This is a genomic window from Rhodopseudomonas sp. NSM, assembly GCF_052445935.1.
Taxonomy (GTDB): Bacteria; Pseudomonadota; Alphaproteobacteria; order Rhizobiales; family Xanthobacteraceae; genus Rhodopseudomonas.
This window is the reverse complement of the sequence record NZ_JBQTCH010000002.1, coordinates 56,329-111,484: the sequence shown is the minus strand read 5'-3', so window position 1 is coordinate 111,484 and position 55,156 is coordinate 56,329. Positions and strand designations below refer to the sequence as shown.

Here is a 55,156-nt window from a genome sequence, read left to right as displayed (position 1 = left end):
GCTGGTGGCTGCGTTCGGCCTGTCGATCGCGATCTTCCGTTCGCCGTTCGGCATGACGCTGCGTGCGATCAAGTCGAACCAGAACCGGATGGGCTACACCGGCTATCATACGCGGCCGTATCTGCTGTCGGCCTTCGTGATTTCCGGCATGTTCGCCGGCCTGGCCGGCTCTTTGCTGGCAGCGACCGATCCGCTGGTGGGCGCCGAGCGCATGCAGTGGACCGCGTCGGGCGAGGTGGTGCTGATGACCATCCTCGGCGGCTCCGGCACGTTGCTCGGCCCTGTGCTCGGCACCGGCCTGATCAAGTACTTCGAGAACATCTTCTCGGCCTACAACGAGCAGCAGCTCCAGCTCATCTTTGCCTTCCTTCCCGACGCCGTCCGCGACGGTGTGGTGAAGACCGCCAGCCTGTTCGTCGGCGAAGGCTGGCAACTCACCCTCGGCCTGCTGTTCATGGCGGTGGTGTGCTTCCTGCCCGGCGGCATCATGGAAGGCATCAACCGGTTGCTCGGCCTCAAGCACACGCCGAAGGTCAAGTCGCTCGGCGACTCACCGCAGCGCGACGGTCTCGGCGAAATGGTGATCGAGGAGATGCCGGCGAGTCACGGCGCGTCGGAGGCTGAAAAGAAGGCCGCTGAGAACAAGGCCGCCGAGAAGAAGAGGGCCGTTGCGCCATGACTGCGACCAACAACATCGTCCTGCACATCGACCACGTCCACAAGACCTTCGCGGGTCTGCACGCGCTGGCCGACGTGAATCTGGACATCCGCGAGGGCGAGACCCACGCGATCATCGGGCCGAACGGCGCCGGCAAGTCGACACTGCTCAACGTCTGCGTCGGCGTTCTGCCGCCGACCCAGGGCAAGGTGATGTTCCACGGCACCGAGCTGACCGGTCTAAAGCCCTACGAGATCAACCAGCTCGGCGTGGCGCGGGTTTTCCAGACGCCGGAGATTTTCGCCGATCTTACAGTGCTCGAGAACGTCATGATGGCGATGCTGTCGCATCGCGATGGCGCGTTCCGGCTCAAGCTGGTGTCCCGGTTCGACGAGCAAGGCGAAATCGGCCAACGCGCCATCCAGGCGCTGCGCGAGCGCGGGCTTGGTGAGCATCTGTATCATCTCGGCGGCGCTCTGTCGCGCGGCGACAAGCGGCGGCTCGAGATGGTGATCGGGCTGGTGCAGAAGCCGAAATTGTTGTTGCTCGACGAGCCGACCGCCGGCATGGCCCGCGCCGATACCAATGCGACCATCGAGATCCTGCGGCAGATCAAGGATTCGGGGATGACCATCGTCATCATCGAGCACGATATGCATGTGGTGTTCTCGCTTGCCGACCGCATCACCGTGCTGGCCGGCGGACGCGTGATCGCGCAGGGCGTGCCCGAGGAGATCAAGGGCAATCCGAAGGTGATCGAGGCTTATCTCGGCGAGGAACAGGTATGAGCACGAAGACAGTCGAGCGTTCCATTGCAGGTCATACCGGAGCCGCTCCGTTCTTTTCCTGCCGTGGCCTCAATGCCTATTACGGCGACAGCTACATCGTGCAGAACGTTTCGTTCACGCTCAACAAGGGCGAGATCCTGGCGCTGCTCGGCCGTAACGGCGCGGGCAAGACGTCGACGCTGCGGGCGATCGCCCGCGCCTCGACACCGGAACTGCACAGCGGCGAAGTCGTGCTCGATGGCGTCAAGCTGCACGGCAAGCCCAACTACTTCGCGGCGGAAGCCGGCGTGCAATTGGTGCAGGAAGATCGCCGGATCATCCCCGGCATGACCGTGGAGCAGAACCTGCAGCTCGCGATCATTTCCGGCAGCAAGGGCTGGCCGTTCGAGCGCATCTACGAGCTGTTTCCGCGACTGGCGGAGCGGCGCAAGCAGGAGGGCGTGACGCTGTCGGGCGGCGAGCAGCAGATGCTGGCGATCGCACGTGCCCTCGCCCGCGACCTCAAGCTGCTGCTGCTGGACGAACCCTACGAAGGCCTCGCCCCGGTGGTCCGGCACGACATCGCCAAGGCGCTGCGCGAAGTCCGCGCCGCCGGCATCACCAGCATCATCGTCGAGCAGAATGCGGTCGCGGCGCTGGAATTGTCCGATCGCGCAGTGATCCTCGATACCGGCGAGGTGGTGTTCGACGGCTCGGCGAAGGAAGTGCTCGACAGCGAGGATCTGCGCCACCGCTATCTGGCGATCTGAGCGGCAGCGGTCGGGATCACGAAAAAGCATTCGCTGCCGATCGGGAGCGATCGCGCCCTCTTCCGTCAGTTCACTACAGGCTCATCGGCGAGGTTTGCGGCGGCCCCAATGGTGCGCCGCGGCGGCGTCAGCAAGTGTCCGGGGGGTGGCAGCGGATGCGCGGGAAGATCTGACACCTCCAGCGCTGCACGCGCGAGTCGATCGACGGGGGCTGTCTGGCCCCTATTCTCAATCCCGCCGGCCCTGCACCCAATGCTCGAGCATCTGCAGCGCCATCGCGCGGTCGTCGTCGGACGCCTTGGCGAATGCCCTGTTGTAGCTGTCCTTGATCCAGGTCTCGTCCGGCGCGGCGCTGTCGCGTGCCAGCGTCAGCCACATCAGCCCGCGGGCGGCCTGCCGCGGCAGTTTCTCGCCGTTGAACAGCAACTGGCCGAGCATCGCCTGGGCCTGGTGCTGGCCCTTCTGCGCCGCAAGGCCGAGCCAGCGCGCGCCGTAGCGGAAATCGCGCGGCATGCCGATGCCATCGATATACAGCCGCGCCAGGTCGTACTGCGCGTCGGCATTGCCGAAATACGACGCCGCGTAGGAGAACATCTCCCGCGCCCGCTCCGTGTCGCGCTTGATCTTCGAATTCGGAATGCCGTCCAGATAATAGCGGCCGAGCGCCACGAAGGCGTTGGCGACGATCGCGGCCTGCGGCGCGGACGGGCTATCCTCGGCGTGGGCATTGGCGATCTTGCTGAAATAGTCGAACGCGCGCAGGTCGTCCTGGACCACGCCGTTGCCGTCGGCATACATCCGGCCGAGCCGCCATTGTGCGATCGGGTGACCGCCCTCGGCGGCATATTGCAGCGCCGTCAGCGAGGTGGTCGCAGCCTCCGTCGGGATCGCCTTCTTCAGCACCGGCGCGGTGCCGGGCTGCGACGAAGCCACTGGGATCGCGGTGTTCTCGGGACTGACGGGGGTGCCCTCGAAGGCGAACGCCGGCGCGACAGCCGCCGTGGCGCCCATCACCAAAGCAACAAAGGTTGTACGCTCAAACATCCGCATCGCACTGCATCTCGTGAGCCAGACCCGGCTTCAGCCAGGCCTTCATCCAATTCGCCCCCAACCGAATGTTGGTCTTCCGGGCCCCCGCTTTGGACTTGCGCGAAACCGGCAGGGCGGAGGTCAACTTTCTGTCAAAGGCATTCCCGGCCCCGGACGAGGCCGATCCGACTTCGATGCGGGTGCTGTGATTGAGCAAGATCGTCTTCAGCAGTTGCAAGCCGACACATTGCTTCATGTCTTTGGCGACATGACGGCCGACACGGTTCGAACCCGCGGCATATGGTGACTTTTTAAAGGTTTCAGCGCGGTTGAAACCGAGCGATGTGGCAAACCGGTCGTGCCCACGCGCCGAGGTCGCTGTCATCCCGTGACCGCGAAGCGTCGATCTGGCCTGCATCATGGCGTCCATTGCGCACCCGTTTCCCGGCGATCTGGTCCGGAGCCCCACCGCGGAGATATTCCCAGCGACCGACTTGCTATTGGTCGGTCTGTCTGGGGATCATGATCTCAGTGAGCGGTGTGGCTAAAAAGCGGCGTGCGCAAGAACGACCGTCAAAGACGGTTAAATGATCCGGAACTGTGGCGTCGTAGCAACAAGCGTTGCTGCGCGGCCACCCTACGTACGGTGAAGTGCCGACGCGTCAGGCGTTGAGGACGCGACCGTAGGCGTCCAGCACCGCTTCCTTCATCATTTCCGACAGTGTCGGATGCGGGAAGATGGTGTGCATCAGCTCTTCCTCGGTGGTCTCGAGGTTCATCGCCACCACATAGCCCTGAATCAGCTCGGTAACCTCGGCGCCGATCATGTGCGCGCCGAGGAGCTGGCCGGTGGTCTTGTCGAAGATCACCTTGACCAGGCCCTGGTCCTCGCCCAGCGCGATCGCCTTGCCGTTGGCGGTAAATGGGAAGCGCCCGACGCGGATCTCCCGCCCCTGTTCCTTCGCCTTCGCCTCTGTCAGGCCGACAGAGGCGATCTGCGGATGGCAGTAGGTGCAGCCGGGGATCAGGCTCTTGTCGAGCGGATGCGGATGAAGCCCCTTGATCGCCTCGACGCAGACCACGCCCTCATGCTCGGCCTTGTGCGCCAGCATCGGCGGACCTGCGACGTCGCCGATCGCATAGATGCCCGGCACGCTGGTCTTGCCCAGGCCGTCGGTGACGATGGTGCCGCGCTCCATCTTCACGCCGAGCTTCTCCAGGCCGAGATTCTCGATGTTGCCGACGACGCCGACCGCCGAGATCACCCGGTCGAATTCCTGCGTCTCGGCCTTGCCGGTGCCGGGATCGATGGTGGCGACGACGCTGTCGGCCTTCTTGTCGAGCTTGGTGACCTTGGCGCCGGTGAGAATCTTGATGCCCTGCTTCTCGAACCGCTTGCGGGCGAGCGCGGCGATCTCGGAATCCTCGACCGGCAGGATCTGCGGCAGCACCTCGACCACGGTGACCTTGGCGCCCATGGTGTGGAAGAACGACGCGAATTCGATGCCGATCGCGCCGGAGCCCACCACCAGCAGGGACTTCGGCATGGTCTCCGGCACCATCGCCTCGAAATAGGTCCAGACCAGCTTCCTGTCCGGCTCCAGCCCCGGCAGCACCCGCGGCCGCGCGCCGGTAGCGATGATGATATGCTTGGCCTGATAGCTGCCCGGCCCCAGCGCGCCCTTCGGCGCCTCGGTCTTCGAGGCCGCGACCGTGATCTTGCCCGGCGCGTCGATCGTGGCGGCGCCCCAGATGATCGAGATCTTGTTCTTCTTCATCAGGAAGCCGACGCCGTCGTTGAGCCGCTTCGACACCCCGCGCGAACGCGCCACCACCGCCTTCGGATCGTAGCTGATGTTGTCAGCCGACAGCCCGTAATCCTTGGCGTGTTGCATCAGGTGGTAGACCTCGGCCGAACGCAGCAGCGCCTTGGTCGGGATGCAGCCCCAGTTCAGGCAGATGCCACCGAGATAGGATTTCTCGACGATTGCGGTCTTGAAGCCGAGCTGCGCCGCCCGGATCGCTGCGACATAGCCGCCGGGGCCGGAGCCGATGATGATGACGTCGAAGGAGGTGTCGGTCATGGGATCCCCGGATCAGTTCAAAGGGTCGAACGTGGCGCGCGAGGGCTCAGACGTATTGCGCAATGCCGTTGCCGAACGACCAGTTCTCTTTGGCGACTTCGATCAGATTGATGAACACGTCTTCGCCGCGCACGCCCGGCTCACGCGCCAGCAACTCGGCGATCCTTGCATACAGCGCCTGCTTCTGCGCGACATTGCGGGTGTTGCTGACCGTGATCTGGATGATCACCAGATCGTCGGACCGGGCGATGTCCATGTAGGTCTTGCTGAACTGGAAATCCGCCGCGCCATGTTCCGAGACGACGACGAAGCGGTCTTCGTCAGGAACGTTGAAGGTTTCGCGCAGCGCCTGATACACGCCCTCGCCGACCGCCTGCCGGTAGGCCTCGCTCTTGCCGGCGCGCAGCGAAATCCGGACCAGCGGCATGTCACACCATCATCATCACGGGATTTTCGATCAGCGTCTTGAACGCGCCGATCAGTTCGGCGCCGAGCGCGCCGTCGACTGCGCGGTGGTCGCAGCTCAGCGTCACGCTCATCATGGTGGCGATCTCGATCTTGCCGTCACGCACGATCGGGCGCTGCTCGCCGGTGCCGACCGCCAGAATGGTGGCGTGCGGCGGGTTGATCACCGCGGTGAAGTCCTTGATGCCGTACATGCCGAGGTTGGAAACTGCGGTGGTACCGCCCTGGTACTCTTCGGGCTTCAGCTTGCGCGCCCGGGCGCGCGCGGCGAAATCCTTCATCTGCGCGGAGATCGACGACAGCGATGCGGTCTCGGCGCTGCGGATGATCGGCGTGATCAGTCCGCCCGGCATGGCCACCGCGACGCCGATGTCGGAATGCTTGTGCTTGAGCATGCCGCCTTCGGTCCACGACACGTTGGCATCGGGGATGCGCTGCAGTGCCACCGCCATCGCCTTGATGACGAAGTCGTTGACCGACAGCTTGTAGGCCGGCTTGCCGTCCTTGTCCTTCGGCGCCGCCGCGTTGATGTCCTCGCGCGCGGCCATCAGCCGATCGAGGTTGCAGTCGATCGTCAGATAAAAATGCGGGATGGTCTGGGTCGACTGCGTCAGCCGCTGCGCAATCGTCCGGCGCATGCCGTCATGCGGCACGACCTCGTAGCTGCCTTCCGGATACAGCGCGCGGATCTGCTGGTCGGACATCGACGGCGCGGCGCTGGGCGCAGCGGCCGCCGCCGCGGGCGCCTTCAGGCCGCCGCCGGCTTTCGCCTTTTCAATGTCGCGGGCGATGACGCGGCCATGCGGGCCGGTGCCTTCCACGCGGCCGAGTTCGATGCCGGCATCCTTTGCAAGCCGCCGCGCCAGAGGCGACGAGAATACGCGAGCTCCGTTGCTCGCGGCCGCGCCCTTCGAGACGGGCGCTGGCGCGCCCTCATCAGGCCGAGGGACTGCATTTGCCGCAGATTTCGTCTCCGACCGAGCTTTGCCGCCCGCACTTCCCTCATCCTGAGGAGGCAGCGCAGCGGGCGTCTCGACAGATGATGCCGCGGGCTTCTTGCCGTCGTCCGGCTTCGCTTCGGCCTTTGGCGTATTCGCCTTGCCGGCCTCTGCTCCGGCCGCCGCCACATCCTCGCCGTCGCCGGCGAGCACCGCGATCACGTCGTTGACCGCGACGTCCTGTGTACCTTCCGGCACCAGGATCTTCGCCAGCGTGCCTTCGTCGGAGGCCTCGACTTCCATCGTCGCCTTGTCGGTCTCGATCTCGGCGATGACGTCGCCGCTCTTGACCTTGTCGCCCTCCTTCTTCAGCCACTTCGCAAGGTTGCCCTTCTCCATGGTCGGGGACAGCGCGGGCATCAGAATGTTGATCGGCATGGCGTGAATACCTTACTGCGGCCGTTCGGTGGTGCTGCCCAGATCCGACGGGCGCGCGATCTCGGCCTCGAACATCTCGACGATGCGGCCCAGCGCCTCGTCCTCGGTGTAGTTGCTCTCGCGCGCATAGGCGCGCGCGGCGTGGCGGGCGATGTCGACCAGCAGCAGCCCCCACATGTCGGGCTCCTCGAAGGCGCGCATGAACGCGATCGACAACCCGCCGTCGAGCACGAAAGCGCGCAGTACCTCGGTGGCGTCCTCCCGGCCGACCACGTCCGGCGGCAGCGGCTGTTGCTTGGGGCCAGCCATCGTCTTACCGATAGCAGACGGCTTTGGCCGCCTCGACCACTTCGGCGACGCTCGGCAGCGCCAGCTTCTCGAGATTGGCGGCATAGGGCATCGGCACGTCCTTGCCCGACACGCGCTTGACCGGCGCATCGAGATAGTCGAACGCGTGCTCCATGATCCGCGCCGCAAGCTCGGCGCCGACGCCGTTCTGCTGCCAGCCCTCCTCGACCGCGACCGCGCGACCGGTCTTCTTCACCGAGGCGATGATCGTCTCGGTGTCGAGCGGACGCAGCGTGCGCAGGTCGATCACTTCGGCCTCGATGCCGTCTTTCGCCAACTCCTCGGCGGCCTTCAGCGCGTAGGTCATGCCGTGCGACCACGAGATCAGCGTGACGTCCTTGCCTTCGCGCGCGATGCGGGCCTTGCCGATCGGGATGACGAAATCGTCGAGCTTCGGCACTTCGCCGGATTGCCCGTACATCATCTCGTGTTCGAGGAAAATCACCGGATTGGGATCGCGGATCGCGGCCTTGAGCAGACCCTTGTAGTCGGCGGCGGTCGACGGCGCCACCACCTTCAGCCCGGGGATCTGGGCGTACCAGGCCGAGTAGTCCTGGCTGTGCTGGGCGGCGACGCGCGAGGCCGCGCCATTGGGGCCGCGGAATACGATCGAGCAGCCGAGCTGGCCGCCCGACATGTACAGCGTCTTGGCGGCGGAATTGATGATCTGGTCGATCGCCTGCATGGCGAAGTTGAAGGTCATGAACTCGACGATCGGCTTCAGCCCGGTCATCGCCGCGCCGACGCCGACGCCGGCGAAGCCATGCTCGGTGATCGGCGTGTCGATCACGCGGCGTGCGCCGAATTCCTGTAACAGCCCCTGCGTGACCTTGTAGGCGCCCTGATACTCGGCGACCTCCTCACCCATCACGAACACGTCGGGGTCGCGCCGCATCTCCTCGGCCATCGCGTCGCGCAGCGCTTCGCGGATGGTCTGGGTCACCATCTCGGTGCCGGCCGGAATGTCGGGATCGGCGGGAGCAGAGACGACAGGTGCTTCAGGGGCATCCTGCGCGGGCGCCGGCGTGGACTTCGCTTCGGCGGCTTCTGGCGCGGCGGCCGGCGGGGCCGATTGCGCGCTCTTGGTCTGCACGGCCGGATCGGACGCCTTGTCGGCGTCAGCGGCGCTTTCGCCGTCGCCGAGGATGGTGGCGATCGGGGTGTTGACCGCGACGTCGTTGGTGCCTTCGGGGATCAGGATCTTGCCGAGCGTGCCTTCATCGGCGGCTTCGACTTCCATCGTCGCCTTGTCGGTCTCGATCTCCGCGATCACGTCGCCGCTCTTGACCTTGTCGCCTTCCTTCTTCAGCCATTTCGAAAGGTTGCCCTTCTCCATGGTCGGCGACAGCGCGGGCATCAGAACTTGAGTTGGCATTTGGGCTCCGCAGTCATTCAATCATGCGCGTGATCGCCGCGTAGCGGCACCAGCGCATTCGGCGCGATCGGCGTCAGCGACAGACATCATCAGCGATACACATCGGTGTAGAGTTCGGCGGGATCTGGCTCGGGATCGTTCTGCGCGAAATCGGCCGCTTCGTTGACGATCTTGCGGATCTCGGCGTCGATTTTCTTGAGGTCGTCCTCGGTCATGTCCTGCCCGAGCAGGCGCTGACGCACCTGTTCGATCGGGTCCTGATCGTTGCGGATCTTGTCGACCTCCTCGCGGGTCCGGTACTTCGCCGGGTCCGACATCGAGTGGCCGCGATAGCGATAGGTCTGCATCTCCAGGATGTAGGGGCCGTTGCCGGCGCGGCAATGCGCCACCGCCTTGTCGCCCGCGGCCTTGACCGCGCGGACGTCCATGCCGTCGACCTGCTCGCCGGGAATGTTGAACGAGATGCCGCGCTTGGAGAAGTCGGTCTGCGCCGACGAGCGCGTCACCGACGTGCCCATCGCGTAGCGGTTGTTTTCGATGACATAGACCACGGGGAGCTTCCACAGCTCCGCCATGTTGAAGCTCTCGTAGACCTGGCCCTGATTGGAAGCGCCGTCGCCGAAATAAGCAAGGCACACGCTGCCATTGTCGCGATAGCGGTTGGCGAAGGCGATGCCGGTGCCGAGCGAGACCTGCGCGCCGACGATGCCGTGGCCGCCGTAGAAGTGCTTCTCCATGCTGAACATGTGCATGGAGCCGCCCTTGCCCTTGGAGTAGCCCCCGCGGCGTCCCGTCAGCTCGGCCATCACGCCCTTGGGGTCCATCTCGCAGGCGAGCATATGGCCGTGGTCGCGATAGCCGGTGATCACCTGATCGCCCTCGCGCAGCGCCATCTGCATGCCGACGACGACGGCTTCCTGGCCGATATAGAGATGGCAGAACCCGCCGATCGCACCCATGCCGTAGAGCTGGCCGGCTTTCTCTTCGAAGCGGCGGATCAGCAGCATGTCGCGGAACGCGTGCAGCTCCTGTTCCTTGGAGAAATCCGGGACCCGCGGTTTGTTCGGCGCAGACTCTTTGTCCTGCCCCGTCTCTTTCGCGGCGCTCTTCTTGGGTGCGGCCATGGCGATTCCGATGAGAGAGAAGATCAGCCTCTCTACCGTAACTTATTCAGTCGTGAAAGGAGCCGCGTGCCGCAACACGCAATTCAGTTTGCCGCACTGCAACGAAGAGAAACTTTCGACATCGTTTGTGCGGGTTTTTGGAATATGCGGATCACCGTTGCGGATTCATCCGCACCAGATCGGCCGGATTGGCGAAGTCCAGCTGATAGCGCACGCGCTCGTCGAGCATGTCCGGGTCGAGGCGATCCGACCGCAGCAGCGCCACGCGCTTTTCGCCTTCGGCGCGCTCATGCTTCAGCCGCACCAGTTCGGAGGTCAGCGCGATGATCTCCTGGTCGAGCTCCTGCTGCGCGGTCAGCCCGTAGCGCCCCGTATAGGCGTTGATGCCGAAATACGCGATCACCGCCGCGGCGATCGCGTAGAGCGCGACCCCGGCGAGGATCGATTTGAGGCGGCTGCGGGTGACCATGGAGCGACCATGCGACAGCGCGGTTAATGCAGCGCTAACGATGGCGCCTGCCGTTTATTTGTGCTGCTGCGCCACCCATGCGGCGAACGCATCGATGTAGGTCTGCAGGAAGTCTCGCAGCGGTTCTTTGACGAGCTCGCCGGCCTCGTCGAAGGCGTCGCCGATGCCTCCGATATAGGCCTCCGGCTGCTGCAGCACCGGCATATTGAGGAAGGTCAGGCACTGCCGCAGATGGTGGTTGGCGCCGAACGCCCCGATGGCGCCCGGCGAATTGGAGACGACGCCGGCGGGCTTCCCATCGAACGCGCTCTTGCCGTAAGGCCGCGAGCCGACGTCGACCGCGTTCTTCAGGACGCCCGGAATCGAGCGATTGTACTCCGGCGTGACGAACAGCACGGCGTCCGACGCCTTGATCTTGTCGCGGAATGCGATCCAGTCGGCCGGTGCGCTGGCCTCCAGATCCTGATTGTAGAACGACAGATCGTGCAGCGTGACGATCTCAGGCTTCAGCGTCGCGGGCGCGAGCTTGGCCAGCGCCTCCCCGAGGCGAAGTGAAAAGCCATTGCTGCGCAGGCTGCCGATAATGACAGCGACGCGATACGGAGCGGCCATAGGCGAAAATCCTGGAGGTTCGGGGAAAGGAGCGGTCAGGTTGGCATGACCCTAACGCGCCGGCGGTGTCGTGGACATTACACGACACCGCGCGCGCGCTGTGCTGACGAAGTTTTGATCTACTCCGCAGCGTCCGCGCGACCGGCCAAAACCTCGTCGTTGTGCGCGCCGAGCTTCGGCGTGTTCTGCACGGGGTGTGGACGCTCGCCGTCGAACATGATCGGCAGGCCAGCCACCTTGAGTCCGCTTCCGGGCATTGTCCGCAGCATGTCGGCGGACGCGAGCTGTTTGGTGGCGGCGAGCTCCGGAATATCGTTGACGGGACTCACCGGCACGCCAGCGCGTTTGAGTGCGCTCAGCCATTCGGCCGCGCTGCGCGTCGTCAGCACCGGCTGCATCAGCGCGATCAGTTCAACCCGATGCGCACTGCGGTCCTGAACCCGGGCGAAGCGTTCGTCGGTGATCCATTCCGGATGGCCGAGCACTTCCGCACATCTCGCGAACAGCCGGTCATTGCCGGCGGCAATGACGATCGGCCGGTCGGCGGTCTCGAACACCTGATACGGCGCCAGCGTCGCGCTCGCTGTGCCGTGACGCGTGGGCGCCTCGCCGTCGAGCAGGAAATTGTTGAGCTGGATGTCGACCCAAGCAACCGCGGTATCGAACAGGGAAGTGTCGACCACTCCGCCTTTACCGGTGACATGGCGCTGCTGCAGCGCTGCGAGCGCGCCGATCACGCACCATTGTGCGGTGGCGCGGTCGTTGATCGCGGGTGCGCAGAACGTCGGCGGATCCCCCTCCGATCCGGTCAGCGACATCACCCCGCCATAGGCCTGCAGCAGCGGATCGAAGCCCGGCTCGCGGCTCAATGGCCCGGTCTTGCCGAACGCCCAGACCGAGCAATAGATCAGCCGCGGATTGATCGCACACATCACGTCCGGCCCGATGCCGCAATCCGCGACCACGCCCGAGCGCAGATTCTGGATCAGGATGTCGGCATCCTTCACCAGTTCCTTCAGCCTCGCGACATCGTCCGGATTCTTGATGTCGAGCGTCACCGACCGCTTGTTGCGGTTGAAGGTGTGAAACAGCAGCGAATCGCCGTCGATGAAGGGCGGGCCCCAGTGCCGGGCGTCGTCGCCGCCATCATGCTTCTCGATCTTGATCACGTCGGCGCCCATGTCGCCGAGGATCATGCCGGCCATCGGCCCTGCGATCGCCTGAGCGATCTCGATCACCTTCAGGCCGGCGAGCGGTCCACCCATCTGTTGCTCCGTTGCGATAGACATGCCGGGTTTGGCGCGGCACTGTTTCCGTGCCGAGACGCAAATTGCAAGTCCATCTCAACAGTGGGACCCTGCCATGACGATCAGTGCCGAATTCCTCATCACCTCGTTGATCGTGGTGGCCTCGCCCGGCACGGGCGCGCTGTACACGATCGCGGCCGGGCTTTCGCGCGGATCGCGGGCCAGCCTGATCGCCGCCTTCGGCTCGACGCTCGGGATCGTCCCGCACATGGCGGCGGCGATCGTGGGGCTCGCCGCCCTGCTCCACACCAGCGCGGTCGCGTTCCAGACCTTCAAATATCTCGGGGTGGCCTATCTGCTCTACATGGCGTGGAAGACGCTCGGCGAGCGCGGCCCGCTGAGTGTCGAGGCGGAGGTCGGGGCGCGCTCGGCGCTGCAGATGACCGTGACCGGCGTGCTGATCAACATCCTCAACCCGAAGCTGTCGATCTTCTTCCTCGCCTTCCTGCCGCAGTTCGTCTCGGCCGATGAGGCACATCCGCTCGGCCGCATGGTCGAACTGAGTGCCATCTTCATGCTGATGACATTCGTCGTATTCGCGATCTACGGCCTGTTCGCTTCCTGGCTGCGCGACCACGTCGTGACGCGGCCCAAAGTGCTGACCTGGATGCGCCGCAGCTTCGCGGCCGCCTTTGTCGCCCTCGGCGCCAAGCTGGCGACCGCGGAGCGCTGAGGCGTCAGGTCCGCGCGCGGATTTCGTTGAGCAGGAAGTTGCCGATCCGCTTGCCGCGATTGCGCAGCACCTTGAGCAGCCCCTGATCGACGAAGTAGGTCAGCAGGATGCTGTCGCGGGTCTCTACCCGGTCGTGCACCGGGTCCGCGGAGTGCCAGGTGTCGTCGCCGACGGCAAACGCGTAGCCGGAGTTCGGCGCGAACTTCATCTGCCGCGCCTTCGGCATCGAGCCGTCGGGCAGCACATTGTGGAAGATCGTGCCGATGTCGGTGTTGGCTTCATCCTTCGGCAGATACAGCTGCACGGTGATGCCCTTCCAATGGGTGTCGGTGTGCGGCGTGATCCGGTAGCCGGGAATATCGCGGGTCAGGATCGGAATCGGAAACATCCCGACATCATTGAATTGCGGCCCGAACCGCTTTTCCAGCGCCGGCGCGAGCTTGCGGCGGAACGCGTTCTTCACCGGCTCCGAGCACAGCGCGTCGCCGACCACCTTCCAGATCGAACGCTGCTGCGGCGGCAGGTGGCGTATGTACTCCGGGAACAGGTCGATCTTCACCCGCGTGTGGGTGCCGTCGGCGAGATCGTTGCCTTTGCTGCGGCCGTGCATCGGCCGGTAGTCGGTGTTGCGCGGCAGCGCGGCGAGCATCGCCGCGTACACGGCGGCCGGGAATATCCCCATGAATTCGAGATGGTAGAACGGCTCCATAACCACCGCCGCAGCATCGATCGCGCCGACGATGTGATTGACCAAGCCCGTGGTCGCCTCCTCCAGCTCCGACGGACGCCGCTCGACTACCTGATCCATGTCAATTCCCCCTGCCCGCCGCTGCCTGCGACTGATTTTCGCCCGCAGCAAGCGGTGGGACAATTCGCCGCGATCGCGGCAATTATTTGTTCGGCGCGATCAGGAATTTTTCCCCGGTCGATCGCTTGTTGTAGACCGTGATCGCCTCGAGCGAGAGCGCCTCCTGCAGCGACACCACCTGCGTGTAGTGGCTGGCGAAGGTGGTCTTGATCTCGGCGGCGACACGCGCGCGCAGCCTTCCTGCATCCGCCGCGCCGATCTTCTGCAGGAACGGAAACAGCAGCCAGCCGCCGACCGCCCAGATCATGCCGAAATTGCGAACGATCTCGGTCGGCCGCGTATCCAGCCCGCCGTAGATATAGACCTGCTTCAAAACGTTCGAACCGTAGCGGCTGTAGGGGCCGCTCGACGTCCTGTTGATCGCCGCTTCCATGCAGGTCAGGATCTGCCCTGCGAGCCTCCCGCCACCGATCGCATCGAAGGCGATGGTGGCGCCGGTCGTCTCCAGCGCTTGCGTCAGTTCGGCCATGAAATCCGGCGAGGTCGAATCGACCACATATTTCGCGCCGATGTCGCGCAGCAGCTTGGCCTGCGCCTCGCTGCGCACGATATTAACCAGATCGATTCCATCTTTCAGGCAGATCCGGTTCAGCATCTGTCCGAGATTCGACGCCGCCGCGGTGTGGACCAGCGCCTTGTGGCCTTCGCGCCGCATCGTCTCGACCATGCCGAGCGCGGTCAGCGGATTGACGAAGCAGGACGCGCCCTCGGCGGCCGTGGTCCCGTCGGCCAGTTGCAGGCAGTCGACCGCCTTCATGACGCGGTACTGCGCGTACATCGCGCCGCCGATCATCGCCACGGTCTTGCCGAGCAGCGCCTGCGCCGCGGCCGAGCCGCCCGCCTTGATCACGGTGCCGGCGCCCTCGTTGCCGACCGGCATCGCCTCGTCCAGCCGCCCGGCCATCGCCTTCATCGCCGCGTCCGGCACCCGCGCTTTGATCACCGGAGCGTCCGGCGTACCGGACGCCTTGGCGGTCGACATGTCGGCGGCGCCGAACAGCAGGCCGAGGTCGGACGGGTTGATCGGCGTCGCCTCGATCCGGACCACAACCTCGTCGTCACCGGGCTCCGGGATGTCGACCGGCACCAGCGACACTTCGAGTTCGCCGCTCGCCTTGATCAGCGAACGCAGTTGCAGTCCGGTGGTGGCCTCGGTCACGCGTCTTCTCCCTGCTTGTTATCAGCGCGGCCGCACAGTGCTGCAGCCGCGCCCAGGGATCAAGACGATGCGGTCGCGTCAGCGATCACATCTCGCTCCAGCGGACGCAAGGTTCAGCGGAGAGCCTTCAACGCGGCCTTGCCGGCGAAATGCGCCTGGGTACCGAGTTCCTGCTCGATCCGCAGCAACTGGTTGTACTTCGAGGTGCGGTCGGCGCGCGCCAGCGAACCGGTCTTGATCTGCCCGCAATTGGTCGCGACCGCGAGGTCGGCGATGGTCGAATCTTCAGTCTCGCCGGAGCGATGCGACATCACCGCGGTGTAGCCGGCCTTGTGCGCCATCTCGACCGCCGCCAGCGTCTCGGTCAACGTGCCGATCTGGTTGACCTTGATCAGGATCGAATTGGCGTAGCCATTCTTGATGCCGTCGTACAGCCGCGTGACGTTGGTGACGAACAGATCGTCGCCGACCAGCTGGCACTTGTCGCCGATCAGGCCGGTGATCGCTTTCCAGCCTTCGATGTCGTCTTCTGCCATGCCGTCCTCGATCGACACGATCGGATAGCGCGCCGCCAGATCGGCCAGATACTTGGCCTGTTCCTGCGGGCCGAGGCTCCTCCCCTCCGCTTCATAGACGTACTTGCCGTCCTTGAAGAACTCGGTGGCGGCCGGGTCGAGCGCGATCATCACGTCCTCGCCGGCCTTGTAGCCGGCCTTGCCGATCGCGGCCATGACGAAGTCCAGCGCGGCATCGGCCGAGGGCAGATTCGGCGCAAAGCCGCCCTCGTCGCCGACATTGGTGTTGTGGCCGGCCTTCTTCAACTCGCCCTTGAGCGTGTGGAAGATTTCCGAGCCGCAGCGCAGTGCTTCGCTGAAGCTCGCCGCGCCCACCGGCATGATCATGAATTCCTGGAAGTCGATTGGATTGTCGGCATGCGCGCCGCCGTTGATGATGTTCATCATCGGCACCGGCAGCGTCCGCGCCGAGGTGCCGCCGACATAGCGATACAGCGGCAGATCATACGACGAAGCCGCCGCCTTGGCCGCGGCGAGCGAGACGCCAAGGATGGCGTTGGCGCCGAGCCGGCTCTTGTTGGGGGTGCCGTCGAGCTCGATCATGGTCTGGTCGATCTGCACCTGCTGCTCGGCGTCCATGCCGCCGAGCGCGTCGAACAGCTCGCCATTGACCGCCTCGACCGCCTTGAGCACGCCCTTGCCGAGATAGCGGGCCTTGTCGCCGTCGCGCAGCTCCACCGCTTCGTGGGCGCCCGTCGAGGCCCCGGACGGCACCGCGGCGCGGCCGACCGAGCCGTCCTCCAGCACGACATCGACCTCGACGGTCGGGTTGCCGCGGCTGTCGAGAATTTCGCGGCCGATGATGTCGACGATGGCGGTCATGGATGCCTCACTGGGGATTGACGGGGGACAAGGTTTGCGCCGCTTCTACAGCATGGTTTCCGGGCCGAAAAGGCCGTCGCACGGATGACGCGCGGGTGACGAAAGGCTAAGACGGCGGCAACGGAGACCTCCATGTCCAGATCGCCCCGCAAAACCCCGAAATCCGCCGGCCTGCAGCTCGGCCGCGCCGTCGCCTGGCCGGCCACGCCGGACGAAGCCCAGCTCGACCGCGTCCCCAATCCGCAGGCCGGCACCGATTATCTGGTTCGCTTCACCGCGCCGGAGTTCACCTCGCTGTGCCCGGTGACCGGGCAGCCGGACTTCGCCCATCTGGTGATCGACTACGCGCCCGGGGCGTGGCTGGTGGAGTCGAAATCGCTGAAGCTGTACCTCGCCAGCTTCCGCAATCATGGTGGCTTTCACGAAGACTGTACGGTGTCGATCGGCAAGCGCATCGTTGCCGCCATCAAGCCGAAATGGCTCCGCATCGGCGGCTACTGGTATCCGCGCGGCGGAATTCCGATCGACGTGTTCTGGCAGACCGGAAAACTGCCAAAGGGAATGTGGGTGCCCGACCAGGGCGTTCCGCCATACCGCGGGCGCGGTTGAGTTGCCGCAGCTGCCGCCTCAGCATCAAACCAATCAAGCTTAAAAGTCGAAGGGAACTCCATCGGGCCGGGAACGTTGCTTTGGAACTTTCCTCGACCAGCGGAGTGGCACATTGAATCGGCGGCAAGTTCTGACGGGCCTTGCGGCGATTCCGTTGTTACAATCTCAGGCCGGCGCATCGGCAGCTCAGGCGGCGGACAAGCCTCAGGCGTTCGATCCCTCGGTCGTGCGACAGCAAGCGCGAGAACTGGCGGGAAAACCGTATCAGGCGCCCGACAGCAAGCTGCCCTCGCCGCTGGCGGAAATCGATTATGACGCTTATCGCGCGATCCGGTTCAATCCGGAGCGCTCTTTGTGGCGTGCCGACCAGCTCCCGTTCCAGGTTCAGTTCTTTCACCGCGGCTTCTTGTACAAGAACCGGGTGACGATCTTCGAGGTTGCGGACGGACAGGCCAGGCCGATTCCCTATCGCTCCGATGACTTCTCGTTCGGCGATACGCCTCCACCGGCTTCGGACGTCGAGCTTGGTTTCGCCGGCTTCCGGATCCACACGCGGCTCAATTCGCCGGACTACTTCGACGAGCTCTGCGTGTTCCTCGGGGCGACCTATTTTCGGGCGGTCGCGAAGGGCCAACATTACGGCCTATCCGCACGCGGCCTTTCCGTCGACACGGGGCAAAGCGGCGGCGAGGAATTTCCGCTGTTCAAGACCTTCTGGCTCGAACGCCCCTCGCAGGATGCGTCGTCGATCGTCGTACACGCGTTGCTCGACAGCAAGAGCGTCGCTGCCGCGTACCGCTTCACCATCCGTCCGGGCGCGACCACCGTGTTCGATGTCGAGACGGCGCTCTATCCGCGAACCGACCTGCAGCATCCCGGGCTCGCGCCAATGACGAGCATGTTCTTCTTTGGCCCGAACGACCCCAGCGATGTACCCGACTTTCGTCCGGCGGTGCACGATTCCAACGGCGTTGCGATCTTCAACGGCCGCGGCGAGCAGCTGTGGCGACCATTGTGCAATCCGCGCGATCTGCAGATCAGTTCGTTTGCCGATCAAAATCCACGCGGGTTCGGCCTGATGCAGCGGGAACGCGAGTTCTCGGCCTATCAGGATCTGGAATCGCGCTTCGAGCAGCGTCCGAGCCTTTGGGCCGAGCCTATCGGCGACTGGGGCGAAGGCGCGGTCAAGTTGATCGAAATCCCGACAAAGGAAGAAATCCACGACAATATCGCCGCATTCTGGGAGCCGAAGGGCCCACTCAGAGCCAAGGGCGAGCATATCTATACGTACCGTCTGCACTGGGGCCCCGACACGCCCAAACCTTCGTCGCTGGCACGGATATCGCGGACCGGCATCAGCATGCGCAGCGATGCGGACCGGCTGTTCGTGCTCGACGTCACGGGCGAGCAGCTCAAGGGGCTGGATGCCGGATCAGTCCGCGGCATCGTGTCGGCTGACAAAGGTGAGATCCGCAACGTCGTCACCCAGCCCAACCCACTGACCGGGGGGTGGCGCCTCAGCTTCAACCTGATCAGCAATCAGCCTCCGGTCGAGTTGCGGGCGTTCTTGAAGGCGGGCGACCAAGCGCTGTCCGAGGTCTGGGTCTATCGATGGACGATGTGATCCGGCCGATATCGGTCGACCGGGCCCATCCGACCGGGCGGTCGCGCGATCCCCTGCCCGCCGAGGCGCCGCTGGCGATGCCGGAGCAGTCCTTCGCAGAAGCGCCGCCCCGCATGATTGATCGGTCGACAGCCGCAAACTCCGGTGGGTGGCGTCGGCTACTGATCATGCTGGGCACGGCCGCGCTCAGCTATGCCGGCATCGATGAGATGTACCAGGTTCTGAAGGTCGGCGGCGTGACCATCCTCGAAGGCTTGGTACTGGTTCTGTTCGCCGCTCTGTTCGCGTGGGTGGCGCTTTCTTTCGTCTCTGCGCTGGCCGGGTTCACGACTTTGCTGCGCGGATGGCGCGACGATCTGGATCTCGCAACGGACGGCCCGTTGCCGGCGCTGACGTCGAGAGTGGCGATGCTGCTGCCGACCTACAACGAAGATCCGCAGACGGTGCTGGCGCGGCTGCAGGCAACGCGAGAGTCGACGGATGCGACCGGCTCCGGCGCGCAGTTCGACTGGTACATCCTCAGCGATACCACCGACCCCGCCGTCTGGGCGCAGGAAGAGAAGTGCTTTCTCGCGCTGATGGCGGCCGGCGACCGGCTGTTCTACCGCCACCGCGCCGACAATCACGCCCGCAAATCCGGCAATATCGAGGACTGGGTCAAGCGCTTCGGCGCCGGCTACGATTTCATGGTCATTCTCGACGCCGACAGCGTCATGACCGGCGACGCCCTGGTGCGGCTCGCGGCGGCCATGGAGCGACATCCGGACGTCGGCCTGATCCAGACCCTGCCGGTCGTGGTCAACGCGCGAACGCTGTTCGCGCGGCTGCAGCAGTTTGCGGGCCGGATGTACGGCCCGATGATCGCGGCCGGCGTGGCGTGGTGGCACGGTTCGGAAAGTAACTACTGGGGCCACAACGCGATCATCCGGGTGGCGGCGTTCGCCGCCAGCACCGGCCTGCCGAACCTGCCCGGGCGCAAGCCGTTCGGCGGCAGCATTCTCAGCCACGACTTCGTCGAAGCGGCATTGTTGCGTCGCGCCGGTTGGCGCCTCCACATGGCGCCGACGCTGCGCGGCAGCTACGAAGAGGTGCCGCCCACGATGCTGGATTTCGCCGCGCGCGACCGGCGCTGGTGCCAGGGCAATCTCCAGCACGCTGCGATCCTGCCGGCCCGCGGCCTGCACTGGGTGTCGCGGCTGCACTTCCTCACCGGGATCGGCGCCTACATCACTGCGCCGATGTGGCTGGCTTTTCTGGTCGCCGGCATCCTGATCTCGCTGCAGGCCCAATATGTGCGGCCCGAATACTTCCCGAAGGACTTCTCGCTGTTTCCGGTCTGGCCGGCGCAGGACCCGATCCGCGCCGCCTGGGTGTTCGCCGCCACGATGGGACTGCTGCTGCTTCCGAAGCTGCTGGCGCTGCTGCTCGTGCTGATCCGGCGCGACACGCGGGTGGGTTTCGGCGGCGGCTTCCGCGCGTTCGCGGGCCTGATGTTCGAAACCCTGTTGTCGGGCCTGACCGCGCCGGTGATGATGATCTTCCAGTCCACCGCGGTCGGCCAGATCGTGATGGGCCAGGATTCCGGCTGGCAGCTCCAGCATCGCGGCGACGGCTCGATCCCGCTGCGCGACGTCGCCCGCCGCTATGCATTGCCGACGCTGATCGGCGTCGCCATGGCGACGAGCGCATTGCTGGTGTCGTGGCCGCTGTTCTGGTGGATGACCCCGGTGATCCTCGGCCTCGTTCTCGCGATCCCGGTGGCGCTGCTCACCAATCGCCCCACCTCGGCGCGGCCTGCGCTGCTGGCGACGCCTGAGGACCTTGCCGCGCCGCCGATCCTCGGCCGCGTTCGCGATATCGCCGCGATGCTGCCACCGTCCGGGAGCGACCAAGACCCGCTGCTTGCGCTGCGCAGCGACCGCGGGCTGCTCGACCTCCACCTTGCCGGCCTCGCCCGCCAGCCGGCTCGCCCGCGCGGCCGCATCGACCCCAATCTCGCCCTCGCCCGCGCCATGGTCGCGGACGCCGAGACGATCGACGAGCTGGTGAGCTGGCTCAGCAATCCGGAAAAGCGCGCCCTGATGGGTGACACGGACCTGCTCCTCCGCGTCGTGGCGCTGCCTGCATCGCCTGCGGAGAGCTGCGGGTCGCGCTGACCGCGCGGCACCCGGCCGGGGTGCCGCGGTCGAACCACGGACCCTGCCTCGCCCGGCGCCTGATGCTTGTTACCAGCTCCAGCCCGGCATCTGTTGCGGCGGGTAGGCGCGACCGCCGCGCTGCTGGCGATAGTTTCTAGGCTGCGGCTCCGGGCCGCGCTGGAAGAAGAAGCCGAACCCGCCGTCGTCCCAGCCGTCGTCGCCATCGGCCACAACGACAGCGGGGGTCGGCTTGCGGGTGATGAAGCCGCCCTGCGGATGGTCTTTCAGGACCGCGACGAACTCGGTCCGATAGTTTGTCTCGGCGCTCAGCGGTTCGTCCGAGATGACGATCGAGCTGCGCGGCAGCGCCGTCGGTCCGACCCGGTCCAGCACCTCCTGCGGAATGGTGATGCGGTCGAGCGCCGCCTTGGCGCCGTCGCCATCGTCGATCGTCACGGCGCTCCAGCGCAGCCCGGCGCCGTCGCGCGCCATCGCGGTGAAGACATGCGTGCCAATCGGCCGGTCGGGATCGCGGATGGTGACCGGAACCTCGATGCTCGCATCGAACACTTCGCCGCCGCCATCGGGCGCTGGCTTATGGGTGTTGCGGCGGACGTAGAGCTTCTGCGTCTCGCGGCTGATGTAGATCGACACCGGCTCCTGCGCGAGGCTGGCGTCGCTCGCCAGCCTGACGGCCTCGGTCTTGTTGAGATCCGCTGCCTTGGCCGCGTCCTTCGCGGCCGCCGCCGCAGCCCGCTTCGACTCAGCGTCGGCCCTGGCGGCGTCGAGCTGCGCCGACGTCTCGGTCGCGGTCTGCGACGCCTTTCGCTGCCGCTCTTCCGCCCGCGCTCTCGCCTCGTCGGTCTTCGCGGCGGCGAGCGCCTTGTCGGCGGATCTCAAAGCGGCATCGGCACGGGACTTGAGCTTCTCCAGCTTGCGCAGCGAAGCCGCCAGCGGTGCCGCCTCCTTCGCCGCAGCCGATGCGGCCTTCTTCGCCTCGGCGGCGATGCGCGTGGCGTCCTCGGCCTCGCGGGCCAGCGTCTCGGCGCGCGCCGGCACGGTCGAGACCGCTTGCGCGTTCGGCACCAGCAGCGCCGGATGCGAAATTTCCACGGGTGCCGCGTCCTGCGGCGAGACGATCACCCGCATCCCGATCCGCGTCCTGTCGAACAGCTTCTCGGCAAAACCATAGGGCATCCGCACGCAGCCGTGCGAGGCGGCGTAGCCAGGCAGCGGACCGCCATGCAGCGCGATGCCGTTCCAGGTGATGCGCTGCATGTGCGGCATCCAGGCATCGTCGTACATGCTGGAGCGGTGGTCCCGGTTCTTCTCGAGGATCGCGAACACGCCCGCCGGCGTCTCCCGCCCGGTGGTGCCGGTCGAGACCGGCGCGCGCAGAATCCAGCCGTTGGCATCGTACAGCGTGACCTGCTGCGACTTGATCGAGATGATCGCCATGATCGGCTCGCCGGCTGGCCGCGGCGCCACTGCTTCGACCGGTGCCGGTTTGGCGCGTTGTTTTGCCGCCGCGCCGTCTGTCAGGAACGCCGGGGCGACGATCGCGGCCACCGCGCCCGAAGCCCCGATGATAAGACGGCGCAACCTCATGGCGTGTCGCCCGGTCTTCAATCCATCCACCACGCGGTCTCCGCTTGAAATGATGATCGCAGCGCTATCGCCGGGAAACTGGTTCTCAACATGACGAGACCCATTTTTTAAAGGCGGCGACCGATTTCGTCAGAAAGCTGATCCATTCTAACGGCGATTCTTGCTTTCCCGACAGCCGGCAGGATGCCTCACGCAGGTTCCGGCCGGTCGCTCGCATCCGCCGGCTGCCGCGGTCGCAACACCACGGCCAGGATCGCCCCCAGCGCCAGCATCGAGCGCCCACGTCGACAGCCTCGCTGCAAAGCGCGACAGTGCGATGATGCTCAGCGTCGGCGGCAGGTCCGGCCGGACGCCGGCGCCGTCGCCTTGCGGCATCAGATCGTTCCGGCCCCGGGGCGCCGCTTGGCGAGCGCGTCGAACTCCATCAGCGTGCGCAGCAAGCTCTCGAAGTCGCGTAGCGGCACCATGTTGGGGCCGTCGGATGGCGCGTGATCCGGATCGGGATGGGTTTCGATGAATACGCCGGCGACGCCGACCGCGACCGCGGCGCGCGCCAGCACCGGCACGAATTCGCGTTCGCCGCCCGAGGAGGTGCCCTTGCCGCCCGGCTGCTGCACCGAATGCGTGGCGTCGAAGATCACCGGGGCGCCGGTGGTCCTCGCCATGATCGGCAGCGCGCGCATGTCGGAGACCAGCGTGTTGTAGCCGAACGACACCCCGCGCTCGGTCACCAGCACCTTCGGATTGCCGGCGCTGGTGATCTTGGCGACGACGTTGCCCATGTCCCACGGCGCCAGAAATTGCCCCTTCTTGACGTTGACGATCCTGCCGGTCGCAGCCGCCGCCAGCAGCAGATCGGTCTGCCGGCACAGGAAGGCCGGAATCTGCAGGATGTCCACCGCCTCCGCGGCGCGGGCGCATTGCCCGGCCTCGTGCACGTCGGTGAGCACGGGAAGCCCGATGCTGTCGCGAATCTCGGCGAAGATCGGCAGCGCGCCTTCGAGGCCGATGCCGCGTGCGCTCGCCGCGCTGGTGCGGTTGGCCTTGTCGAACGACGTCTTGTAGACGATGCCGATGCCGAGACGCTTGCCGATCTCCTTGAGTGCCGCGGCGACCTCGAGCGCGTGCGCGCGGCTCTCGAGCTGGCACGGTCCCGCGATCACCGACAGCGGCAGCGCGTTGCCGAATTTGACGTTGCCCGCGGCGACGACGGGCGCGGGCGCAATGCTCTTGTTCAACGGACCATTCCTTGTTCGAAGATCAGCGTCGCGCCGCACAGATCCGGCACGACCAGCCGGTCGATGTGACGCGCCGCGCCGATCCCGTTCTGCTGCAGCAGGCGTTCAACCATGGCCAGCTCCTCCGCGGCAATCCGCAATCCGGCGAAACGCGCGCCGCCGGCGTCAGCCGTAACGGCGACGCCGTATTGATCGCGGAACGACACCGGCTCGACGATGTCGATGTCGCCGCGTTCGGTCTGCGCAGTCACACCGATCGACGACGCGTGCAGATCGCGCAAGCCGGTGAAGCCGCTGAGGAAGATATGGTGATCGGTCGGGTTGTCGGCGACCATCACCACCGCCTTTGCCGCAACTGCGCCGTTGGCGTGGATCTGGAACGACGGATTCCAGAAATTCTCGGGATGATGATGCTGGCACACCGCGAAGCCCGCGTCCGGCGATAGCGGATCGCGCGCGAAGGCCAGCGAAAATCCGAGCTTGACCACGCTGCCGTCGGGGCGGCGCCCTTCCCGGCCGAAGCTGAACACCGCGCCCGCGCCGAACCCGGCAGCGGCGTAGCCGCGCGCGTCCGACTCGGCATCGCGGCTGGCGAGCAGCAACATCGAGAACCCCTCGCGCCGGGCGAGATAGTCGCGCTGGAAGGCACCGAAGGAAAACGCATCCGCGCGGTGCGGCTCGATCTTGTCGGGTTCGGCGACGGTGAGGATCTCGACGAAGAATCCGTCGATCTGCACGATGCGGTTGTGCGTGCCGAAGGGGTGGACGTTGCGCGCGCCGACTGTGAAGCCGAGCCGCCGATACGTCTCGGCTGCGGCGTCGAGATCGCGCACCGCATGAACGATATGGTCGAGGCCGCCGGGCATCAGGACAAGGCTTTCATCATCGCGGGCATGATTACTTGACGGCCGAGAACGCGGTCGGCGTCAGAAGCTGGTTGGTGATGGTGTCGACGATCTGGCCGTCGGCCTCGGTCTCCGCCTTGGCGGCCAGCCAATCCGGGTCGGACGCGAACGCGGTCCATTTCCGCTCGCGCTCGGCGAGGCTCTCCCAAGCAAGAAAATAAGTCAGCTCCTGGTTCGATGCGCCGACCAGCGTCGTGAAAAATCCGGCCTGCCGGATGCCGTGCTTCTCGAACATCTTCAGCGTGATCGTCTCGAACCGCTTGAGCAGCGCCGGCAGCCGGCCGGGTACGCAGCGGTATACCCGGGATTCGTAAATCATGCCCCCTCCGATCGTTGCAGAGGCCTTATAGCCACCGTTCGGCGCGCTGTCTTGGGCCTCGCCGAGATTCCTGCCCAGTCGGCACTGCTCAATTCATCGCTGCGGATCGCCTGGATTGGTCATCTTCGTCGTTAAACCTGACATCCAGCCCGCCGGAAAATGAGCCGACGCGAAATCCCATGGTTGCAAGGCTCTCTCTGACCGCCGACCTTCTGCGGCCTTTCCGGGTTGGACGAGCCTGGGAAAGCGCAACCTGGAAACATGTCCGCTGGCTCGACGGCATTGTCGGTACGGCCGCGCGGCTCGCGGGATGGAGCGTCACGACGACATCTTGGGATCGCGGGCTTGTCCGCGATCACAACTATTTCCACACCCCGGATCTGTTCGAAGCCGCCGGCCTGCCGCTCTCGATCGAAGGCTGGGGCCGTTTCCTGTCGCTCAGGACCGTGCCGATCGAAATTTCGGAAGCTCTGGCGGCGCCTTTTCACGGAACCATTGTGGTCGGCTACGAGCTGCCTGAGCTGCTCTGCAGGATTTTCGACGAAGCCGGAATCGCGGTCATCGATTTGATCCTCTATCCGGTGCGCTTCCTGGACGACGTCGTCTTCGCCGCGCGAACCAACCGGGCCGCGATTCATCGTTTGCTGCTGCACCACATGCTCGATCCACGCGAGTTCGTTGTGCGAGCCGGCTTCGTGCGCAGCAAGGCGAGCTTCATGCGGCCGCTGGGCCTGACGCCCGGGACGACCGTCATTCTGGGTCAGGTCCCCGACGATCGATCGGTGCTGGACACCAGCACCGGACGCTTCACCCATCTGGGCGATCATCTGCCGGCTCTGATCGATCTCTGCACCAGATCCGCCGCGACTCTGTTCAAGCCTCATCCCTACGATCCGCCGGACTCGGCAACGCGCAAGGCAATGACCTCGTTGCGGTCGGTGACCTCGACCGACATCAATCTCTACCAGCTGCTGGCGCAGCCCGAAATCGAAACCGTCTGCGCGCTGAATTCCAGCGGTCTGATCGAGGCGCGGCTGTTCGGCAAGCCCACGATTGCGTTGAAGGAGCCAACTGTCAGGTTCGGCGAGGCCGCGCCGAGGGCCGGCGGCGGCTTCGGCGACGCGGTGCCGCTGAATGCCGGCTGGTACTCGCCGCAGACCTGGGAGGCGCTGCTGGCCGGGGATGAAGCTCTCGTGTCGCAAGCGCCGTCTTTGACGGAAAAGGATCGCCTGAGGCGCGCGCTGAATGCCGACTGGGGCTTCGGCCACATCGACAGGGTCGTCGTCCGATGAGCGAGCGCTGGGATACGATCATCTCGCTGCTGCAGGAGCAGCGCTTCGCAGACGCGATTGCCCACCTCGACGCGGTTTCCCTCAGTAACCCGATCGACGTCGACGCCTATCTCCTGCGTGCCGTGGCACAGAAGCAGCTTGGGCTCACGAAGGACGCTGAAATCGAATTGTGGCGCGCGCTGGTCATTGATCCATCAGCCGCAGGGGTTCGGGCGGCGCTGAGCGATCTCTTCGTGCAGGATCCGACCCTGCCCGGCCATCCGCATGACTTTGAGCTCGACAGCGGCGAGCGTCAGACCAGCCCGCAGATCGAGATGATCCGGCGCGATCACAGCGCCCGCTACGAGTTCGCCGCGCATTGGCTGCGAGGCCATTTGCAACTGCCCCGCGACGCCACCGGATTGGATCTGTTCTGCGGCAACGGTTACGGCGCGCGGATCCTCGCCGATCGCTGCGGCGCACGGATTGTCGGGATCGACGGCTCGGCGCCAGCGGTCGCCGTCGCCGAGACGGCCTATGGCGGCCACCGCGTGGTCTTCCGGCAGGCCTGTTTCCCGTTCGAGCTGACGAGAAACGCCGCCGACTTCGCGGTCTGCTTCGAATCCGTCGAGCACGTCGAGGATTGTGATGATTTCCTGCGGCAAGTCGGCGCCGCGACCCACGGGCCGATACTGCTCTCGTTTCCGCTCGAAAAGGGACTTCCCTTCGCCATCAACCGCGACCTGTTCCGGTTTCACTTTCGGCATTTCAACGCCGACGAAATGGCCGAAAAGCTGCTGCGGCTGACCGGCCGGCGCGTCACCGAGATGCGCGGGCAGACCGTCTATCGGGTCGAGAATGGCCGCATGAGCGGTCTGCTGCACCCGTCGCAGATGGAACTGACGCGCCTCAGGGACGACAGCCAGTTCGGAATCGTGATCGCAGTCTGATACCAAATGAAGACGGCCTGTCGCCTGTCCCGCACCAACGGCGGTCACGCCGGCATGCCCATGCTATTGTTAGTTGGATGGCAGCGAGCCGCGCCGTCTTGCCTCGCACTCGGTCACCGGAGAAGGCACGATGAGTCGAACGTTGTTGCGGATCGCGCTCCTGGTGGTGACGGGCCCGGCGTTGGCGCAAACGCCAAGCGCGGTCACCGGCGGTAGCACCAATGTCACCGTCAGCGGCAAGCCGGCGGCGCGCGCGGGCGACACCACGTCGGACGGCGCCATCGTCGAAGGTTCGACCAACGTGTTCATCAACGGCAAACCCGCCGCAGTGGTCGGCGGTCGAACCAATTGCGGCGGCGTGGTCGTCGACGGCGGCGGCAACGTCTTCATCAACGGCAAGCCGATGGCGCGCGCGGGCGATTCCACGGCGGGCTGCCCGAAGTGATGGAAACTACACCAGCCGGCTGCGCACCAGCGCCGCTTCGATGAACGACGAAAACAAGGGGTGCGGTTCGAACGGGCGGGATTTCAGTTCGGGGTGGAATTGCACCCCGATGAACCACGGATGATCCTCATATTCGACGATCTCGGGCAGCACGCCGTCCGGCGACATGCCGGAGAAGCGCAGGCCGTGCTGTTCGAGCCGGTCCTTGTAGGCGGTGTTGACCTCGTAGCGGTGGCGATGGCGCTCCGAAATTTCGAGAGCATCGCCATAGACCCTCGACACCCGGCTGCCGCGCTTGAGCGTCGCCGGATAGGCGCCGAGACGCATCGTGCCGCCGAGGTCGCCGGCGTTGGAGCGCCGCTCCAGCTCGTTGCCGCGGACCCATTCGGTCATCAGGCCGACCAGCGGCTCGGAGGTCGGGCCGAACTCGGTCGAATTGGCCTGCTCGATGCCGGCGAGATTGCGCGCCGCCTCGATCACCGCCATCTGCATGCCGAAGCAGATGCCGAAATACGGCACGTCGCGCTCGCGGGCGAACTGCGCCGCCTTGATCTTGCCCTCCGCCCCGCGTTGGCCAAAGCCGCCGGGCACCAGAATGCCGTTGACGTGTTCGAGGAACGGCGCCGGGTCCTCGTTCTCGAACACTTCGCTTTCGATCCAGTCGAGCTTGACCTCAACCTTGTTGGCGATGCCGCCGTGCGACAGCGCCTCGATCAGCGATTTGTAGGCATCCTTCATCCCGGTGTATTTGCCGACGATGGCGATCGTCACCGCGCCTTCGGGATTGCGGATGCGCTCGTTGATCTGATGCCAGCGCTCCAGCGCCGGCGGCTCTTCGGCCGCAATCGCAAATGCCGCAAGCACTTCGTCGTCGAGGCCGGCGGCATGATAAGCCTCCGGCACCGCATAGATGCTGTCGGCGTCGCGCGCCTCGATCACCGCGCTCTCGCGGACGTTGCAGAACAGCCCGAGCTTGCGCCGTTCCTCTTTCGGGATCGGCCGGTCGGTGCGGCACAGCAGAATGTCGGGCTGGATTCCGATCGACCGCAGTTCCTTGACCGAATGCTGGGTCGGTTTGGTCTTCAGCTCGCCGGCGCTCGGGATATAGGGCAGCAGCGTGAGATGAATGTAGATGACGTCGCCGCGCGGCAGGTCGTTCTTGATCTGGCGGATCGCCTCGAAGAACGGCAGGCCCTCGATGTCGCCGACGGTGCCGCCGATCTCGACCAGCACGAAATCATAGTCGTCGTTGGAATCGACGATGAAATCCTTGATCGCGTTGGTGACGTGCGGGACCACCTGGATGGTAGCGCCGAGATAGTCGCCGCGGCGCTCCTTGGTCAGGATGTCCTGATAGATCCGTCCGGTGGTGATGTTGTCCTGCCGGGTGGCGGGCCGCCCGGTGAAACGCTCGTAATGGCCGAGATCGAGATCGGTCTCGGCGCCGTCGTCGGTCACGAAAACTTCGCCGTGCTGATACGGCGACATCGTCCCGGGATCGAGATTGAGGTAGGGATCGAGCTTGCGAAGGCGGACCTTGTAGCCTCGCGCCTGCAGCAGCGCACCGAGTGCCGCTGATGCCAGACCCTTGCCGAGCGAGGAGACCACGCCGCCGGTGATGAAGATATACCGCGCCATGGGAGCCTACCTTTAAGGCCCTCGGTCCGATTCGCCAAAGCGATTCGTCCCCAACGGGCGAACTTCAGAATGCCTGTGGGTGACGCCGAAAGATCAGCGCCTTCATACGATTACTGACAACAGCTCAGACTATTTCGCAGCTGCCGTCAGCGCATGCCGGCAATGCTTATTGCGACTGCGGCGGGGCCGGAGCGGCCGGGGCCTGATTCTGCGGTTGGTCGGCCTGCTTCAACGAGTCGAGTAGACCGCCCCCCTGCGAAACCGGCGGTGCCGGGACGCCCGGCGCCTGCTGGGTCGTCGGCGCCGCGGTCGGCAGGATCGTGGTCGGCTTGCGATCGTAGTTCGCGAGCCATGACAGCAGCAGGCTGGTGATGAAGAAGCCGACTGCGAGAATCGCCGTCGTCCGGGTCAGCAGGTTCGCGGTGCCCCGGCTCGACATAAAACCGCCGCCACCGCCGCCGCCGACGCCCAGGCCACCGCCCTCGGACTTCTGCAACAGCACAGTGCCGATCAGGCCCAGAACCAACATCAGGTGAACGACGATAATGACAGTCTGCATGATACCCTTCCATCACAAGCCCGGATCGCCGAAAGGCCGACATGGCGCCAGCGCGCGGCTGCTCGACAGGCTTGCGGGATAAACGAAGTCGCGCGGTGTCTACACGATCGATGGGGGCATTGTCACCCCCGGACGGCTTTCGCGCCGCAACGGATAAGCGCGTTGTATTACTCAGCTAGGGACAACCGGCGGCGATCGCAAGGAAGTCCGACGCCTTCAGGCTGGCGCCGCCGACCAGCGCGCCATTGACGTGGGGAACAGCCATCAGCTCGCTGGCGTTCGAAGGCTTCACCGAGCCGCCGTACAGCAATCGCATCAGTTCTCCCTCGGCGTTGAAGCGCTGCATCAGGGTCTGGCGGATAAAGCCATGAACTTCCTCGACATCGGCCGCAGTCGGGGTCATCCCGGTGCCAATCGCCCAGACCGGCTCATAGGCCACCACCAGATTGGCTGCGGTAGCGCCATCCGGCAACGAGCCGGCAAGCTGGCCGGCGACAACATCGAGGGTGTGGCCGGCATTGCGCTCGCCCTGGGTTTCGCCGACGCAGACGATCGCGACCAGCCCTGCCCGCCACACCGCCTGCGCCTTGGTGCGAACGATCGCGTCGGTCTCGGCGTGGTCGGCGCGGCGCTCGGAATGGCCGACGATGATCGCTCGCGCGCCGGCGTCAGCCAGCATTTCGGCCGAAATGTCGCCGGTATGCGCGCCTGAGGCATTGGTGTGGCAATCCTGTGCACCAATTGCGACCGGCAGCGCGCCGTCTGCATGGGCCGCGAGCCGATCGGCGAACGCTGCGATCAGCGTCGCCGGAGGGCAGACCAGCAGATCGATCCCCGACGAAAGTTGCATCGCGCCTTCCAGGATCGAATCGAGTTCCGACGACGCGACCTTGAGGCCGTTCATCTTCCAGTTTCCGGCAATCAGCGGACGAACGGCGGGGACCGGCATGGACACTCTCACGTTTCGGGGTTGCTCAATCCCGCTAGCAGAGCCGTTTGCGATGCTCAAGAGCGCGTGATCGCGCAGATCAGCCTCGCGCGGCGTCTGCTGCGAAGCGGTCCCAACCGCGCGACTTCCGGCTGCGGCCGGTTGCGACGCTGCGACCGGCACTTTATGATGGATTTTCAAGCCGGCGACGCTAATTTGCGCCACCGCGCGCCTGAGCGCGGCCGGTTCCCTCCTGCGAAAAAGTGAGTCCATGCTTCGAGGAATACGCAACGCCTCATCCAATTGGGTCGGCAAGACCATCATGATGATCGTGATGGGCGTGCTGATCCTCAGCTTTGCGGTCTGGGGCATTGCCGACATTTTCCGCGGGTTCGGCCGATCCACGCTCGCGACCATCGGCGATACCGAGATCACCACCGAACAATTCCGCCAGACCTATAATGATCGCCTGCAGCAGATCGGCCGCCAGTTCGGCCGGCCGCTGACGCCGGATCAGGCGCGCGCCTTCGGCATCGATCGCCAGGTGCTGCAGCAGGTGATCGCGGAGGCAGCGCTCGACGAGGATGCACGCCGGCTCGGGCTCGGCCAGTCCGACGAAGAGACCATGAAGAGCATCCTCAACGATCCGAACTTCAAGGGCGTGGGCGGCGCGTTCGATCCGAACCGCTTCCAGCAGGTGATCCGCCAGTTCGGCTTCACCGAGCAGCGCTACATCGCCGAACAGCGCAAGGTCGCGCTGCGGCGGCAGATCGCCGGCACCGTCACGGCCGGCCTTGTGCCGTCCACCACGATGCTTCAGGTCGCCAGCCAGTTTCAGAACGAGCAGCGCGCAATCGAGTATCTGAAGCTGACCGATGCGCAGGTCGGGACCATCGAGCCGCCCTCCTCCGAGGCGCTCGCGGCCTACTACGATGATCACAAGACGCAATTCCGCGCGCCCGAATATCGCAAGGTCGCGTTCCTCACGGTGACGCCCGAGTCGATCGCCAAATGGACCGACGTGTCCGACGCCGACGCGCGCAAATTGTTCGACGAGCGCAAGGACAAGCTGTCGACGCCGGAGAAGCGGCAGATCGCGCAGATCGTGTTTCCGAACGGCGAAGAGGCGCAGGCTGCGCGTGGGAAGATCGCCGAGGGCGCCTCGTTCGACGATGTCGCCGCGCAGCGCGGTCTCAAGCCGGCCGATGTCGAACTCGGTCTGGTCAGCAAGACCGAAATGCTCGACCCGGCGGTGGCGAACGCCGCTTTCGCGCTGCCGCTCAACGAGGTCAGCCAGCCGATCCAGGGTGCCTTCGGCACCGCGCTGGTCAGGGTCTCCAAGATCGAGCCCGGCGTGCAGCCGAGCTACGAGAGCCTGGCGCCGACGATCAAGCGCGACGTCGCGCTGGAGCGCGCCCGTGCCAAGGTGCAGGAGTTGCACGACAAGATGGAAGATGCCCGCGCCGGCGGCGCCAATGTGATCGAGGCGGCGAAGACGCTCGGGCTCAACGCGGTGACCATCGAGGCGGTCGACCGCTCCGGCCGCGGCCCGGATGGCCAGCCGGTCAAGGACATCCCCCAGGGTCTCGAACTGGCGACCGCCGCGTTCAACAGCGATGTCGGCGTCGATACCGAATCGATCAACTATCAGAACGGCTATGTCTGGTTCGACGTGCTCGGCGTGACGCCGTCGCGCGAGCGCAGCCTCGACGAGGTCAAGGACCAGGTCGAGGCGCGTTGGCGCACCGAGCAGGTCAGCAGCCGGCTGCGGACCATGGCCGCCGAGATGGTGCAGAAGCTCGGCACCGCCGGGAAGCTCGCCGAGGTCGCGCCGCAGGGCGTCAAGGTCGAGACCGCAACCGGATTGAAGCGCGAGGGGACGGCGACCGGCGTGCCGGCCACGGTGGTCGAGGCGGTGTTCCGGACGCCGAAGGACGCGTTCGGCCAGAGCCAGGGCGGCACCGGCAACGAATGGTTCGTGTATCGCGTCACCGACGTCACGATCCCGCCGGTCGACCTCGCCTCCGCGGAGACGAAGAAGCTGAAGGACGCGCTGGTGCAGCGGATGAACGACGAGCAGGTCGGCGAATATATCGCTTGGGTCGAAAAGCAGATCGGCACCAAGATCAACCAGCAGGCTGTGGCTCAGGCGACGGGGGCGGCGACCAACTGACGAAGGCATCCGCCTTCGCCCGTCGCCGATGGGGACCATGATCGATTTCAAGGCAGTTATCGCGAAGGTCGCGACGGGGACGTCGCTGACCAGGGACGAAGCGGCGAACGCGTTCGACGCCATGATGTCGGGCGACGCGACGCCGTCGCAGATGGGTGCGCTGCTGATGGGCCTGCGGGTCCGCGGCGAGACCGTCGACGAGATCACCGGCGCGGTGACGACGATGCGCGCCAAGATGCTGACGGTCGAGGCCCCGCCCGACGCGGTCGACGTCGTCGGCACCGGCGGCGACGGCTCCGGCTCGGTCAACGTTTCGACCTGCACGTCGTTCGTGGTCGCCGGCTGCGGCGTCCCGGTCGCCAAGCACGGCAACCGGGCGCTGTCGTCGAAATCCGGCGCCGCCGACGTGCTCAATGCACTCGGCGTCAGGATCGATATCACCCCGGACCACGTCGGCCGCTGTGTCGCGGAGGCCGGCATCGGCTTCATGTTCGCGCCGACGCATCATCCGGCGATGAAGAACGTCGGTCCCACACGGGTCGAACTCGCCACCCGCACGATCTTCAACCTGCTCGGGCCGCTGTCGAATCCCGCCGGCGTCAAGCGGCAGATGATCGGCGTGTTCTCACGGCAATGGGTGCAGCCGCTCGCGCAGGTGCTGAAGAATCTCGGCTCGGAATCGATCTGGGTGGTGCACGGCTCCGACGGGCTCGACGAGATCACCCTGTCCGGCCCGACCGCCGTCGCCGAATTGAAGAACGGCGAGATCAAGACCTTCGAGATCAGCCCCGAAGACGCCGGCTTGCCGCGCGCGCCGGCCGATGCGCTGAAGGGCGGCGATGCCGAGGCCAATGCGGTGGCGCTGCGCGCGGTGCTGGAAGGCATGCCGGGGCCGTATCGCGACGTCGCGCTGCTCAACGCCGCCGCGACGCTGATCGTCGCCGGCAAGGCGAAGGACCTCAAGGAAGGCGTCGCGCTCGGCGCCCAGTCGATCGACAGCGGCGCCGCGGAAGCACGTTTGAAAAAATTGATCGCGGTATCGGCGGCCGCCTAAGCGCGGTGAAATCGGCTCGTCATTGCGAGCGAAGCGAAGCAATCCAGAGCGCGGTGCACGGAGCAGGATTGCTTCGTCGCTTCGCTCCTCGCAATGACGAGCTCTTGAACCAGTGCTTTGAGTGACCCTCCAGGGAGCGTACCGGTGTCCGATATCCTGACCAAGATCGAAGCCTACAAGCGCGAGGAGATCGCCGCGGCGAAACGCGAGCGGCCGCTCGCGGCGCTGGAGGCGGAGGCGCGCGGCGCTTCGCCGGCGCGCGGCTTCGTCCGTGCGCTACGGGCCAAGCATGAGAACGGCGACTATGCGCTGATCGCCGAAATCAAGAAGGCGTCGCCGTCCAAGGGCCTGATCCGCGCCGATTTCGATCCGCCGGCGCTCGCGAAAGCCTACGAGCAAGGCGGCGCGGCGTGCCTCTCGGTGCTGACGGATACGCCGTCGTTCCAGGGCTGCCTCGATTATCTGGTCGCGGCGCGCGCGGCGGTGTCGCTGCCGGCGCTGCGCAAGGACTTCATGTACGACACCTATCAGGTGGTCGAGGCCCGCGCCCACGGCGCCGACTGCATCCTGATCATCATGGCGGCGCTCGACGACGCCGAAGCCAAGGACATCGAGGACGCCGCATTCGATCTCGGCATGGACGTGCTGCTCGAGGTCCACGACCGCGCCGAACTCGACCGCGCGCTGCAGCTGCGCTCGCCGATGGTCGGGATCAACAACCGCAACCTGCGCACTTTCGAGGTGACGCTCGCGACCAGCGAGGCGCTGGCGCCGCTGATCCCGAGCGATCGCCTGATGGTCGGCGAAAGCGGCATCTTCGCCCCGGACGACATCGCCCGGCTCGCGCGGGTGAACATCAACACTTTCCTGGTCGGCGAAAGCCTGATGCGTCAGAACGACGTCGCCACTGCGACCCGCGCGCTGCTCGCGCGCGCTGCCTGAGGCGGGGCTGATGGCGAAGAAAGCCAGGTCGACCAGAGCCGCCTCCCCCGCCCTCACCCATATCGGTGCCAGCGGCGAGGCGCGTATGGTCGACGTCTCGGAGAAATCCGCGACCGAGCGCGTCGCGGTCGCCGAGGGCCGCGTGGTGATGAAGAAGGCCACGCTCGACCTGATCCTGAGCGGCGACGCCAAGAAGGGCGACGTTCTCGGCACGGCCCGGATCGCCGGAATCATGGCGGCCAAGCGTACCTCGGAGCTGATCCCGCTGTGCCATCCGCTGGCGTTGTCGAAGGTTACGCTCGACATCACCCCCGACAGCAAGCTGCCCGGCTGCATCGTCCGCGCAACGGTGAAGGTCACCGGCCCGACCGGCGTCGAGATGGAGGCCCTGACCGCGGTGTCGGTCGCCTGCCTGACGATCTACGACATGATCAAGGCGGTCGAGCGCGGCGTGCGGATCGAGCGTATCCATCTGATCGCCAAGACCGGCGGCAAATCGGGCGACTACGTCGCCGGTGCGACGCTCAAATAGGATAGGCTGCCGCGGCGATCACGAGAAAGATCACGCCGATGCCTCCCGTCTCGACACAAGCGTCCGCGCCCATCGGCCTCAGCGAGGCCGACGCCGCAGCGCGGTTCGCCAGCGAAGGCCCCAACGAGTTGCCGAGCCCCGACCGGCGAACGCTGTTGCGGATCGCGCTGGAGGTGATGCGCGAGCCGATGCTGGCGCTGCTGATGGGCGGCGGCGTGGTCTATCTCGCGCTCGGTGATTTCAAGGAAGCCGTGATCCTGCTGGTGTTCGCCAGCCTCTCGATCGTGATCACCGTGGTGCAGGAGAGCCGCACCGAACGCGTGCTGGAAGCGCTGCGCGACCTCACCAGCCCCCGCGCGCTGGTGATCCGCGACGGCGAGCGCCGCCGCATCGCCGGCCGCGAGGTGGTGCGCGGCGATCTGATGGTGCTGTCGGAAGGCGACCGCGTCGCCGCGGACGCCGTGCTGCTGTCGGCCGACGACATCCAGGCCGACGAGTCGCTGCTGACCGGCGAATCGGTCCCGGTGCGCAAGATCGCGCGCGACGAGGCCGACGCCGCGGTATCGCACCGGCCCGGCGGCGACGACCAGCCGACCGTGTATTCCGGCTCGCTGGTGGTGCGCGGCGGCGGCCTCGCCGAAGTGATCGCCACCGGGCCGCGCAGCGAGATCGGCAAGATCGGTCAGGCGCTCGGCACGTTGCAGACCGAGCCGCCACGGCTGCAGACCCAGACACGCCGGCTGGTGCGCGTGTTCGGCATCATCGGCGGCTCGTTCAGCCTGCTGGTCGTCGTGCTGTACGGCACGCTGCGCGGCGGCTGGCTCGACGCGGTGCTGGCCGGCATCACGGTCGGCATGTCGATGCTGCCTGAAGAATTTCCCGTCGTGCTGACCGTGTTCATGGCGATGGGCGCGTGGCGGATTTCGCAGGCGCGCGTGCTGACGCGCCGCGCCGCCGCGATCGAGTCGCTCGGCTCGGCGACGGTGTTGTGCACCGACAAGACCGGCACGCTGACCGAGAACCGGATGTCGGTCGCCGAACTGCGGCTGATCTCCGGCGAGACGTTCCGGCCGCGCGACGCCGAACTCCCCGCGACGTTCCGCGCCTTGCTCGAAACCGGCCTGCTCGCCTCCGCGCCCGATCCGTTCGATCCGATGGACCGCGCATTGCATCGGCTCGCCGACGGTCACCTTCCGGACGCGAAAAGCGACCGCAGCATGGTGCATTCCTATGGGCTGCGCCGCGATCTGCTGGCGATGACGCAGGTCTGGCGCGACCACGCCGACCCGGGCGATTTCATCGTCGCCGCCAAGGGCGCGCCGGAAGCGATCGCCCGGATGTGCGGTCTCGACGCCGCCGAACTGCTTCGATTGTCGCAGACCATCGACGCGATGGCGGCCGACGGCCTGCGCGTGCTCGGCGTCGCCCGCGCCGCGCATGCGAACGACGACTGGCCGGAGACGCCGCTCGGCTTCCGCTTCGAATTCCTCGGCCTCGTCGGCCTCGCCGATCCATTGCGCGCGGCGGTGCCGGCCGCGGTCGCCGATTGCCGCACCGCCGGCATCCGCGTGGTGATGATCACCGGCGACTATCCGGCGACCGCGCAAGCGATCGCGCGACAGGCCGGCATTGACGCGGACACGTGCGTCAGCGGCGACGAGATCGCGCGGCTCGACGACGCCGCATTGGCGCAGCGGCTGCAAAGCGCCACCGTGTTCGCGCGGATCATGCCGGAGCAGAAGCTGCGCATCGTCGATGCGCTCAAATCGGGCGGCGACGTCGTCGCGATGACCGGCGACGGCGTCAATGACGCGCCGTCGCTGAAATCGGCGCATATCGGCATCGCGATGGGCGGACGCGGCACCGACGTCGCGCGCGAGGCCTCGGCGATCGTGCTGCTCGACGACGACTTCGCCTCGATCGTCAAGGCGATCCGGCTCGGCCGCCGGATCTACGACAATCTGGTCAAGGCGATGGGCTTCATCTTCGCCGTCCACGTCCCGATCGCCGGCCTCGCCTTGCTGCCGCTGCTGTTCGGCCTGCCGATCCTGCTCGGGCCGATCCACATCGCGTTCCTGGAGATGATCATCGACCCTGTGTGCTCGATCGTGTTCGAGGCGGAGACTGCAGAGGACGATGTGATGAACCGCCCTCCCCGCGATCCAGAGCAACCGCTGTTCACGCCGGCGCTGATCGGCTGGGGGCTCGTCCAGGGCGTCGTGGTGTTCGCGCTGGTGGCGGGCGTCTTCGTGATCGGCCAGTTCCGCGGAATGCCGGAGACCGAACTGCGCGCGCTGACGTTCTTCGCGCTGGTGCTGAGCTTCGTCTGCCTGATTTTCGTGAACCGCTCGTTCTCGACCTCGATCCTGGCGGCGCTGCGCCGGCCGAACCCGATGCTCGCGGTAGTGCTGGCGATCGTCGGATGCGTGCTCGGCCTCAGCCTCGCCTGGCCGTGGCTGCGCGATCTGTTCAAGTTCGGGCCGCTGCGCTGGGACGATCTCGGCCTCACCGCGGTCGCAGCCCTTGCGGTGCTGATCCTGCTCGAACTGATCAAGCCGCTGTGGCGCGGCCGGATCGGCAGCACCGGGTCGCGGCGACAAGTCTGAGACCTGTTGCCGCGACGCCGATGGTGTCGCGCCGCTACGCGTACAGTTGCTCGACCGCCTGCCGGTCGATCACGAAGCGGCTGGTATTGGCGCAATCCTCGCAGCGATAGATATGGCGTTCGAACTCACAGGCACGCCGCCCGACCGGCCGCGGCTCGACGCGTGCGAGCTGCATGGTCGCGCCGCAGACGGGGCAGCGCGCGGGATCGAACGTGCTTTGAAAGTTGCGCCAGACCATGATGCCTCCTCCCCACTGGCTGAACCTGCTCGAACGACTCGCTGTCGGTGTCGCGGCCGAAGCCGCACATCCGGATCGCGGCGCCGCCCTTCGGCGGCGGGTCGTCGTCATCCAGCCGACGCAACGCCGAGAGGATCGAGGCCAGCGGCACGATTCGGCCGGAACCCGGCAGCGCACGCAGCCATGGCTGCTGCTCGATCGCGTTGGCGTCGGACGCCCATGAGGAGAGGATGGCCCGCTTCTCCGCCGTGCCGAGCGCGTCGTCGCGCAGCACCTGGGCGGGATCGTCGTAGACCACCGCGGGATGGTCGTAGACCGCCGCGGAATGTTGCAGGGAACCGGCGATGACGCCGGGCTCCGGAATAGTCGTCGTGACGTGCATATCAGTCCTCCCGAGTGACTCCTTTCAGAACGGGACGCACGAAAAATAGACGAGCCGATCCGGCTTTCAAGTACCCGGTCAAAATTTTCCCGAACGGCAACTCACCCGCGTACCAAGGGGCTCTTGACACCGACTTCGCCGATCCCAAATCGATCGGCGCGCCCGCGACGGCGCGGGTGTGCTTCGGATATCCACGAGTAGTTCGAGGCTGATTAGTTCGAAACCGGATGGATCAACACTGGAGTGAGGAGGCATCCATGAACATGCGCGACATGATCCCCTGGAGCCGGGGTAGCCAACCGCTGGCGCAGTCGTACCAGAGCGACCCGTTTCTGTCGCTGCACCGCGAAATGAACCGTCTGTTCGACGACGTCTTCCGCGGGGTCGACGCGCCGGCGGTGCCGAACCGGCTGGCTGCATTCGGCAACGCCTGGCCCAAGCTTGAAATCGCCGACGCCGACAAGGAACTGAGGGTTTCGGCCGAGGTCCCCGGCATGGAGGACAAGGACATCGAGGTCCTGCTCGACGACGGCGTCCTGACGATCCGCGGCGAGAAGACGTCGAAGACCGAGGACAAGGACCGGCAGCTCAGCGAACACTTCTATGGCAAGTTCGAACGGCGCGTGCCGATCGGCGTCCCGATCGCCGCCGACGAGGTCAGCGCCGCGTTCAAGAACGGCGTGCTGACGGTGACGCTGCCGAAAGCGGAGCCGGTTGCGAGCTCGTCGAAGCGGATCGCGATCCAGCCGGGCAAGTAATTACCGCAAATAATCGCGCAGGTCCTCATTGTGCATCGCAGCGGGGCCCGGGCGTACGGGCGCACCCGGGCCCCGTAATCCTACGTAGTGAAGCGGCTGACGGTGCAAACACGAATTTAACAAGTCTGCGTTGCAATACGCGAACCGCCGACCCCGGCGGAACTGCGACAGGGCTCGGGATTCGTGATGACCCAACAACAGCGACGATTTGCACGTGTGCGCCCCAGCGGGCTGGTATCAAGTTCTGCAAGCCTGATCGTCGGCCCCAAGGTGCCGGTGATTCCATGTCGCATGGTCGATTACTCCGCCGGCGGGGCCTGCATCGAGTTGAATACCGACGCGACGCTGCCGACGCGGTTCGAACTGCTGCACGGCGGCACCAAGAAGAAATGCAGGATGGTGTGGAAACGCGCCCGCCGGATCGGCGTCTCGTTCTGAGATCTCACCTGCGAATATTCGACTAAGAGGTTGTTAGGGAGCCAGATTCGGCGGCAGCGGCGGGCTCTCCCGCAGCAGGCTGATGGTCACCCGGCGGTTGGCGGCCAGCATCGGCGCTTCCGGAAACAGCGGTTCGCCATCGCCCTTGCCCGCCACCGACATCACCCGGCTGGACGACAGCCCCTCGTGTTTCAGGATCTGGCGCACCGCATTGGCGCGTCCGGTCGACAGATCGAACGCGTCGTAGTCGTCGTTGTCCGGCACCGGCGTCGCGGCGGTATGACCGACGATGTTGACCCGCAGCGAGATCGCACGCAGCGGCGCCGCCAGCCTAGCGATCAGCATGCGGGTCCGCTCATACGGCACCGACGAGCCATCCGGAAACATCGGCCGGCCGTCCTGATCGGTCAGTTCGAGATTGAGACCCGTCGGGGTTTCCTCGAACACCACGTTCTTGGAGATCTCGGCCAATTCCGGCACGTCCTGCAACGCCTGCCGGAGCGACGCCGACGCCAGCGCGAATTCGCGCTCGGCCTTGGCCTGCGACGCCGAGCTGCCCGCGCCGCCGGCCTGATCCAGCGAGGCGTTGTCGGTGCTGGCGACCCTGCCCTGAACCGGCATGCCGTCGGTCTCGACCGTGCCCGAATAGCGCGCCTGGTACTGCACGCCGAAGGCGTCGCGCATCGAGCCGGTGACGATCTGCAGCTTCTTGACGTCCTGGGTCGAGAACGACACCAGCACGACGAAAAAGCTCACCAGCAGGCCCATCAGGTCGGCGAAGGAGACGTACCAGCCATGACCGGTGTGCTCATCGTCGAGCTTCTTCTTGCTGCGGCCCTTCCCGGTCAGCATTGGCAACATTCCGGTGCGGTCAACGTGCCAAGCGGCAGGTCACAGTCAAGGTGCATGATCGGATCGCCGCTGATCGAATCGGACGGCGCGATCATCAGGCACTTCTGGAAAAAGTGGTCGCCGCGCTGCCTGTGCCGTTCTAAACGGCACGCATGAAGAAACGGTTGTCGATCGCAACCAACTAATCCTTAACTCCCCGTCTTCACGTCAAGGTCTCGTTCCGAATCGACCCCACCTCGCCATCGTCGCCCGTTCCTGCTAGGCCGTCTCACATGACAAGCACTCTCACATCCGGCGCCGCCGACGCGCTGCTGTTCGATCTCGGCCGCGTCGTGATCGATTTCGATCTGGCGCGCACGCTCAAAGCCTGGGCGGTCGAACTCGGCAGCGATCCCTCCGCGATGATGGCGATGCTGGCGCGCAACGACACCTTCCATCGCTACGAGACCGGCCACGTCACCGACGCGGAATTCTTCGCCGCGGTGCGCGAGGCGCTGCGGCTCGACCTGTCCGACGATCAATTGCGCGAGGGCTGGAATGCGATCTTCATCGGCGAGATGCCGGGGATCGCGGCGCAACTTGCGCGCGCCGCAAAGCATCTGCCGCTGTATGCGCTGTCCAATACCAACGACGCGCATGTCGCGCATTTCCTGGAGCACTATGCTGAACTGCTGACGCCGTTCCGCGAGCTGTTCCTGTCGTCGCGGATCGGGATGCGCAAGCCGAACGCCGAGGTCTATGATTTCGTAGTGGCGGCGATCGGCGTGAAACCCGAACGCATTGTGTTCTTCGATGATCTGGCCGAAAACATCGCGGCCGCGCGCGAGCGCGGGCTCCGCGCCGTCCATGTCCGATCCAGCGCGGATGTGGCGTTGGCGCTGGATCAACTCGGGCTGTGACGGCCCGCGCACGAGTGCCGACGATTGCCATGACCGCCGCAGCCTCCGACCTGGACTGGGACCACCCGAACCCGTTCACCCTGACGATGGTCCCGGGAGAGGCCGACATCGACGGCCTCAACCACACCAACAATTCGGTCTATGTGCGCTGGTGCGACAGCGTCGGCTGGGCGCATTCCGAAGCGCTCGGTCTCGCGCTCGCCGACTGGCAGCGGATCGACCGCGCCATGGCGATCCGGCGCGGCGAATACGACTACCTTCTGCCGAGTCATCTCGGCGACGAGCTGCTGCTCGGCACCTGGGTCTATGGCAGCGACGGCAAGCTCCTGATGGAGCGCCGCTTCCAGCTGATCCGGCTGCGCGACCGCGCCACCGTCATGCGTGGGCGCTGGCAGCTCGTCTGCATCGAAATGTCGAGCGGCCGCCCCCGCCGCCTGCCGCCGGAATTCGCGCAGGTCTATCTGCCGGTGATGGTGCGACCGAACGACAACGCCGGCGCGGCGACCCCAGGCCCGGCGTAGGTCGCAACTTGCCCTAGGCTCGCCGGATAGCACCGTGATACCGGCGCCCGAATGCGAAGGAAGTCCGGGGCCGGCGCGTACAACCCGTGAGAGCGAACAGCGCGTGCCGCGGACCGGTACGGCCTCGTCAGCAGAGGAGCACAGCCATGTCAGCGACCGCCACCATGTTCGCGCGGCAGTACTTCCACGGGACCCGCGCGGCTCTGGACCCCGGAGACCTGATTGTCGTCGGATACCAGTCCAATTTCACCGACGCTGCGCTGTCCTGGGTGTATTTCGCCGGCACGCTCGACGCCGCGATCTGGGGAGCGGAGCTGGCGGCCGGCGACGGCGCACAGCGAATCTATGTCGTCGAGCCCACCGGCCCGATCGAGGACGATCCCAATCTGACCGACAAGAAGTTCCTGGGAAATCCGACGCTTTCGTATCGCTCGCAGCATCCGCTCCGCATCGTCGCCGAGGTGACGAAGTGGCAGGGCCACTCACCCGAACGCCTGCAGCAGATGAAGGATGGGTTGGCCCGGCTCAGTGCCGAGGGCGCTCGCATTCTCGACTGAAGCCATCGCGACGCGGCGCGTCCGAACCGCCTCGCGCCCGGCTTCAATCCGCCGATCGACCGGTGTGTCTACTGCGCCGGCGGCGTCCGGCAATCCATCGAATACACCAGCTCGCCCTTGGCGGTGCGGCCGATCGGCTGGCACGGCACATAGGCGCGGGCCGCAGCGGGTGCGGAAGCGGCTGACGGCGCCGCTGCAGCGGCAGGCGGGGCCGCTGGGGCCGTTTCCTGCGCGGCCGGAGCGACCGGCGGCGCGACGGGTGCGGCTGGCTGCGCGGCCGGCTCGGGCGCGCTTACGGGCGGCGGCGCGTAATCCGGATTGGCGGACGGCATCCAGCCTTTGCTCCAGTCGTGCCGGATCGCATAGGTCGTGCCGAACGCGATCACGCCGATGACGGCAACGATCCGCAGCAGCCATTTCGCAAAATTGTCGCCCATCTGCGCACTCCCAGCGGTCCGGCGGACAAGAACCTCGCCGCCCCTCCCGTCCTACCTCCCGGGGGCTTCTGCCGACAATTAGGATTTCGTTTGACGCTCGAGCCGCCCCTCCGCGGCGGGACCACCGGGACATCTTGCGCAAGGGTCGCGGGGCACCTAAAGCCGGATCATGACAAACCGCTTTTGCCCTCTCGTGCCGCCTCGATCCGCCCGCCCCGGAGTTGCCCGATGGCGCTGATGCCGGTTGCGGATGCGCTGGCCGCGGTGCTCGACGGCGCCGCCGGGCTGCCCGAGGAGATGGTCGCGCTCGACGACGCGCATGGCCGCGTGCTGGCGCGCAATCTGGCCGCGCTACGCACCCAGCCGCCGCAGCCGATGTCGGCGATGGACGGCTATGCGGTGCGCGCGGCCGATGTCGCGACCGCGCCGGCGCGGCTCACCGTAATCGGCGAGATCGCCGCCGGCCGGCCCGCGGAACAAGCCGTCGGTCCCGGCGAGGCATTGCGGATCTTCACCGGCGGCGTCATCCCCGACGGCGCCGACACCGTGGTGATCCAGGAAGACACCGTGCGCGACGGCGATCAGGTGACCATCACCGAGGCCGCCCGCCACGGCCGCCACATCCGCCCCGCCGGGATCGACTTCACCGAGGGCGAGGTGCTGCTGCGCGCGAGCCATCGGCTCAGCGACCGCGACCTCGCGCTCGCCGCCGGTATGAACCACCCCATGCTGCCGGTGCATCGCCGGCCGCGCGTGGCCATGCTCGCCACCGGCGATGAGCTGGTGATGCCGGGAGCGGCACTCGGCCCCGGCCAGATCGTCTATTCCAACGGCTACGCGCTGCGGGCGCTGGCGTGCAGCGAAGGCGCCGAGGTGATCGACCTCGGCATTGCCGCCGACACCGTCGAGGCGACCCGCGCGGCGATCACGCGCGCGCGCGACCTCGGCGCCGATGTTCTGGTGACGACCGGCGGCGCGTCGGCCGGCGATCATGATCTGGTCAAGTCGTCGCTTGAGGCCGAAGGCACCTCGATCGCGTTCTGGAAGATCGCGATGCGGCCGGGCAAGCCGATGATGCACGGCCGGCTCGGCCCGATGCGGGTGATCGGCCTGCCCGGCAATCCGGTGTCGTCCTATGTCTGCGCATTCCTGTTCATGGTGCCACTGATCCGGGTGCTGTCGGGGCGGGGCGAATCGATGCACCGCCGCCTCCCCGCCGTGCTCGGCGCCGACCTCACCGCCAACGACCAGCGCGAAGACTATCTGCGCGCCCACCTGGCGCTGCGCGACGACGGGCAATGGCTGGCGACGCCGGTCGACCGCCAGGATTCGTCGCTGCTGGCGCGGCTGTCCGCGGCACAGGCGCTGATCGTCCGCCCGCCCTTCGCGGCGGCGGCCGCGACGGGATCGAGCTGTCACATCCTTAAGCTTCCGGAATAGCGATCCGCAAATTTGTTGACCTGAAATTAAGAGGTTGCGGAACACATACTGAACATATAGTGTCCGTTCATGATTTGTTTCGAGTAGTTGCGCCTCGCCTGTTCATATTCAGGGCGCGATGAACGGACCGCACGACGACACGGCGATCGTCGCCAGATCTGGGGAATGGTCGATATGCTGACGCGCAAACAATTCGAGCTGCTGAAATTCATCAACGAGCGGCTGAAGGAAGCCGGTGTTCCCCCCTCGTTCGACGAGATGAAGGACGCGCTCGACCTGCGCTCCAAATCGGGAATTCACCGCCTGATCACGGCGCTGGAGGAACGCGGTTTCATCCGCCGCCTGCCGAACCGCGCCCGCGCCATCGAGGTGATCAAGCTGCCTGATCTCGGCGGCAATAGCGGCGGCGGCCGCCGCGGCTTCACCCCCAGCGTGATCGAAGGCAATCTCGGCAAGGTTCGACCGCCGAGCGCGCAGCACGCCGACGACGATTCCGATCGCAACGTCGCGGTTCCGGTGATGGGCAGGATCGCAGCCGGCACGCCGATCGAGGCGCTGCAGACCCGCAGTCACACCATCAGCGTGCCGCCGGACATGCTCGGCTCCGGCGAGCATTACGCGCTTGAAGTGCGCGGCGATTCGATGATGGATGCCGGCATCCTCGACGGCGACATGGCGCTGATCCAGCGCAACGAGAGCGCCGACACCGGCGACATCGTGGTGGCGCTGATCGACGAGGAAGAAGCGACGCTGAAGCGCTTCCGCCGCCGCGGCGCATCGATCGCGCTGGAACCGGCCAATTCGGCCTACGAGGTCCGCATCCTGCCGCCGAACCGCGTACGGATTCAGGGCAAGCTGATCGGGCTGTACCGCAAGTACTGAGCTAAACGCCCCGCGCGGAGATGGGTCGCGGGCTCAGTCCTCGTCGTGCTGATCAGGTGCCGCCGAAGTGGCGTCGACCGGGGCGGAGCGCGGCACTGTCCGCTGCATCGGGGCGTTTCCGAGGCCCCCCTCCGGCGCGTCGGCGGGCGCCGGGGACCACGGCCGGTCGAGCCCTTTCGGCCGCACCGCGACGGTCACGAATCCGCCGTCCCCGCCCTCGTTTCGTCGCAACGCCAGAGCGCCGCTGCGCGCGAGCATATCGGCGCTGATCAGACGCGCCGCGCAATCGGGCGGCGGCTGCGCCAGCGCGATCACCAACGTCGCCCGCGCGCAATCGTCGGCCACACCATCGGCCCGGAACGACAGCGCCACCAGCCCGCCATCGGCCAGCGCGCCGACGCAGCCGTCGGCGTCGCACGAAACGCCGTCACGCAATGACGCTGAGTCGGCCGCGCGCGGATCCGCATCGGCCGCGAGCCACTGCCGGATCCTGAAATTGTCGCCACCGCTCTGCATCACCCGCAGCCTTCCATCGGGCCCGCGCAGCGCGACCTGCCTTCCGTCGCCGGCGATCAGAATCTCGGGCTGCGGCGTCAGCAGCGCCCAGCCGGTCGAAAGCGTCAGCAGCGCCAGCCCGCCATGGCGCAGCGGCGTGCGCAGCAGGCCGAGCAGGACGATGCCGAGCGACGCGAGTAACAACGGCCCGCTCCCGAACGCCGGGATCCTGCCGATCGCGCCCGGCAGCGCCGCGACCCACAGCGACACCACGATCATCCAGTCGATGCCGATCTCCATGATCCGCCAGAACACCCCGTCGAGTCCGAACGGCATCGCGGCGAGGCCGAGCAGGCCTGCGGGCATCACCATCGCCGACACCACCGGCATCGCCAGCAGATTGGCGATCACCCCATAAGGCGTGACGCGATGGAAGTGATAGGCCGCATAGGGCATGGTCGCGAGCCCCGCGACCAGCGACGCCAGCGCCAGCATCGCGATCTCGCGCCCGCCCCACAGCGCCGCGCGCGCGGTCGCCGAACTGTCCGCGGTCGCGAACAGCGCCGGCATGCCGAGCTGAACCAGTGCGACCAGCCCCAGCGTCGCCGCGAACGACATCTGGAAGCTCGGATGCACCAGCGATTCCGGCGCGATCAGCAGCACCACCAAAGCGGCGATCGCCAGCGTGCGAAACGTGATGGCACGGCGATCGACCATCACCGCGATCAGCACCACCGCCGTCATGAGGAAACTGCGCTGCGTCGCGACCTCGGCGCCGGACAGCAGCAGATAGAACGCGGCGGCGGCGAGCGCCGCGCCGGCGGCGACCTTCTTGATCGGAAACGTCACCGTCAGCGCCGGGATCAGCGCGAGAGCCGCGCGCACCGCAAAGAACACCACCCCGGCCACCACCGCCATGTGATAGCCGGAGATCGACAGCACATGGCCGAGCCCGGAGATGAACATCGCGTCGTTAACCGACGTCGAGATCGCATCGCGCCGGCCGGTGATCAGCGCGGTGGCGATCGAACGCTGGTCGCCGTCGAGCGCGAGCCGTATCCGCGCATCGATCGCGTCGCGCATCCCCTGCATGGTTTTCGCGTAGTGCAGCCGCCAGCCGCCGTCGCTCGATGGCGACTGTGCGGTGATCGCGCCCAGCGCGAAGCCTGAGGCGGCGATGCCCTGAAAATACAGATCGCGGCCGAAATCGTACGCCCCCGGCCGCAGCGGCGACAGCGGCGGCAGCAGCCGCGCCTTCAGCGACACGAAATCGCCGACCGCGGGCGCCGCGCCCTTGCGCACCGACACCCGCACGCGATGCAGCGCCTGCGCGCGGCCGGCGGTATCCATCTCGGTGACGCGCAGCACGAAGCGGTCGGTGCGCTCGCGCTCCTCGCGGGCTTCGACGAATCCCTTGAGCGTCGCCGCCTGCACCGGCTTGGCCAGCACCGGATGCGCGATCCGCTGGGCTTTCAACGCGACCGCGGCAAAGCCGGCGGCGAAGGCGGCGATCAGCACCGCGAGCGGAAACGCCCGGTTGCGCCGGACCAGAAACGCGGCCACGCCGAACGCGACCGCCGCCAGACCGGCGACCCACGCGATCGGCTCGTGGTCGGCGGCGAAGTACAGCGCGATCCCGCCGCCGAACGCGACCGGCACAAACGGCAGCAGCCTGCCCGGCCCCGCCTCGGCCCGCGCCCATTCGCGCAGCGTCTCCGCAACCGCAGGCCAGAACGATGCGCCCCACGGCGCCAGCACACCGGCCGGCGACGCGGCGCGCGTCGGCCAGGTCCGCACCGTGGTCCGAATTTTGGTCCGATCCCCCCGCTCCACGGCGCCCGCCCCTCAAACAGCGCGGCGCCGAGACTGGAACAGATCAGTATCGCCGGCAACAATCGCCGGCGGTTAGCGTCAGGTTTTACCGCCGACTTCCTTGGCGAAGGTATCGCGTAGCCCGATGGTGCGATTGAACACCGGCCTGTCGGGGGTGGAATCCCGGTCGCGGACGAAATAACCCTGGCGCTCGAACTGCACCGGCTCGGCCGCGTTGCTCGCCGCCACCTCCGGCTCGACACGGGCGTCGGTCAGCACTTCGAGCGACTGCGGATTGAGGTCGGCGGCGAAGTTCGCAGCACTCGGCGCCGGATTGGCGAACAGCTGATTGTAGACGCGGATTTCCGCCGGCACCGAGGACGCCGCCGGCAGCCAGTGCATCGTCGCCTTGACCTTGCGGCCGTCCGGCGCGTTGCCGCCGCGGGTTTCGGGATCGTAGGTGCAGCGCAGCTCGACGATCTCGCCGGCGTCGTTCTTCACCACCTCGCGGCACCTGATGAAATACGCGTAGCGCAGCCGCACTTCGGTGCCGGGAGACAGCCGGAAGAACTTTTTCGGCGGGTTCTCCATGAAGTCGTCCTGCTCGATATAGAGCTCGCGACCGAAGCTGATCTTGCGGGTGCCGGCGGAGGGATCGTCGGGGTGATTGATCGCGTCGAGCTCTTCGCTCTGCCCTTCGGGATAGTTCTCGATCACCACCTTCAGCGGCCGCAGCACCGCCATCCGGCGCTGTGCGGTGCGGTTCAGCTCCTCGCGGATGCAGAATTCCAGCATGCCGACATCGACCACGCTGTTGGCCTTGGCGACGCCGATGCGCTTGACGAATTCGCGGATCGCCGCCGGCGGCACGCCGCGTCGCTTCAGCCCGGCCATCGTCGGCATCCGCGGGTCGTCCCAGCCCGCGACATGGCCGCCGCGGACAAGCTCCGTCAGCACCCGCTTCGACAGCAGCGTGTAGGTGATGTTGAGCCGCGCGAATTCATACTGCTTCGGCTGCGACGGCACCGGCAGCTTCGACAAAAGCCATTCGTAGAGCGGCCGGTGGTCCTCGAATTCCAGCGTGCAGATCGAATGCGTGACGCCCTCGATCGCATCCGACTGGCCATGCGCGTAGTCGTAGCTCGGATAGATGGACCATTTGTCGCCGGTGCGCGGGTGATGCGCATGCAGGATGCGATACAGCACCGGGTCGCGCAGATTGATGTTGCCGGACGCCATGTCGATCTTGGCGCGCAGCACGCGCGCGCCGTTCGGAAACTCGCCGGCCTTCATGCGGCGGAACAGATCGAGATTCTCCGCGACCGAGCGATCGCGGAACGGGCTGTTCTTGCCCGGCTCGGTCAGCGTGCCGCGTGCCTCGCGGATTTCGTCCTGCGACTGGTCGTCGACATAGGCGTCGCCGTTCTTGATCAACAGTTCGGCCCAATCGTAGAGCCGATCGAAATAATCCGAGGCGAAGAACATGTGCTCGCCCCAGTCGAAGCCCAGCCAGCGCACGTCGGCCTGAATCGAATCGATATATTCCTGCTCTTCCCTGGTCGGGTTGGTGTCGTCGAACCGCAGATTGCAGCGTCCACCGAATTCCTGGGCGATGCCGAAATTCAGCGCGATCGACTTGGCGTGCCCGATATGCAGATAGCCGTTCGGCTCCGGTGGGAACCGGGTCACGATTTCGCGGTGCCTGCCGGCCTCGAGATCGGCCTGGACGATATCGCGAATGAAGTCGCGCCCTGCCTCGCCCGTCGCTGCGTCTGCCGTCGTCATCAATCGATCTTTCTGCCTGGAAGCGTTTTCGAGCGAAGCGGATGCCGGCTCGCGCAAAGAAAACGCGTCGAAAAAAGAGTCTGGAGCTCCGGATCGATCAGAACCGGCGCTCTGGTCGGAACCCGAAGCGGTATCTGCCAAATCCGGCGCCCCGCGCCAACCCCCGGGAGCCGCGCGGACCACTTTAGTTATGCCCCGATCCTGCTATACACCCTCCGCGCCGCTCCGGCGCGCTCCAATCCAAGTCCAGAATGACCCGACCCGTCGTCACCCGCTTCGCGCCCTCGCCCACCGGCTTCCTCCATATCGGAGGCGGCCGCACCGCTCTGTTCAACTGGCTGTACGCGCGCAAGCACGGCGGCAAGATGCTGCTGCGAATCGAAGACACCGACCGGCAGCGGTCGACCCAGCCGGCGATCGACGCCATCCTCGACGGGCTGAAATGGCTCGGCATCGAATGGGACGGCGACACCGTCTACCAGTTCGCCCGGGCCGCGCGGCATCGCGAGGTCGCCGAGCAATTGCTGGCTGAAGGCAAGGCCTATCGCTGCTACGCGACCGCCGAGGAATTGACGGCGATGCGCGACAAGGCCCGCGCCGAGGGACGCTCCAAATTGTACGATGGCAGCTGGCGCGACCGCGATCCGGCCGACGCGCCGCCGGACATGAAGCCGACGATCCGGCTCAAGGCGCCGCTCGACGGCGAGACCGTGATCGAGGATCAGGTTCAGGGCCGCGTGGTCTGGCAGAACGAGAACCTCGACGACTTGGTGCTGCTGCGCGGCGACGGCACCCCGACCTACATGCTCGCCGTGGTGGTCGACGATCACGACATGGACGTCACCCATGTGATCCGCGGCGACGACCATCTAATCAATGCCGCGCGGCAGAAGCAGATCTACGATGCGATGGGATGGGAACTGCCGGTGATGGCGCACATCCCGCTGATCCACGGCCCGGACGGATCGAAGCTGTCGAAGCGCCACGGCGCGCTCGGCGTCGACGCCTATCGAGCGATGGGGTACCTGCCGGCGGCGCTGCGCAACTACCTGGTGCGGCTCGGCTGGAGCCACGGCGATCAGGAAATATTCTCCACGCAAGAGATGATCCACGCGTTCGACCTGGCGGCAATCGGACGGTCGGCGGCGCGGTTCGATTTCGCCAAGCTGGAAAGCCTCAACGGCCATTACATCCGCCAGACCGACGATCAATCTCTCGTGACTCTGCTGGAAGATCTGCTGCACTACGTGCCGCAGGGACCGGCGATCGCCGCCAAACTCACCGACACCACCCGCGCCCAGCTCACGCAGGCGATGCCGGGGCTGAAGGAGCGCGCCAAGACGCTGCTCGAACTGCTCGACAATGCCGGCTTCATCTTCGCCGACCGGCCGCTCGCGGTCGATGCCAAGGGTCAGGCGGTACTGACGCCGGAAACCCGCGCCCTGATTGGCCGTCTGCGGGCCGCTCTGGCGGACGTCTCGCCGTGGACCGCGGCGACCGCCGAGGCGGCCATGCGGACGTTCGCCGAACAGACCGGACTGAAGCTCGGCGCGGTTGCGCAACCGTTGCGCGTGGCACTGACCGGGCGGACCACGTCACCGGGGATTTTCGACGTTCTGGCGGTGCTGGGGCGCGAGGAATGCCTGTCCCGGCTCGCCGACCAGGCCGCGTAGCGCCCCCTCGGGATCGGGGCCCGGAGAGCCCGTCTTGCGGTGCACACTGCAATAAGCTACGCATTCCAGTGCGCTTTTAGGCCAACCAGTCTCGCTCGCATCTTCGATGCGTCGCCGCTGGTTTCGACAACGAACATCGGGGACCACACGATGGACGCAACGACTAACAATAAGACAGCAACGCTCACGGTTGGAAACAACACCTACGATCTTCCCATTCTGACCGGAACGGTGGGCCCCGATGTCGTCGACATCGGCAAGCTTTATGCCCAGGCCGGATTGTTCACCTACGATCCGGGCTTCACCTCGACGGCAAGCTGCCAGTCCAAGATCACGTACATCGATGGCGATGCGGGTATCCTGGAGTACCGGGGTTATCCGATCGAGCAACTCGCCCAGCAGGGCGACTTCCTCGAGACCTGCTATCTGCTGCTGTATGGCGAGCTCCCGACCAAGGAGCAGAAGGACGATTTCGACCTGCGCATCACCCGGCACACCATGGTGCACGAGCAGATGGCGCGGTTCTTCCAGGGCTTCCGCCGCGACGCGCACCCGATGGCGGTGATGGTCGCGTCGGTCGGCGCGCTTGCCGCGTTCTATCACGACTCGACCGACATCAACGATCCCAAGCAGCGCATGATCGCGTCGATGCGGATGATCGCGAAGATCCCGACGCTGGCGGCGATGGCCTACAAGTACTCGATCGGCCAGCCGTTCGTGTATCCGAAGAACTCGCTCTCCTTCGCCGGCAACTTCCTGCACATGTGCTTTGCGGTGCCGTGCGAGGAGTTCAAGGTCAACCCGGTTCTTTCGGCGGCACTCGACAAGATCTTCACGCTGCACGCCGACCACGAGCAGAACGCCTCGACCTCGACGGTGCGGATCGCCGGCTCCTCCGGCGCCAACCCGTTCGCCTGCATCGCGGCCGGCATCGCCTGCCTGTGGGGCCCGGCGCATGGCGGCGCCAACGAAGCGGCGCTGGCGATGCTGAAGGAGATCGGCTCGGTCGACAACATCCCCGAGTTCATCACCAAGGTGAAGGACAAGAATTCGTCGGTGCGGCTGATGGGCTTCGGCCACCGCGTCTACAAGAACTACGATCCGCGCGCCAAGATCATGCAGCAGGTCTGCCACGAAGTGCTGGCCGAAACCGGCCATCACGGCGACCCGCTGTTGAAGGTGGCGATGGAGCTCGAGAAGATCGCCCTCAGCGATCCGTACTTCATCGACCGCAAGCTGTACCCGAACGTCGATTTCTATTCGGGCATCACGCTGAAGGCGATGGGCTTCCCGACCGACATGTTCACCGTGCTGTTCGCGGTGGCACGCACCGTCGGCTGGATCAGCCAGTGGAGCGAGATGATCGAGGATCCGCAGCAGAAGATCGGCCGTCCGCGCCAGCTCTTCACCGGCCACACCCGCCGGGAATATGTCGGAATCGACAAGCGCGGCTGATCTTTCAGCCCGCATTGCAATGCTTCAGGACCGGCCTCGCGCCGGTCCTTTGCGTTTTGGGTCGCGAAGATTCAGCGGCGGGGCTTGTCCAGTTCCGCCACCACGACGTCGGCCGCGCGGACACTCGGCGTCTGTGCGCCGGTCGACATGATGTCGTCGATCCGGGCGAAGGCCGCGAGCTGTCGCGCGCGCACCGGCGTGTCGGACAGCACCTCGCGCAGCGCCGGCACCAGCTTCTCCGGCACGCAGTCTTCCTGGATGAATTCCGGAATGACGTTGTCGCCGACCACGAGATTGGCGAGGATCACCGAGGCCGAGCGGACCACGCGCTTGCCGATCCACGCCTCCATCGCGCCGGCCTTGTAGACCGCCACCATCGGCACATGCGCCAGTGCCAGTTCGAGCGTCACCGTCCCGGACTTGGCGAAGGCCGCGCGCGCGATCCGGAACGCCGCCTTCTTGTCGGCATCGCCGACCACGATCCGCGGCTGCACCGGCCATTCGCGCACGCCGGCCTCGACCGCCTCGCGCAGATGCGGCACCGTCGGCAGGATCAGTTCGAGATCGCCGTGCTCCGCCTGCAGCCGCCTCAGCGTCTCACCGAAAACCGCCATCTGGTGAAAGATCTCGCTGCGCCGGCTGCCCGGCAGCACCACCAGCACCGGCGGCTCGGCGTCGCGCCGCGCCTGCTCCGTGAGGTTCGGGCGCAGCTGGGCGATCTGCTCGGTCAGCGGATGGCCCACATAGGTGCAGGGCGGGCCCTGCAGCCTGCGATATTCCTCCGGCTCGAACGGCAGCAGCGCCAGCACGTGATCGACATAGCGGCGCATCGCGCGGGCGCGGCCGGGCCGCCACGCCCATACCGTCGGCGACACGTAGTTGACGATCGCAATCGACGGGTCGCGCGCCCTGACCCGTCGCGCGACGCGGTGCGTGAAGTCCGGACTGTCGATGATGATCAGCATGTCCGGCTGGGCGAGAAGCACGGCCTCAGCCGTGCTGCGGATCCGGCGCAGAATCGAGGGCAGCCGCCGGACCACGGCCGAGATCCCCATGATCGACAGTTCCTCGATCGGAAACAGCGAGACCAGCCCCTGCTCCGCCATCGCCCGTCCACCGACGCCCTCGAACACGACGCCGTCGCCGAGCCGCTGCTTCAGCGCCCGCATCAGCGCCGCGCCGAGCCGGTCGCCGGATTCCTCCGTGGCGATCACGAACAAACTACGCACCGCGCGTTGGGTCACCGCATCTTGGGTCACCGCGCCTTGGGTCGATGTCGCGACCATCATTCAAGCACCCCCGTCACGAACAGGCCGGCCTTGTCGGCGGCTGCGATCATCGCCTGCGGCTCGGCGACCAGCGTGTTGCCGGCGGCGACGGCGATCCCCCCGAGCCCGGCAGCGGCCACGCCTTCGATGGTGCGCGGGCCGAGCGTCGGCAGATCGAAACGCAGGTCCTGTCCACGTTTCGGCGCCTTCACCAGCACGCCGCGGCCGGCCCTGGCGGCGATCTTCCCCTGCGTCCGCAGACGCGCCAGATTGGCCAGCAGCGCATCGGTGCCGCCGATGTCCTCGACCGCCACCACATGGCCGTCGATCACGATCGCGGCCTGGCCGATGTCGAACGGGCTCAGCGCCGCCAGCACAGCCCGGCCCCTGGCAATGTCGGTGCGATGTCCGGCGTCGGGTGCCGCCCTTGTCAGTTCACCCGGCGGCATCAGCAATTCCGGCGCGACATCCTTGACGCCGCAGAGCCGGAAGCCTTCGCCCTCGAAGATCCGGCCGATGCTGGTGAGCAAATGATCGTCGCCGCCGCGATACGCCGCCATGACGCTCGGCAGCACGCGGAACGCGCCCCAGTCGAGCCGGACCGACGTCAGCGAGGGCCGCACCACAGAGCCGATGAACATCACGTCGTGGCAATCCGCGGCGCGCAGCAGCCGCTTCAGGCGGCCGTATTGGCCGATCGAGATCCAATGGTGCCGGAATCGCTCGATCGCTGTCGGATCGCAGAAGCCGCGCAGCCCGATCAGCAGCGGCGTCATCTGTCGCGCCTGCACCGCATCCGCTACCGCGAACGGCAACACGCCGCCGCCGGCGATGACGCCGACGACCGCGCCGATCTGTGGCCCGGAAGCGGTCATCGCGCGACCGCTGCTGGTTCAGCTGTCGTCGGAATCGTTGTCGTCACCGCTGCGGGTGCCGTCCGCCACCGTGCACAGCGGCCGACGCCGCTTGCCGAGGCGCTTGCCGTCGTCGATGAAGGCAATGATCTCCGCGATCGCCGGATCCTCGACGGTCCGCGGTCGCACTCGCTCGAGCCGTTCGGCGAGCGAGCCCGGGCTGTAGAACAGGTCTTTGAAGAACGAGCGAACAAGGTTGAGCCGCTCCCTGGTGAATTTGCGCCGGCGCATGCCGACGATATTCAACCCTTCGAGCCGCGCATAGATGCCGGCGGCGAGCGCGTAGGGAATGACGTCGTCGCGCAGCCCGCTGATGCCGCCGATCATCGC

General features: G+C 66.2%; 53 protein-coding genes (2 of these 53 running past the window's edge). 24 read left to right on the top strand and 29 right to left on the bottom strand.

All coding sequences use genetic code 11. The annotated features are described in order from the left end of the window. The 3 genes in view from ACTZWT_RS04750 to ACTZWT_RS04740 are tightly spaced (each overlapping or abutting the next) and all read left to right on the top strand, a layout consistent with a single transcriptional unit that may run on beyond the window. Positions 1-679, top strand: the 3' portion of a protein-coding gene (locus tag ACTZWT_RS04750) for a branched-chain amino acid ABC transporter permease (RefSeq protein ID WP_444768570.1). 557 nt of this gene lie to the left of the window's left edge; only the last 679 of its 1,236 coding nucleotides appear in the window; its start codon lies beyond the left edge, outside the window; the stop codon is at positions 677-679. Next, a complete protein-coding gene (locus tag ACTZWT_RS04745) occupies positions 676-1,446 on the top strand; it encodes an ABC transporter ATP-binding protein (RefSeq protein ID WP_444768569.1) in 771 nt (256 codons plus the stop codon). The genes ACTZWT_RS04750 and ACTZWT_RS04745 overlap by 4 nt, the downstream gene beginning before the upstream one ends. After that, on the top strand, positions 1,443-2,195 hold the full coding sequence (locus ACTZWT_RS04740) for an ABC transporter ATP-binding protein (protein WP_444768568.1): 753 nt from the start codon (positions 1,443-1,445) through the stop codon (positions 2,193-2,195). The genes ACTZWT_RS04745 and ACTZWT_RS04740 overlap by 4 nt, the downstream gene beginning before the upstream one ends. Positions 2,196-2,423: 228 nt before the next feature. Here the strand turns inward: ACTZWT_RS04740 and ACTZWT_RS04735 are convergent, their stop codons facing one another. The 11 genes from ACTZWT_RS04735 to ACTZWT_RS04685 all read right to left on the bottom strand — a co-directional run bounded on the left by ACTZWT_RS04735 (position 2,424) and on the right by ACTZWT_RS04685 (position 12,342). Continuing rightward, complete coding sequence (locus ACTZWT_RS04735) at positions 2,424-3,245, bottom strand: tetratricopeptide repeat protein (protein ID WP_444768567.1); 822 nt, start codon at positions 3,243-3,245, stop codon at positions 2,424-2,426. Then, complete coding sequence (locus tag ACTZWT_RS04730; RefSeq protein WP_444768566.1) at positions 3,232-3,654, bottom strand: hypothetical protein; 423 nt, start codon at positions 3,652-3,654, stop codon at positions 3,232-3,234. The genes ACTZWT_RS04735 and ACTZWT_RS04730 overlap by 14 nt, the downstream gene beginning before the upstream one ends. 232 nt (positions 3,655-3,886) lie before the next feature. Further along, positions 3,887-5,308: a dihydrolipoyl dehydrogenase gene (lpdA, locus tag ACTZWT_RS04725; RefSeq protein WP_444768565.1), complete on the bottom strand. Its 1,422-nt coding sequence runs from the start codon at positions 5,306-5,308 to the stop codon at positions 3,887-3,889. A 46-nt stretch (positions 5,309-5,354) separates the two neighbouring features. Next, positions 5,355-5,735: a tautomerase family protein gene (locus tag ACTZWT_RS04720; RefSeq protein ID WP_444768564.1), complete on the bottom strand. Its 381-nt coding sequence runs from the start codon at positions 5,733-5,735 to the stop codon at positions 5,355-5,357. A gap of 1 nt (position 5,736) precedes the next feature. Beyond that, entirely contained in the window at positions 5,737-7,149 is a 1,413-nt protein-coding gene (locus tag ACTZWT_RS04715; RefSeq protein ID WP_444768563.1) for a pyruvate dehydrogenase complex dihydrolipoamide acetyltransferase, read from the bottom strand. Positions 7,150-7,161: 12 nt separating this feature from the next. Further along, positions 7,162-7,458 (bottom strand): DUF5076 domain-containing protein, encoded by a 297-nt coding sequence (locus ACTZWT_RS04710; protein ID WP_444768562.1) that lies wholly within the window; start codon positions 7,456-7,458, stop codon positions 7,162-7,164. Between the two features lie 4 nt (positions 7,459-7,462). After that, positions 7,463-8,872, bottom strand: a complete 1,410-nt coding sequence (locus ACTZWT_RS04705) for a pyruvate dehydrogenase complex E1 component subunit beta (RefSeq protein ID WP_444768561.1) — start codon at positions 8,870-8,872, stop codon at positions 7,463-7,465. Between the two features lie 89 nt (positions 8,873-8,961). Then, on the bottom strand, positions 8,962-9,996 hold the full coding sequence (gene pdhA / locus ACTZWT_RS04700; RefSeq protein WP_444768560.1) for a pyruvate dehydrogenase (acetyl-transferring) E1 component subunit alpha: 1,035 nt from the start codon (positions 9,994-9,996) through the stop codon (positions 8,962-8,964). Between the two features lie 151 nt (positions 9,997-10,147). Beyond that, the gene (locus ACTZWT_RS04695) at positions 10,148-10,465 is read right to left on the bottom strand and encodes a septum formation initiator family protein (protein ID WP_322517082.1); all 318 of its coding nucleotides are present in this window, start codon (positions 10,463-10,465) and stop codon (positions 10,148-10,150) included. Between the two features lie 54 nt (positions 10,466-10,519). Beyond that, positions 10,520-11,077, bottom strand: coding sequence for an NADPH-dependent FMN reductase (locus ACTZWT_RS04690; protein ID WP_444768559.1), 558 nt, complete (start codon positions 11,075-11,077; stop codon positions 10,520-10,522). 119 nt (positions 11,078-11,196) lie between these two features. Then, on the bottom strand, positions 11,197-12,342 hold the full coding sequence (locus ACTZWT_RS04685; RefSeq protein WP_444768558.1) for a CaiB/BaiF CoA transferase family protein: 1,146 nt from the start codon (positions 12,340-12,342) through the stop codon (positions 11,197-11,199). A 103-nt stretch (positions 12,343-12,445) separates the two neighbouring features. On the opposite strand from ACTZWT_RS04685, the gene ACTZWT_RS04680 reads away from it, so the two are divergent. After that, positions 12,446-13,057, top strand: a complete 612-nt coding sequence (locus ACTZWT_RS04680; protein WP_444769199.1) for a LysE family translocator — start codon at positions 12,446-12,448, stop codon at positions 13,055-13,057. A 4-nt stretch (positions 13,058-13,061) separates the two neighbouring features. Here ACTZWT_RS04680 and ACTZWT_RS04675 read toward each other — a convergent pair whose 3' ends face one another. The 3 genes from ACTZWT_RS04675 to eno form a co-directional block, all read right to left on the bottom strand. Beyond that, the gene (locus tag ACTZWT_RS04675) at positions 13,062-13,865 is read right to left on the bottom strand and encodes a hypothetical protein (RefSeq protein ID WP_444768557.1); all 804 of its coding nucleotides are present in this window, start codon (positions 13,863-13,865) and stop codon (positions 13,062-13,064) included. An 82-nt stretch (positions 13,866-13,947) separates the two neighbouring features. After that, positions 13,948-15,084: a zinc-binding dehydrogenase gene (locus tag ACTZWT_RS04670; RefSeq protein ID WP_444768556.1), complete on the bottom strand. Its 1,137-nt coding sequence runs from the start codon at positions 15,082-15,084 to the stop codon at positions 13,948-13,950. Between the two features lie 113 nt (positions 15,085-15,197). Continuing rightward, complete coding sequence (gene eno, locus ACTZWT_RS04665; RefSeq protein ID WP_444768555.1) at positions 15,198-16,481, bottom strand: phosphopyruvate hydratase; 1,284 nt, start codon at positions 16,479-16,481, stop codon at positions 15,198-15,200. 132 nt (positions 16,482-16,613) lie between these two features. Here eno and queF point away from each other — a divergent pair, with 132 nt between their 5' ends. The 3 genes from queF (at position 16,614) to mdoH (ending at position 20,870) form a co-directional block, all read left to right on the top strand. After that, positions 16,614-17,090, top strand: a complete 477-nt coding sequence (gene queF / locus ACTZWT_RS04660) for a preQ(1) synthase (RefSeq protein ID WP_444768554.1) — start codon at positions 16,614-16,616, stop codon at positions 17,088-17,090. Positions 17,091-17,202: 112 nt separating this feature from the next. After that, positions 17,203-18,714, top strand: a complete 1,512-nt coding sequence (locus tag ACTZWT_RS04655; RefSeq protein ID WP_444768553.1) for a glucan biosynthesis protein G — start codon at positions 17,203-17,205, stop codon at positions 18,712-18,714. After that, a complete protein-coding gene (gene mdoH / locus ACTZWT_RS04650; RefSeq protein ID WP_444768552.1) occupies positions 18,702-20,870 on the top strand; it encodes a glucans biosynthesis glucosyltransferase MdoH in 2,169 nt (722 codons plus the stop codon). Before ACTZWT_RS04655 ends, mdoH begins: the two co-directional genes overlap by 13 nt. 69 nt (positions 20,871-20,939) lie before the next feature. On the opposite strand, the gene ACTZWT_RS04645 is transcribed toward mdoH, so the two are convergent. The 4 genes from ACTZWT_RS04645 to ACTZWT_RS04630 all read right to left on the bottom strand — a co-directional run bounded on the left by ACTZWT_RS04645 (position 20,940) and on the right by ACTZWT_RS04630 (position 24,922). Continuing rightward, positions 20,940-22,460, bottom strand: a complete 1,521-nt coding sequence (locus ACTZWT_RS04645) for a L,D-transpeptidase (RefSeq protein ID WP_444768551.1) — start codon at positions 22,458-22,460, stop codon at positions 20,940-20,942. Positions 22,461-22,834: 374 nt separating this feature from the next. Then, positions 22,835-23,698 carry a 3-deoxy-8-phosphooctulonate synthase gene (gene kdsA / locus ACTZWT_RS04640; protein WP_444768550.1) on the bottom strand — a complete coding sequence of 288 codons (864 nt, stop codon included), beginning with the start codon at positions 23,696-23,698 and terminating at the stop codon, positions 22,835-22,837. Next, positions 23,695-24,564 (bottom strand): VOC family protein, encoded by an 870-nt coding sequence (locus tag ACTZWT_RS04635; RefSeq protein WP_444768549.1) that lies wholly within the window; start codon positions 24,562-24,564, stop codon positions 23,695-23,697. Before ACTZWT_RS04635 ends, kdsA begins: the two co-directional genes overlap by 4 nt. Positions 24,565-24,595: 31 nt before the next feature. Beyond that, complete coding sequence (locus tag ACTZWT_RS04630) at positions 24,596-24,922, bottom strand: NIPSNAP family protein (RefSeq protein WP_444768548.1); 327 nt, start codon at positions 24,920-24,922, stop codon at positions 24,596-24,598. Between the two features lie 179 nt (positions 24,923-25,101). Here ACTZWT_RS04630 and ACTZWT_RS04625 point away from each other — a divergent pair, with 179 nt between their 5' ends. From ACTZWT_RS04625 to ACTZWT_RS04615, 3 genes are all read left to right on the top strand, one after another. Next, positions 25,102-26,214, top strand: a complete 1,113-nt coding sequence (locus tag ACTZWT_RS04625) for a hypothetical protein (protein WP_444768547.1) — start codon at positions 25,102-25,104, stop codon at positions 26,212-26,214. After that, positions 26,211-27,143 (top strand): methyltransferase domain-containing protein, encoded by a 933-nt coding sequence (locus ACTZWT_RS04620; protein ID WP_444768546.1) that lies wholly within the window; start codon positions 26,211-26,213, stop codon positions 27,141-27,143. Before ACTZWT_RS04625 ends, ACTZWT_RS04620 begins: the two co-directional genes overlap by 4 nt. Before the next feature lie 130 nt (positions 27,144-27,273). Next, on the top strand, positions 27,274-27,588 hold the full coding sequence (locus tag ACTZWT_RS04615; protein ID WP_444768545.1) for a PAAR domain-containing protein: 315 nt from the start codon (positions 27,274-27,276) through the stop codon (positions 27,586-27,588). A gap of 6 nt (positions 27,589-27,594) precedes the next feature. On the opposite strand, the gene ACTZWT_RS04610 is transcribed toward ACTZWT_RS04615, so the two are convergent. From ACTZWT_RS04610 to tpiA, 3 genes are all read right to left on the bottom strand, one after another. Further along, positions 27,595-29,226, bottom strand: a complete 1,632-nt coding sequence (locus tag ACTZWT_RS04610; RefSeq protein WP_444768544.1) for a CTP synthase — start codon at positions 29,224-29,226, stop codon at positions 27,595-27,597. Between the two features lie 166 nt (positions 29,227-29,392). Further along, entirely contained in the window at positions 29,393-29,785 is a 393-nt protein-coding gene (gene secG / locus ACTZWT_RS04605; protein WP_444768543.1) for a preprotein translocase subunit SecG, read from the bottom strand. Between the two features lie 175 nt (positions 29,786-29,960). After that, positions 29,961-30,734, bottom strand: coding sequence for a triose-phosphate isomerase (tpiA, locus tag ACTZWT_RS04600; RefSeq protein ID WP_444769198.1), 774 nt, complete (start codon positions 30,732-30,734; stop codon positions 29,961-29,963). 250 nt (positions 30,735-30,984) lie between these two features. Between tpiA and ACTZWT_RS04595 the strand changes: the two genes are divergently transcribed. The 5 genes from ACTZWT_RS04595 (at position 30,985) to ACTZWT_RS04575 (ending at position 38,020) form a co-directional block, all read left to right on the top strand. Continuing rightward, complete coding sequence (locus tag ACTZWT_RS04595; protein WP_444768542.1) at positions 30,985-32,886, top strand: SurA N-terminal domain-containing protein; 1,902 nt, start codon at positions 30,985-30,987, stop codon at positions 32,884-32,886. A 37-nt stretch (positions 32,887-32,923) separates the two neighbouring features. After that, positions 32,924-33,940, top strand: a complete 1,017-nt coding sequence (trpD, locus tag ACTZWT_RS04590; protein ID WP_444768541.1) for an anthranilate phosphoribosyltransferase — start codon at positions 32,924-32,926, stop codon at positions 33,938-33,940. Between the two features lie 144 nt (positions 33,941-34,084). Further along, positions 34,085-34,882, top strand: coding sequence for an indole-3-glycerol phosphate synthase TrpC (gene trpC, locus ACTZWT_RS04585; protein WP_444768540.1), 798 nt, complete (start codon positions 34,085-34,087; stop codon positions 34,880-34,882). A 10-nt stretch (positions 34,883-34,892) separates the two neighbouring features. Continuing rightward, the gene (moaC, locus tag ACTZWT_RS04580; RefSeq protein ID WP_444768539.1) at positions 34,893-35,414 is read left to right on the top strand and encodes a cyclic pyranopterin monophosphate synthase MoaC; all 522 of its coding nucleotides are present in this window, start codon (positions 34,893-34,895) and stop codon (positions 35,412-35,414) included. Positions 35,415-35,452: 38 nt separating this feature from the next. After that, positions 35,453-38,020 carry a cation-translocating P-type ATPase gene (locus tag ACTZWT_RS04575; RefSeq protein WP_444768538.1) on the top strand — a complete coding sequence of 856 codons (2,568 nt, stop codon included), beginning with the start codon at positions 35,453-35,455 and terminating at the stop codon, positions 38,018-38,020. Positions 38,021-38,145: 125 nt separating this feature from the next. Here ACTZWT_RS04575 and ACTZWT_RS04570 read toward each other — a convergent pair whose 3' ends face one another. Beyond that, entirely contained in the window at positions 38,146-38,640 is a 495-nt protein-coding gene (locus ACTZWT_RS04570; protein ID WP_444768537.1) for a hypothetical protein, read from the bottom strand. Positions 38,641-38,897: 257 nt separating this feature from the next. On the opposite strand from ACTZWT_RS04570, the gene ACTZWT_RS04565 reads away from it, so the two are divergent. Both ACTZWT_RS04565 and ACTZWT_RS04560 read left to right on the top strand, forming a co-directional pair. Beyond that, the gene (locus ACTZWT_RS04565) at positions 38,898-39,398 is read left to right on the top strand and encodes an Hsp20/alpha crystallin family protein (RefSeq protein ID WP_444768536.1); all 501 of its coding nucleotides are present in this window, start codon (positions 38,898-38,900) and stop codon (positions 39,396-39,398) included. A gap of 186 nt (positions 39,399-39,584) precedes the next feature. Continuing rightward, entirely contained in the window at positions 39,585-39,836 is a 252-nt protein-coding gene (locus ACTZWT_RS04560; RefSeq protein ID WP_444768535.1) for a PilZ domain-containing protein, read from the top strand. 33 nt (positions 39,837-39,869) lie between these two features. On the opposite strand, the gene ACTZWT_RS04555 is transcribed toward ACTZWT_RS04560, so the two are convergent. Next, a complete protein-coding gene (locus ACTZWT_RS04555; RefSeq protein WP_444768534.1) occupies positions 39,870-40,688 on the bottom strand; it encodes an OmpA/MotB family protein in 819 nt (272 codons plus the stop codon). 272 nt (positions 40,689-40,960) lie between these two features. Here ACTZWT_RS04555 and ACTZWT_RS04550 point away from each other — a divergent pair, with 272 nt between their 5' ends. The 3 genes from ACTZWT_RS04550 (at position 40,961) to arr (ending at position 42,665) form a co-directional block, all read left to right on the top strand. Continuing rightward, positions 40,961-41,587, top strand: a complete 627-nt coding sequence (locus ACTZWT_RS04550; RefSeq protein WP_444768533.1) for an HAD family hydrolase — start codon at positions 40,961-40,963, stop codon at positions 41,585-41,587. A gap of 29 nt (positions 41,588-41,616) precedes the next feature. Then, entirely contained in the window at positions 41,617-42,108 is a 492-nt protein-coding gene (locus ACTZWT_RS04545; RefSeq protein ID WP_444768532.1) for an acyl-CoA thioesterase, read from the top strand. 146 nt (positions 42,109-42,254) lie between these two features. Further along, positions 42,255-42,665 carry an NAD(+)--rifampin ADP-ribosyltransferase gene (arr, locus tag ACTZWT_RS04540; protein ID WP_444768531.1) on the top strand — a complete coding sequence of 137 codons (411 nt, stop codon included), beginning with the start codon at positions 42,255-42,257 and terminating at the stop codon, positions 42,663-42,665. A gap of 68 nt (positions 42,666-42,733) precedes the next feature. On the opposite strand, the gene ACTZWT_RS04535 is transcribed toward arr, so the two are convergent. Then, positions 42,734-43,102: a hypothetical protein gene (locus ACTZWT_RS04535; protein ID WP_444768530.1), complete on the bottom strand. Its 369-nt coding sequence runs from the start codon at positions 43,100-43,102 to the stop codon at positions 42,734-42,736. A gap of 228 nt (positions 43,103-43,330) precedes the next feature. Here ACTZWT_RS04535 and ACTZWT_RS04530 point away from each other — a divergent pair, with 228 nt between their 5' ends. Both ACTZWT_RS04530 and lexA read left to right on the top strand, forming a co-directional pair. Beyond that, entirely contained in the window at positions 43,331-44,542 is a 1,212-nt protein-coding gene (locus ACTZWT_RS04530; protein ID WP_444768529.1) for a molybdopterin molybdotransferase MoeA, read from the top strand. A 174-nt stretch (positions 44,543-44,716) separates the two neighbouring features. Further along, positions 44,717-45,424, top strand: a complete 708-nt coding sequence (gene lexA / locus ACTZWT_RS04525; protein WP_444768528.1) for a transcriptional repressor LexA — start codon at positions 44,717-44,719, stop codon at positions 45,422-45,424. A gap of 33 nt (positions 45,425-45,457) precedes the next feature. Here lexA and ACTZWT_RS04520 read toward each other — a convergent pair whose 3' ends face one another. Together ACTZWT_RS04520 and ACTZWT_RS04515 are read right to left on the bottom strand one after the other, a co-directional pair. Continuing rightward, positions 45,458-47,752 (bottom strand): ComEC/Rec2 family competence protein, encoded by a 2,295-nt coding sequence (locus ACTZWT_RS04520; protein ID WP_444768527.1) that lies wholly within the window; start codon positions 47,750-47,752, stop codon positions 45,458-45,460. 78 nt (positions 47,753-47,830) lie between these two features. Next, positions 47,831-49,516 (bottom strand): glutamine--tRNA ligase/YqeY domain fusion protein, encoded by a 1,686-nt coding sequence (locus ACTZWT_RS04515; protein ID WP_444768526.1) that lies wholly within the window; start codon positions 49,514-49,516, stop codon positions 47,831-47,833. Between the two features lie 251 nt (positions 49,517-49,767). Here ACTZWT_RS04515 and gltX point away from each other — a divergent pair, with 251 nt between their 5' ends. After that, positions 49,768-51,189, top strand: coding sequence for a glutamate--tRNA ligase (gene gltX / locus ACTZWT_RS04510; protein ID WP_444768525.1), 1,422 nt, complete (start codon positions 49,768-49,770; stop codon positions 51,187-51,189). 150 nt (positions 51,190-51,339) lie between these two features. Further along, positions 51,340-52,644, top strand: coding sequence for a citrate synthase (gltA, locus tag ACTZWT_RS04505; RefSeq protein ID WP_444768524.1), 1,305 nt, complete (start codon positions 51,340-51,342; stop codon positions 52,642-52,644). Between the two features lie 71 nt (positions 52,645-52,715). On the opposite strand, the gene lpxB is transcribed toward gltA, so the two are convergent. The 3 genes in view from lpxB to lpxA are tightly spaced (at most 18 nt apart) and all read right to left on the bottom strand, a layout consistent with a single transcriptional unit that may run on beyond the window. Then, the gene (lpxB, locus tag ACTZWT_RS04500) at positions 52,716-53,930 is read right to left on the bottom strand and encodes a lipid-A-disaccharide synthase (protein WP_444769197.1); all 1,215 of its coding nucleotides are present in this window, start codon (positions 53,928-53,930) and stop codon (positions 52,716-52,718) included. Further along, positions 53,930-54,787 (bottom strand): LpxI family protein, encoded by an 858-nt coding sequence (locus tag ACTZWT_RS04495; RefSeq protein ID WP_444768523.1) that lies wholly within the window; start codon positions 54,785-54,787, stop codon positions 53,930-53,932. The genes lpxB and ACTZWT_RS04495 overlap by 1 nt, the downstream gene beginning before the upstream one ends. An 18-nt stretch (positions 54,788-54,805) precedes the next feature. Further along, positions 54,806-55,156, bottom strand: the 3' end of a protein-coding gene (lpxA, locus tag ACTZWT_RS04490) for an acyl-ACP--UDP-N-acetylglucosamine O-acyltransferase (protein ID WP_444768522.1). The gene runs 492 nt beyond the window's last position; the window shows 351 of its 843 coding nt (coding positions 493-843); its start codon lies beyond the right edge, outside the window; it ends in the stop codon at positions 54,806-54,808.

What these genes read in the sequence shown, in the direction of transcription:
- ACTZWT_RS04745 (WP_444768569.1), top strand. Translation starts at nt 676, where the DNA reads ATGACTGCGACCAACAACATCGTCCTGCACATCGACCACGTCCACAAG.
- ACTZWT_RS04740 (WP_444768568.1), top strand. Translation starts at nt 1,443, where the DNA reads ATGAGCACGAAGACAGTCGAGCGTTCCATTGCAGGTCATACCGGAGCC.
- ACTZWT_RS04735 (WP_444768567.1), bottom strand. Translation starts at nt 3,245, where the DNA reads ATGCGGATGTTTGAGCGTACAACCTTTGTTGCTTTGGTGATGGGCGCC.
- ACTZWT_RS04730 (WP_444768566.1), bottom strand. Translation starts at nt 3,654, where the DNA reads ATGGACGCCATGATGCAGGCCAGATCGACGCTTCGCGGTCACGGGATG.
- lpdA (WP_444768565.1), bottom strand. Translation starts at nt 5,308, where the DNA reads ATGACCGACACCTCCTTCGACGTCATCATCATCGGCTCCGGCCCCGGC.
- ACTZWT_RS04720 (WP_444768564.1), bottom strand. Translation starts at nt 5,735, where the DNA reads ATGCCGCTGGTCCGGATTTCGCTGCGCGCCGGCAAGAGCGAGGCCTAC.
- ACTZWT_RS04715 (WP_444768563.1), bottom strand. Translation starts at nt 7,149, where the DNA reads ATGCCGATCAACATTCTGATGCCCGCGCTGTCCCCGACCATGGAGAAG.
- ACTZWT_RS04710 (WP_444768562.1), bottom strand. Translation starts at nt 7,458, where the DNA reads ATGGCTGGCCCCAAGCAACAGCCGCTGCCGCCGGACGTGGTCGGCCGG.
- ACTZWT_RS04705 (WP_444768561.1), bottom strand. Translation starts at nt 8,872, where the DNA reads ATGCCAACTCAAGTTCTGATGCCCGCGCTGTCGCCGACCATGGAGAAG.
- pdhA (WP_444768560.1), bottom strand. Translation starts at nt 9,996, where the DNA reads ATGGCCGCACCCAAGAAGAGCGCCGCGAAAGAGACGGGGCAGGACAAA.
- ACTZWT_RS04695 (WP_322517082.1), bottom strand. Translation starts at nt 10,465, where the DNA reads ATGGTCACCCGCAGCCGCCTCAAATCGATCCTCGCCGGGGTCGCGCTC.
- ACTZWT_RS04690 (WP_444768559.1), bottom strand. Translation starts at nt 11,077, where the DNA reads ATGGCCGCTCCGTATCGCGTCGCTGTCATTATCGGCAGCCTGCGCAGC.
- ACTZWT_RS04685 (WP_444768558.1), bottom strand. Translation starts at nt 12,342, where the DNA reads ATGGGTGGACCGCTCGCCGGCCTGAAGGTGATCGAGATCGCTCAGGCG.
- ACTZWT_RS04675 (WP_444768557.1), bottom strand. Translation starts at nt 13,865, where the DNA reads ATGGATCAGGTAGTCGAGCGGCGTCCGTCGGAGCTGGAGGAGGCGACC.
- eno (WP_444768555.1), bottom strand. Translation starts at nt 16,481, where the DNA reads ATGACCGCCATCGTCGACATCATCGGCCGCGAAATTCTCGACAGCCGC.
- queF (WP_444768554.1), top strand. Translation starts at nt 16,614, where the DNA reads ATGTCCAGATCGCCCCGCAAAACCCCGAAATCCGCCGGCCTGCAGCTC.
- mdoH (WP_444768552.1), top strand. Translation starts at nt 18,702, where the DNA reads ATGGACGATGTGATCCGGCCGATATCGGTCGACCGGGCCCATCCGACC.
- ACTZWT_RS04645 (WP_444768551.1), bottom strand. Translation starts at nt 22,460, where the DNA reads ATGAGGTTGCGCCGTCTTATCATCGGGGCTTCGGGCGCGGTGGCCGCG.
- ACTZWT_RS04635 (WP_444768549.1), bottom strand. Translation starts at nt 24,564, where the DNA reads ATGCCCGGCGGCCTCGACCATATCGTTCATGCGGTGCGCGATCTCGAC.
- ACTZWT_RS04630 (WP_444768548.1), bottom strand. Translation starts at nt 24,922, where the DNA reads ATGATTTACGAATCCCGGGTATACCGCTGCGTACCCGGCCGGCTGCCG.
- ACTZWT_RS04625 (WP_444768547.1), top strand. Translation starts at nt 25,102, where the DNA reads ATGGTTGCAAGGCTCTCTCTGACCGCCGACCTTCTGCGGCCTTTCCGG.
- ACTZWT_RS04620 (WP_444768546.1), top strand. Translation starts at nt 26,211, where the DNA reads ATGAGCGAGCGCTGGGATACGATCATCTCGCTGCTGCAGGAGCAGCGC.
- ACTZWT_RS04615 (WP_444768545.1), top strand. Translation starts at nt 27,274, where the DNA reads ATGAGTCGAACGTTGTTGCGGATCGCGCTCCTGGTGGTGACGGGCCCG.
- ACTZWT_RS04610 (WP_444768544.1), bottom strand. Translation starts at nt 29,226, where the DNA reads ATGGCGCGGTATATCTTCATCACCGGCGGCGTGGTCTCCTCGCTCGGC.
- secG (WP_444768543.1), bottom strand. Translation starts at nt 29,785, where the DNA reads ATGCAGACTGTCATTATCGTCGTTCACCTGATGTTGGTTCTGGGCCTG.
- tpiA (WP_444769198.1), bottom strand. Translation starts at nt 30,734, where the DNA reads ATGCCGGTCCCCGCCGTTCGTCCGCTGATTGCCGGAAACTGGAAGATG.
- ACTZWT_RS04595 (WP_444768542.1), top strand. Translation starts at nt 30,985, where the DNA reads ATGCTTCGAGGAATACGCAACGCCTCATCCAATTGGGTCGGCAAGACC.
- trpD (WP_444768541.1), top strand. Translation starts at nt 32,924, where the DNA reads ATGATCGATTTCAAGGCAGTTATCGCGAAGGTCGCGACGGGGACGTCG.
- moaC (WP_444768539.1), top strand. Translation starts at nt 34,893, where the DNA reads ATGGCGAAGAAAGCCAGGTCGACCAGAGCCGCCTCCCCCGCCCTCACC.
- ACTZWT_RS04575 (WP_444768538.1), top strand. Translation starts at nt 35,453, where the DNA reads ATGCCTCCCGTCTCGACACAAGCGTCCGCGCCCATCGGCCTCAGCGAG.
- ACTZWT_RS04570 (WP_444768537.1), bottom strand. Translation starts at nt 38,640, where the DNA reads ATGCACGTCACGACGACTATTCCGGAGCCCGGCGTCATCGCCGGTTCC.
- ACTZWT_RS04565 (WP_444768536.1), top strand. Translation starts at nt 38,898, where the DNA reads ATGAACATGCGCGACATGATCCCCTGGAGCCGGGGTAGCCAACCGCTG.
- ACTZWT_RS04560 (WP_444768535.1), top strand. Translation starts at nt 39,585, where the DNA reads ATGACCCAACAACAGCGACGATTTGCACGTGTGCGCCCCAGCGGGCTG.
- ACTZWT_RS04555 (WP_444768534.1), bottom strand. Translation starts at nt 40,688, where the DNA reads ATGCTGACCGGGAAGGGCCGCAGCAAGAAGAAGCTCGACGATGAGCAC.
- ACTZWT_RS04550 (WP_444768533.1), top strand. Translation starts at nt 40,961, where the DNA reads ATGACAAGCACTCTCACATCCGGCGCCGCCGACGCGCTGCTGTTCGAT.
- ACTZWT_RS04545 (WP_444768532.1), top strand. Translation starts at nt 41,617, where the DNA reads ATGACCGCCGCAGCCTCCGACCTGGACTGGGACCACCCGAACCCGTTC.
- arr (WP_444768531.1), top strand. Translation starts at nt 42,255, where the DNA reads ATGTCAGCGACCGCCACCATGTTCGCGCGGCAGTACTTCCACGGGACC.
- ACTZWT_RS04535 (WP_444768530.1), bottom strand. Translation starts at nt 43,102, where the DNA reads ATGGGCGACAATTTTGCGAAATGGCTGCTGCGGATCGTTGCCGTCATC.
- ACTZWT_RS04530 (WP_444768529.1), top strand. Translation starts at nt 43,331, where the DNA reads ATGGCGCTGATGCCGGTTGCGGATGCGCTGGCCGCGGTGCTCGACGGC.
- lexA (WP_444768528.1), top strand. Translation starts at nt 44,717, where the DNA reads ATGCTGACGCGCAAACAATTCGAGCTGCTGAAATTCATCAACGAGCGG.
- ACTZWT_RS04515 (WP_444768526.1), bottom strand. Translation starts at nt 49,516, where the DNA reads ATGACGACGGCAGACGCAGCGACGGGCGAGGCAGGGCGCGACTTCATT.
- gltX (WP_444768525.1), top strand. Translation starts at nt 49,768, where the DNA reads ATGACCCGACCCGTCGTCACCCGCTTCGCGCCCTCGCCCACCGGCTTC.
- gltA (WP_444768524.1), top strand. Translation starts at nt 51,340, where the DNA reads ATGGACGCAACGACTAACAATAAGACAGCAACGCTCACGGTTGGAAAC.
- lpxB (WP_444769197.1), bottom strand. Translation starts at nt 53,930, where the DNA reads ATGGTCGCGACATCGACCCAAGGCGCGGTGACCCAAGATGCGGTGACC.
- ACTZWT_RS04495 (WP_444768523.1), bottom strand. Translation starts at nt 54,787, where the DNA reads ATGACCGCTTCCGGGCCACAGATCGGCGCGGTCGTCGGCGTCATCGCC.